At 46.0% G+C, this 43,227-nt stretch carries 38 protein-coding genes, 2 pseudogenes and 1 riboswitch; of the genes and pseudogenes, 23 read left to right on the top strand and 17 right to left on the bottom strand.

Annotated features, from left to right (window positions below; genetic code table 11):
- The first annotated feature begins 27 nt into the window (after positions 1–27).
- On the top strand, positions 28–498 hold the full coding sequence (locus tag QUA80_RS25220; RefSeq protein ID WP_333427742.1) for a HEAT repeat domain-containing protein: 471 nt from the start codon (positions 28–30) through the stop codon (positions 496–498).
- Here the strand turns inward: QUA80_RS25220 and QUA80_RS25215 are convergent.
- A pseudogene (locus QUA80_RS25215) lies at positions 443–1,392 on the bottom strand (IS630 family transposase). The gene QUA80_RS25220 and the pseudogene QUA80_RS25215 sit on opposite strands and share 56 nt — an antisense overlap.
- Positions 1,393–1,462: 70 nt before the next feature.
- On the opposite strand from QUA80_RS25215, the gene QUA80_RS25210 reads away from it, so the two are divergent.
- The 3 genes from QUA80_RS25210 (at position 1,463) to ppk1 (ending at position 5,539) form a co-directional block, all read left to right on the top strand.
- Entirely contained in the window at positions 1,463–2,383 is a 921-nt protein-coding gene (locus QUA80_RS25210) for a HEAT repeat domain-containing protein (protein ID WP_333427741.1), read from the top strand.
- Between the two features lie 127 nt (positions 2,384–2,510).
- On the top strand, positions 2,511–3,158 hold the full coding sequence (locus QUA80_RS25205) for a Uma2 family endonuclease (RefSeq protein WP_333427740.1): 648 nt from the start codon (positions 2,511–2,513) through the stop codon (positions 3,156–3,158).
- A gap of 197 nt (positions 3,159–3,355) precedes the next feature.
- Positions 3,356–5,539 (top strand): polyphosphate kinase 1, encoded by a 2,184-nt coding sequence (gene ppk1, locus QUA80_RS25200; RefSeq protein ID WP_333427739.1) that lies wholly within the window; start codon positions 3,356–3,358, stop codon positions 5,537–5,539.
- A gap of 215 nt (positions 5,540–5,754) precedes the next feature.
- Here the strand turns inward: ppk1 and QUA80_RS25195 are convergent, their stop codons facing one another.
- Positions 5,755–5,925 (bottom strand): hypothetical protein, encoded by a 171-nt coding sequence (locus QUA80_RS25195; RefSeq protein WP_333046052.1) that lies wholly within the window; start codon positions 5,923–5,925, stop codon positions 5,755–5,757.
- Between the two features lie 201 nt (positions 5,926–6,126).
- A complete protein-coding gene (locus QUA80_RS25190) occupies positions 6,127–6,594 on the bottom strand; it encodes a hypothetical protein (RefSeq protein WP_333343572.1) in 468 nt (155 codons plus the stop codon).
- 255 nt (positions 6,595–6,849) lie between these two features.
- Here QUA80_RS25190 and QUA80_RS25185 point away from each other — a divergent pair, with 255 nt between their 5' ends.
- From QUA80_RS25185 to QUA80_RS25175, 3 genes are all read left to right on the top strand, one after another.
- Positions 6,850–7,401, top strand: a complete 552-nt coding sequence (locus QUA80_RS25185; RefSeq protein ID WP_333427738.1) for a DUF2854 domain-containing protein — start codon at positions 6,850–6,852, stop codon at positions 7,399–7,401.
- Positions 7,402–7,611: 210 nt separating this feature from the next.
- A complete protein-coding gene (locus tag QUA80_RS25180; RefSeq protein ID WP_333427737.1) occupies positions 7,612–8,682 on the top strand; it encodes an FAD-dependent monooxygenase in 1,071 nt (356 codons plus the stop codon).
- Positions 8,683–8,801: 119 nt separating this feature from the next.
- Positions 8,802–9,293: a hypothetical protein gene (locus tag QUA80_RS25175; RefSeq protein WP_333427736.1), complete on the top strand. Its 492-nt coding sequence runs from the start codon at positions 8,802–8,804 to the stop codon at positions 9,291–9,293.
- Positions 9,294–9,402: 109 nt separating this feature from the next.
- Here QUA80_RS25175 and QUA80_RS25170 read toward each other — a convergent pair whose 3' ends face one another.
- Entirely contained in the window at positions 9,403–9,837 is a 435-nt protein-coding gene (locus QUA80_RS25170) for a DUF779 domain-containing protein (protein WP_333427735.1), read from the bottom strand.
- Positions 9,838–9,928: 91 nt separating this feature from the next.
- Positions 9,929–11,449, bottom strand: a complete 1,521-nt coding sequence (exaC, locus tag QUA80_RS25165; protein WP_333427734.1) for an acetaldehyde dehydrogenase ExaC — start codon at positions 11,447–11,449, stop codon at positions 9,929–9,931.
- A 299-nt stretch (positions 11,450–11,748) separates the two neighbouring features.
- On the opposite strand from exaC, the gene QUA80_RS25160 reads away from it, so the two are divergent.
- A complete protein-coding gene (locus QUA80_RS25160; protein ID WP_333427733.1) occupies positions 11,749–12,468 on the top strand; it encodes an A/G-specific adenine glycosylase in 720 nt (239 codons plus the stop codon).
- A gap of 258 nt (positions 12,469–12,726) precedes the next feature.
- Here QUA80_RS25160 and QUA80_RS25155 read toward each other — a convergent pair whose 3' ends face one another.
- Positions 12,727–13,998, bottom strand: coding sequence for an ATP-binding protein (locus tag QUA80_RS25155; RefSeq protein ID WP_333427732.1), 1,272 nt, complete (start codon positions 13,996–13,998; stop codon positions 12,727–12,729).
- Positions 13,999–14,590: 592 nt separating this feature from the next.
- Here QUA80_RS25155 and QUA80_RS25150 point away from each other — a divergent pair.
- Both QUA80_RS25150 and QUA80_RS25145 read left to right on the top strand, forming a co-directional pair.
- Positions 14,591–17,182: an endonuclease MutS2 gene (locus tag QUA80_RS25150; RefSeq protein WP_333427743.1), complete on the top strand. Its 2,592-nt coding sequence runs from the start codon at positions 14,591–14,593 to the stop codon at positions 17,180–17,182.
- 159 nt (positions 17,183–17,341) lie between these two features.
- Positions 17,342–18,283 (top strand): site-specific DNA-methyltransferase, encoded by a 942-nt coding sequence (locus QUA80_RS25145; protein WP_333427731.1) that lies wholly within the window; start codon positions 17,342–17,344, stop codon positions 18,281–18,283.
- Here QUA80_RS25145 and QUA80_RS25140 read toward each other — a convergent pair.
- Positions 18,246–18,797, bottom strand: a complete 552-nt coding sequence (locus tag QUA80_RS25140; RefSeq protein ID WP_333427730.1) for a hypothetical protein — start codon at positions 18,795–18,797, stop codon at positions 18,246–18,248. The two genes, QUA80_RS25145 and QUA80_RS25140, sit on opposite strands and share 38 nt — an antisense overlap.
- Positions 18,787–18,999, bottom strand: coding sequence for a helix-turn-helix transcriptional regulator (locus tag QUA80_RS25135; RefSeq protein ID WP_333427729.1), 213 nt, complete (start codon positions 18,997–18,999; stop codon positions 18,787–18,789). The genes QUA80_RS25140 and QUA80_RS25135 overlap by 11 nt, the downstream gene beginning before the upstream one ends.
- A 166-nt stretch (positions 19,000–19,165) precedes the next feature.
- On the opposite strand from QUA80_RS25135, the gene QUA80_RS25130 reads away from it, so the two are divergent.
- The 3 genes from QUA80_RS25130 to QUA80_RS25120 all read left to right on the top strand — a co-directional run bounded on the left by QUA80_RS25130 (position 19,166) and on the right by QUA80_RS25120 (position 21,703).
- Complete coding sequence (locus QUA80_RS25130; protein WP_333427728.1) at positions 19,166–19,366, top strand: hypothetical protein; 201 nt, start codon at positions 19,166–19,168, stop codon at positions 19,364–19,366.
- Positions 19,367–19,384: 18 nt separating this feature from the next.
- Positions 19,385–19,990, top strand: coding sequence for a DUF3038 domain-containing protein (locus QUA80_RS25125; protein ID WP_333427727.1), 606 nt, complete (start codon positions 19,385–19,387; stop codon positions 19,988–19,990).
- A 108-nt stretch (positions 19,991–20,098) separates the two neighbouring features.
- Positions 20,099–21,703 (top strand): DUF4335 domain-containing protein, encoded by a 1,605-nt coding sequence (locus QUA80_RS25120; RefSeq protein ID WP_333427726.1) that lies wholly within the window; start codon positions 20,099–20,101, stop codon positions 21,701–21,703.
- A 299-nt stretch (positions 21,704–22,002) separates the two neighbouring features.
- Here QUA80_RS25120 and QUA80_RS25115 read toward each other — a convergent pair whose 3' ends face one another.
- The 3 genes from QUA80_RS25115 to QUA80_RS25105 form a co-directional block, all read right to left on the bottom strand.
- Positions 22,003–22,386 carry a VanZ family protein gene (locus tag QUA80_RS25115; protein WP_333427725.1) on the bottom strand — a complete coding sequence of 128 codons (384 nt, stop codon included), beginning with the start codon at positions 22,384–22,386 and terminating at the stop codon, positions 22,003–22,005.
- Positions 22,387–22,509: 123 nt separating this feature from the next.
- Complete coding sequence (locus QUA80_RS25110) at positions 22,510–23,856, bottom strand: DUF3370 domain-containing protein (RefSeq protein ID WP_333427724.1); 1,347 nt, start codon at positions 23,854–23,856, stop codon at positions 22,510–22,512.
- 157 nt (positions 23,857–24,013) lie between these two features.
- Entirely contained in the window at positions 24,014–24,937 is a 924-nt protein-coding gene (locus QUA80_RS25105) for a nucleoside hydrolase (protein ID WP_333427723.1), read from the bottom strand.
- A gap of 79 nt (positions 24,938–25,016) precedes the next feature.
- Between QUA80_RS25105 and QUA80_RS25100 the strand changes: the two genes are divergently transcribed.
- Positions 25,017–26,978, top strand: coding sequence for a S9 family peptidase (locus QUA80_RS25100; protein ID WP_333427722.1), 1,962 nt, complete (start codon positions 25,017–25,019; stop codon positions 26,976–26,978).
- A gap of 238 nt (positions 26,979–27,216) precedes the next feature.
- Positions 27,217–27,435: a hypothetical protein gene (locus tag QUA80_RS25095; RefSeq protein ID WP_333427721.1), complete on the top strand. Its 219-nt coding sequence runs from the start codon at positions 27,217–27,219 to the stop codon at positions 27,433–27,435.
- Between the two features lie 325 nt (positions 27,436–27,760).
- Here QUA80_RS25095 and QUA80_RS25090 read toward each other — a convergent pair whose 3' ends face one another.
- On the bottom strand, positions 27,761–28,546 hold the full coding sequence (locus QUA80_RS25090) for a universal stress protein (RefSeq protein ID WP_333427720.1): 786 nt from the start codon (positions 28,544–28,546) through the stop codon (positions 27,761–27,763).
- A 46-nt stretch (positions 28,547–28,592) separates the two neighbouring features.
- On the bottom strand, positions 28,593–29,432 hold the full coding sequence (locus tag QUA80_RS25085; RefSeq protein WP_333427719.1) for an ABC transporter ATP-binding protein: 840 nt from the start codon (positions 29,430–29,432) through the stop codon (positions 28,593–28,595).
- 130 nt (positions 29,433–29,562) lie between these two features.
- On the opposite strand from QUA80_RS25085, the gene QUA80_RS25080 reads away from it, so the two are divergent.
- On the top strand, positions 29,563–29,709 hold the full coding sequence (locus QUA80_RS25080; RefSeq protein WP_333427718.1) for a hypothetical protein: 147 nt from the start codon (positions 29,563–29,565) through the stop codon (positions 29,707–29,709).
- A gap of 14 nt (positions 29,710–29,723) precedes the next feature.
- Here the strand turns inward: QUA80_RS25080 and QUA80_RS25075 are convergent, their stop codons facing one another.
- Positions 29,724–31,154 carry an ABC transporter substrate-binding protein gene (locus tag QUA80_RS25075; protein ID WP_333427717.1) on the bottom strand — a complete coding sequence of 477 codons (1,431 nt, stop codon included), beginning with the start codon at positions 31,152–31,154 and terminating at the stop codon, positions 29,724–29,726.
- A 180-nt stretch (positions 31,155–31,334) separates the two neighbouring features.
- Positions 31,335–32,183, bottom strand: a complete 849-nt coding sequence (gene ntrB / locus QUA80_RS25070; protein WP_333427716.1) for a nitrate ABC transporter permease — start codon at positions 32,181–32,183, stop codon at positions 31,335–31,337.
- Between the two features lie 99 nt (positions 32,184–32,282).
- A riboswitch (cyclic di-AMP (ydaO/yuaA leader) is annotated at positions 32,283–32,495 on the bottom strand.
- A 171-nt stretch (positions 32,496–32,666) separates the two neighbouring features.
- Here ntrB and QUA80_RS25065 point away from each other — a divergent pair.
- On the top strand, positions 32,667–33,872 hold the full coding sequence (locus QUA80_RS25065) for a HAMP domain-containing sensor histidine kinase (protein ID WP_333427715.1): 1,206 nt from the start codon (positions 32,667–32,669) through the stop codon (positions 33,870–33,872).
- A 114-nt stretch (positions 33,873–33,986) separates the two neighbouring features.
- Here QUA80_RS25065 and QUA80_RS25060 read toward each other — a convergent pair whose 3' ends face one another.
- On the bottom strand, positions 33,987–35,324 hold the full coding sequence (locus QUA80_RS25060) for an ArsB/NhaD family transporter (protein WP_333427714.1): 1,338 nt from the start codon (positions 35,322–35,324) through the stop codon (positions 33,987–33,989).
- A 65-nt stretch (positions 35,325–35,389) separates the two neighbouring features.
- Here QUA80_RS25060 and QUA80_RS25055 point away from each other — a divergent pair, with 65 nt between their 5' ends.
- Genes QUA80_RS25055 through bchD form a run of 3 tightly spaced genes read left to right on the top strand, consistent with a single transcriptional unit; the run spans position 35,390 to position 38,936 of the window.
- Complete coding sequence (locus tag QUA80_RS25055) at positions 35,390–35,563, top strand: hypothetical protein (RefSeq protein ID WP_333427713.1); 174 nt, start codon at positions 35,390–35,392, stop codon at positions 35,561–35,563.
- A gap of 42 nt (positions 35,564–35,605) precedes the next feature.
- Positions 35,606–36,814: a HAMP domain-containing sensor histidine kinase gene (locus QUA80_RS25050; RefSeq protein WP_333427712.1), complete on the top strand. Its 1,209-nt coding sequence runs from the start codon at positions 35,606–35,608 to the stop codon at positions 36,812–36,814.
- Positions 36,815–36,848: 34 nt separating this feature from the next.
- Positions 36,849–38,936 carry a magnesium chelatase ATPase subunit D gene (gene bchD / locus QUA80_RS25045; RefSeq protein WP_333427711.1) on the top strand — a complete coding sequence of 696 codons (2,088 nt, stop codon included), beginning with the start codon at positions 36,849–36,851 and terminating at the stop codon, positions 38,934–38,936.
- 62 nt (positions 38,937–38,998) lie between these two features.
- On the opposite strand, the gene QUA80_RS25040 is transcribed toward bchD, so the two are convergent.
- The gene (locus tag QUA80_RS25040) at positions 38,999–39,325 is read right to left on the bottom strand and encodes a PEP-CTERM sorting domain-containing protein (RefSeq protein ID WP_333427710.1); all 327 of its coding nucleotides are present in this window, start codon (positions 39,323–39,325) and stop codon (positions 38,999–39,001) included.
- A gap of 532 nt (positions 39,326–39,857) precedes the next feature.
- Between QUA80_RS25040 and QUA80_RS25035 the strand changes: the two genes are divergently transcribed.
- The 3 genes and pseudogenes from QUA80_RS25035 to QUA80_RS25025 form a co-directional block, all read left to right on the top strand.
- Positions 39,858–40,586: a Bax inhibitor-1 family protein gene (locus QUA80_RS25035; RefSeq protein WP_333427709.1), complete on the top strand. Its 729-nt coding sequence runs from the start codon at positions 39,858–39,860 to the stop codon at positions 40,584–40,586.
- A 261-nt stretch (positions 40,587–40,847) separates the two neighbouring features.
- A pseudogene (locus QUA80_RS25030) lies at positions 40,848–42,514 on the top strand (IS1634 family transposase).
- A gap of 459 nt (positions 42,515–42,973) precedes the next feature.
- On the top strand, positions 42,974–43,227 hold a 254-nt coding region (locus QUA80_RS25025), incomplete at its 3' end, for a hypothetical protein (RefSeq protein ID WP_333427708.1).

The raw sequence follows: 43,227 nt of genomic DNA, 5'->3' as shown, positions 1-43,227 counted from the left end.
GCGAGGTTGGTCAAATTTACGTGATCTGTGCCAGGGCTGGCTTCTTGCTACAAATCACACTTAACGGGAAAAGTAAGGTGGCAAGCGGCATATATCTTAAGGAAAATAGGCAAAGATCACCCAGTGGCGATCTCCGCTTTAGTCGAGTTAATCCGCAATTCAGATGATGAAGGTACCCGGAGGCTAGCGGCAGATAGCTTAGGGCAAATAGACAAAGATAACCCAGTGGCGATATCCGCTTTAGTCGAGTTAATCCGCAATTCAGGTAATGAAGATACCCGGCGGCACGCGGCATTTAGCTTAGGGAAAATAGGCAAAGATAACCCAGTGGTTATCTCCGCTTTAGTCGAGTTAATCCGCAATTCAGGTAATGAAGATACCCGGCGGCGGTTAGCGGCATATAGCTTAGGGGAAATAGACAAAGATATAGCGTTTTCACCAATTATGAGGTACAATGGCAACAATGAGCAAACCAATTACGAATATCGTCTTGAGTGACTTTTAGCATAGCATCTGTAATGGCTTCTACTAAATCTTGATAAGTTCTCGGTTTGAGTTTTCTTAAAATAGATTTCACTTGCGACCAAAAATTTTCAATCGGCGAAAACTCAGGAGAATAAGGAGATAAATAAGTTAATCTTGCGCCGACATTTTCAATAGCTTCTCTTACCATTTCTCCTAAATGAATTTTGGCATTATCCATAATAACACAAGCTCCTCTCCAAAGTTTGGGGACTAATTGTGTCACGATAAATGCTTCAAATGTAACTCCATCTACTGCTCCATAAATATTACTTGAAGCTATTACTTTCTCTAAAGATAACGCAGTTACTATGGAAATATTTCTGCCTCTTTTTTGAGGTCTTTCCCCTCTAGCTCTTTTTCCTTTTATAGCTCTAGCATATAGTCTTACCATTGCCAGATTTACTCCCGACTCATCCCTTGAAAATCAAGTCTTCAGCCTGAATATCTCTAATTTCTCCCCAAAACTCTCCCCTCTTTTTTTGGATTCTTTCACTATTCTTTTCTGGTGCATACATCGTTTTTTTTTCCAGCTATAATCGAGTTGTGTCGTAATTTTCCAGAGCGTAGTTGTACAGACCTTGATATTTGTTCTTTCCCTCAGCATTTCACCAATTTCTTCTAAGGTAGCATCATTATTTTTTCCATAATTTTTATTAAAATTAGTAAGTTCTCATCTCCCAGCTTTCTCTTGTGATTTCCTCCTCGTTTTTGAGGCAGAATATCTCCTGTTTCTTGATATTGTTTGAGCAATTTTTGAACAAAGCTTTTCGCTACATTGAAGCGTTCAGCTATTTTCCTAATTGAAATTTTTTCTTTTTCCCTTATATCTATAATTTTTTGTCTCAAGTCAACTGAATAGGACTTCATGTGTTATTCTTAGGTTTGAGAGTTTACTTTTATTATTGTACCTCATAATTGGTGAAAACGCTATAACCCAGTGGCGATCGCCACTTTAGTCGAGTTAATCTGCAATTCAGATGATGAAGATACCTCAAGGTACGCGGCAGATAGCTTAGGGAAAATAGGCAAAGATAATCCAGTTGCCATCCAAGCTTTAGTCGAGTTAATCCGTACTTCTCAGGATGAAGATACCCGGCGGCAAGCGGCATATAGCTTAGGGAAAATAAGCAAAGATAACCCAGTTGCCATCCAAGCTTTAGTCGAGTTAATCCGTACTTCTCAGGATGAAAAAAACCGGAGGCAAGCGGCAGATAGCTTAGGTAAAATCATGAAAGGTCAACACTTCGCCACCGCAGTCTCTGGTTTGAAAGATTGCCTAACTTCCGAAATTCACGAAAACGACTTTACTCTTTATCACAAGTGCTGCCTAGTCCTCTCGGACTGCGCCCAAAATATGACTTACCCAGACTTTCATCAAGCATGGCACACCCAACCCACCAATTACCCAACACCCGACAACCACCCACAAAATACAGATATCCCCACACTCCTCAAACAACTCCAACCCACAGATAAAACCTTCCCCGTTTCCCTCAACATTCGCGCCTTAGAAGGCGAAACCGATACCAGCGCGATCGCCCAAGAGCTCTGTACCCAACTATATCAAGCAATCTTCCCCGCAGATGCAGACATTCCCGCAATTCGCAACGCCCCCGAATTCAAGCGATTAATCCCCCAACTCAAAAATCGGCTGCAAAAACAGCACATCGCCTTAATTTTGCACTCCTGTCCTTGCGAAGATGCGCTTTCGGCTTTCACCCGCAAACTCGCCGACAATCAAATGGGAATTCATATCGCCTGGATTACCGATACACCGCTGGAATTGCCGTTAACAAGTTTTGCGGTGGATGGAGATGATTTGTTTGATGCGGTGCAAAATTGGATCGGGCGGATATAAATAACCTCATGAATAGAGCCCCTCTCCCTCGATCGAGAAACGGTTTGATTCGGGTACTATGTAACTGTCAACTGCTATATAACTGTGCTATAATTGGAAATAGGCGAGCTTTGCAGGAAATTAAAATATGGTATTACCAACAATTAGTGAAGATACAATTTCCCTCGCGCCAGGAGACGAACTTATTCTGCGATTTAGAACTTGGGAAGATTATGAAGCATTGCTAGCCCGTCGAGAAGATAAAGCTGGATTGAGAATTCGCTACAGCAGCAAAACCCAAGAAATTAGAATTATGTCTCCACTGCCCAGACACGGTAAAAATTCAGATATACTGGCAGATTTTGTCAAAGCTTTACTGCGACATGAATGCAGAGATTGGGACGCATTTACCCCAATTACCCTCAAGCGCATTAACCAACAAGGAATCGAACCAGATTATTGTTTTTACATCGACAATCGCGCAGATATTTTAGGAAAAGAGCGAATAGATTTAGAAACAGATCCGCCCCCAGATTTAGCGATTGAAATCGATCTGACTTGCACGACTAAACCAGAAGATTATGAAGCGATCGCACCTTTAGAACTATGGGTTTACCGTCAAAGTCAATTGTCGATTTATCAGTTCGATTCGCAGCAGTATCGAGACTCTCAAATTAGTCGCTGGTTTCCCGGTTACGATCTCAAAACCTTAATTCCTCAATATTGCGATCGGGGCTGGCAGGTGGGTTCTAGTGTGGCGCTGCGAGAGTTTGAAGAATTGTTGCGATCGCGATGAATATAGGAGAGTAAAAACGGGCGATCGTACTGAAAATAAATATAACAGTGGCTCTCTCCAGACTGCATCTGTTCCCTGCAATACCTTCGCTGGTGACAGACAAAAATGTACGATCGACAGATGCAAACCTACTATTGAACCTACAATACTATTTTTAGAGATGCCATCACCGAGCCTCCGAAAGACTCCCCCAAACCATGCCCAAGCCAAAAAAGACCCCCGCCAAAACCTACACTGAAATCAACCTCAGCGACCCTCAATATTACTTCAACCGAGAACAAAGCTGGCTGGAATTCAACAACCGCGTGCTCCACGAAGCCCTCGACCCCCGCACGCCCCTCTTAGAAAGACTCAAATTTCTCGCTATTTTTAGCTCCAACCTAGACGAATATTTTATGGTGCGGGTGGCCGCCCTCAAACAGCAAGTACAAGCAAAAGTCAGCAAATTGACCTCCGACGGCCGCACGCCCCAACAACAGCTAGATGCCCTGAACAAGCGGCTTTTGCCGATGGTTACTCAGCAGCACTCGTATTTTGAGCAAACCCTGCGGCCGAAACTAGCAGCAAGCGAAATCTACATTCTCGACTACATTGACCTCAATCAAGAACAGCGCAATTACTTGCACCGCTACTTCAAAGAACAAGTATTTCCCGTACTCACTCCCCTAGCAGTTGACCCCAGCCACCCATTCCCCTACCTGTCCAATCTCAGCCTCAATTTAGCAGTAGTAGTCAGGGACCCCGACACGCGCGAAGAATTATTTGCCCGCGTCAAAGTACCGCAGGTTTTGCCGAGGTTTTTGCCGCTGCCGGGGGATTTGCAGTGGCAGCAGAGGGGCAAATCTCCGGTTTGGACTGGCGTGCCCCTAGAACAGGTGATTGCCCACAATTTAGAAGCTTTGTTTCCGGGGATGGACATTCAGGAATATCACCCGTTCCGCATTACTCGCAATTCCGATTTGACGGTGGAGGAAGATGAGGCGGAGGATTTGCTGCTGGCAATAGAACAAGAACTCCGCAAGCGCCGGTTTGGAGGTTCTGCGGTGCGGATGGAAATTCAAGCGATTATGCCGCCTGCGCTGCGAGATATGCTGATGGAGGAGCTGGATCTCGGCGAGCAAGATGTTTACGTCGTAGAGGGGCTGCTAGGCCTCAAGGATTTGATGTCTTTTGTGGGGCTGCCGGTGCCGGAACTCAAAGACCCGCCTTGGACTCCAGTTGTGCCGCCGCGCTTGCGGAACTCGGAATCGCCAATGATTTTAGGCAAATTGATGTTGGATGCTGACGAGGGCGAGGATATTTTCACCGCCATCCGCCAGGGGGATTTGATGCTGCACCATCCTTATCACTCGTTTGCGGCGACGGTACAGCGGTTTATTACTGAGGCGGCGCACGATCGCTCCGTGTTAGCGATTAAGATGACTTTATACCGCACTTCGGGAGATTCGCCGATCGTCAGCGCCTTAATTCAAGCTGCGGAAAACGGCAAGCAGGTAGCCGTTTTAGTAGAGCTCAAAGCTAGGTTTGACGAAGAAAATAATATTAATTGGGCTCGCAAGTTAGAACAAGCTGGAGTCCACGTAGTTTACGGTTTGGTAGGACTCAAAACCCACACCAAAATAGTGATGGTAGTGCGTCGCGAGGACGATTACATCCGCCGCTACGTCCACATCGGGACTGGCAATTACAATCCCAAAACAGCCGGACTGTATACCGATGTGGGTTTGTTGAGTTGTCGCGAGGATTTGGGATCGGATTTGACGGATTTGTTTAATTATTTGACTGGTTATTCGCGGCAGGTATCTTATCGAAAATTATTGGTGGCACCGGTCAATATGCGCGATCGATTTTTAGCTTTAATCCGCCGCGAGGCAGAATTCTGCCGCTTGCAGGCCGAAGGCGGCACCGGTACCTGCGGCCGCATTGTCGCTAAAATGAACGCTTTAGTTGACCCTCAAATCATTGTTGCTTTGTACGAAGCTTCGCAAGCAGGAGTTAAAATTGATTTGATTATTCGGGGGATTTGCTGTTTGCGTCCCGGCGTTGAAGGTGTTAGCGAAAATATCAGAGTTATCAGTATTATCGGCCGCTTTTTAGAGCATTCTCGGATGTTTTATTTTTTCAACGGTGGCGATGAAGAGGTGTATATTGGTTCTGCTGACTGGATGCAGCGCAATCTCACAAGACGGGTTGAGGCCATAGTTCAGGTGGAAGACCCGACAATTGCCAAGGAATTGCAAGAAATTTTGGGGGTAATGCTGGCTGACAACCGCCAAGCTTGGGATTTGCACTCTGGGGGACACTACTCTCAGCGGCGGCCGCCTGCTAATTGCCCGGAAGTGAGCTCTCAGCAAATTTTGATGGATATGGTGATGAATTAGTTATTAGTCAGCAGTCAGTGGTCAGTTGTCAAATTTGCAATTAGCAGTGGTCGGTTCTTGTTAGCTATCAAGCTGTACTGCATTTAATTTTGGCTTTTAGGGCGGGCAAGATTCCCACCCCACAAAGTTTTTAGTAAACATAACTATGAAAATTGAATGCGCGACAGCTTAGCCGACAACTGTCAACTGTCAACTGCCAACTGACTGCTGACTGCTTAACTGTTAAAAGTACGCTTGAATTCTTCTAAGAGATCGTCAATTTCTTCGATCGCCTGACTCACATCTATTCTCAGGGCTCCCAAGTCCGATCGATCTAACAGCCGCACGAGGGATTCCCGCTTGCTCTCGATCTGTGCTACGCGCTCTTTGATTGTCTGTGCATCCATGGTTTTTTGCCTTTGCTACTATTAACAAAAATATTTGACATTCCCCCTGCGAACAGACGGGGATTCTTAATTCACCGACCTACTTTTTTGGGCAAATCCTTCACTGTTTTTATTTGGGAAGTGATGAACGCGCTCAGAGTTTTTGGGTCTGTGTTATAGTTTGATTGTACATCAAAACTTCAGCCAAACTTCAGGCAAATTTTACCGCAGGAAAGGCGGACGTTTTGTATCTGCTGGTTTATTTTTCATCATTCCAGCTAAAAATCGCTTCAGGGCCTTCTCCCGGTTTTTCATAAAAGCCGACCAAAATCCCGGTTGATATTCATCCATTGTCTTGGCTAGGGCCCAGACATCTATGGCTAAGATATTATAAAGCCTTTCATCTTCCCGTTTGAGCGAGTTAATCTGTTCTAGAACAGACTTGTTTGCTCCAGCAGTTTGTTTGTCTTCGTCTTTAATCATGTCCCAAAAGTGGTTGAAAGGGCAAGAGGGTCGATCGCGATCGCCGCTCTGTATACTTTGATGATACTGCCGATCTCGATTGCCTTCTGGAACCAACGCCGCGCAATTAACACGGATATTTACCGATGGCGCGCCCGGGCGAGTCCGGCCGGATAAGTTTCTGAAGCTAGAGACAATACTGTGGATGCACACCGCTCCCGCGCTCATAGATACTAGCAGTTTTTGCAGGTCTTTTGGCAAAAAAACTAAATTTATTCAAGACTTTTTGACAATCAAGCATCCAGGATACAAGCCCCCGGATTCATCCGTCCAGAAATAAAAAACCTGTATCCGATAAAGGAGCCCCCGAATTTATCCGTGGGGTCGCCTCTAAAATCTAAAATCTAAAATCTAAAATCTAAAATCGATTGACAGATAATAATTAAAGTATATTATTTCTGTCCGACTACTTACCTCACTAATATGTTACGCAAAATTTCTTTAGCAAACCTAGCCTTAGTTGTTGGCGGTATTATAGCAGCAGTCGGTTTCGGAGCATACTTCACAGACAGACCTACCCTGAACCTAGCCGGTTTTTTTTATGGAATTCCGCTGTTGCTGGGAGGTTTGGCCTTGAAAGCTGCCGAACTCGAACCGGTAGAGTTCACCGAACCGACTTCTCCTGAAGTTCTTCTCCTGCGAGAAAGTCAGGCCACAAATACTCAAAACCAAGTCCGCAAAGATATCACCCGATTTCGCTACGGCCAACCAGCGCACTTAGATGATGCTTTGGAGCGTCTGGGCCTGGCCCCAACAGACGAGGAACGGCCCCTCCTGCAAGGGTTGCGGGAAGTTGATGTTGATGGTGCTTATGGGTTAATTCTAGAGTTTTATTCGCCGCTAATGCCGATCGAAGTTTGGGAAGAAAAACAACAAAAAATAGCTACTTTTTTTGGTCCGGGTTTGCGCGCACAAGTGAGTCAAAAGTCAGATGACAAAATTGAATTGGCTCTAATAAAAAATACTCAAGCTTAAAGCAGTCCTAAGTTTTGAGTTCGTGAATTTTGAATTCACCAATTAAAAATTAATCCTGCATCAGCTCAGATACTGATTTTAGCGGCAGCTTGAAACCTGTCGCTATCAACAAAAACTCAATCCGCAAGCGGGCGAACTCGCAACTTGGATTTTCCTAATTACAATAGTGGTCGATCGCCGATCGGCAATGTTAAATCAGGAGAAACACAAATGGTTTCGTCCCAAAGCAGGATAGGTATTATCGGCGCAGGAACATCAGGAGCTTATCTGGCGATTCTGCTGATTCAACAAGGGTTTAAAGTTGACTTGTTTGAAAAAGCACCCCATCCGCGCACCGATGGCTGCGGTATCCTGATCGTACAAGCAGGTATGCAGGCACTTCATCAAGGCAACCCTCAAATCACCCAAAAAATTATCAACTCAGGCGATCGAGTTAAACTATTCGAGTTTCGCAACCTCCGCGGCAGTGTCATCAATTCGGAACCCGTCACCTATGAAGAAAATGAACTCCCAGGAATGCTGGTACACCGCAAAGCTATTCTAGAGGCACTCCTCGACGAGTTACCCCCTGAGTGTATTCATTTTAATGCGGAATTAGCATCGATCTCCCAAACCGAGCACAGTGCGATCGCCCACTTCAAAGATGGCCGTAAATGGGAAGGCGATCTTTTAATCGGTGCCGATGGCATAGTATCTAAAGTCCGTCAATTTATAGTTCCAGGTGTTGAACTATTCTATTTAGGCGATATCGTCTGGCGAGGAATTGTCGAAGATCGCAGCTTCTGTCCAGAAGGAAACTTTTTTGTTTATGTACGCGGTCGGGGAATTTATGCCAACTTCTTTCACATTGGTGGAGGTCGCACTCATTGGGGTTTCTTTATTGAAAAAGAGCGCACAGACTCTGAAATTGGGAAACTACAACCTAATAATATTACCATTCCTCCCCAAGAACTAGCAAAACTCCCAGATGACGCGCGAAATGTGATTGAATCAACCCCTGTAGAAAATATTGTCTGTCGTTTTTCCTATGACATTGACCCCCTACCAAAAATCTATGATGGCCGTGTGATCTTAATTGGAGATGCTGCCCACGCCAAAAGCTCCACACGCGCTAGAGGTATGACTTCCGGTTGGGAAGACGGTCTTTGTTTAGCACAACATCTCAGAGATAGTGCTAACATTGCCGAAGCACTGGAAAATTTTCAATCCGAAAGATTACCTATTGTCCACGAATATCAACGCACTAGCCGTGAAATGAGTCTGAAAATAGGTCGCCGTTAGCCCAATGAAAAATCATCAATATACCCAGATACCCGACTTTTTGAAGAAATTCGGTATTTCAGAAAAAAGCATTTTACTCGATCGCGTTTTCTAAAATAAAAAAACTGGAGGCTGATTTAATGAGTAACGATCCTGTAATTCATCAAGATACCGTCACCCCTGTGAACTCTCCCGATTTGGAGAAAGTTCCTGAGATTTTTACCCGCCATCTTGGCACTTGGCAAGGTGAGTATATTAAGACCGATACTCGCGGGCATTTTTCTCGCAGCTTTTTCGGTAATTTTACCATCTCGATTGAGGGAAGTCTCTACCGACAAGTTAACAATTATGAATATTCAGATGGTTCTCGCCTGCAGCTCAATTTTCAAGGGGAGTTTGAAAATCGGATTCTGAAAATGTCTTCTAGCAGTTATTCTGATTTTTCCGCTATTGCCTGGGATGCGGGTCAGGAAACCATTTGCTTTCGGGCAACTAAAACCCAAGATAATGCACTGATTACCTTCGTTGAAACAATGACATTACTCAGCGAAAACCAGCGAGTTCGTAGCACTCAAGCCTTTAAAAATGGCATTTTCGATGGTATCTCCTTTATTGAGGAAATACGTTTGTAGTCGAAAGCAACAACTGCATCTTATTTTTTCTTTTCCTTTGCGTTCTTAGCGCCTTCGCGGTTCATTTAATGTTTCTCAGTAAGCGAGCGGATTTAAAAAAACAGGCTAATCAATTAATATTAACAAACAAGCGAGAACGAGTAATAAAACGCTCTCCCTCCGGCCCTTCCAGGGAAAAATCGCTGCCTCCGGGCCCCGATGCCACGTCTATAATTAACTGCGTGTGCTGCCAATATTTGTATTGCTGCGCTGCGATATAAAAGGGGCAACCCCCAATTTCGCCCAGCAATACGTCACCATCACCGATTATCAATTCGCCATCGGGAAAGCACATGGGGGAACTACCGTCGCAGCAGCCGCCGGATTGGTGAAACATCAATTGTCCGTGCTGAGTTGTGAGATAGTTGATTAATTTTAAAGCGGCTTCTGTTGCGGTGACTTTTGCTATAGTTTCCATTTTAGAAGAAGAAAGATGGAAGATGGAAGATGGAAGCTCGACATCTGCGTGAATCGGCGTCAATCCATTGTTATCTGCGGTTAACAAATGATTTTTTTTGACCGCAGATGAGGGCAGATAAACACAGATTAACGCAGATGAATTATATCAATTCCAGTTGTACTGGATTTGATATGATTTAGAAAAAACCTAAAGCTTTGGGGCTGTAGCTGACCAACAAATTCTTAGTTTGCTGGTAGTGATCTAACATCATTTTGTGATTTTCGCGACCGATACCAGACGATTTGTAGCCGCCGAATGCTGCGTGGGCTGGATAGAGGTGATAGCAGTTTGTCCACACGCGGCCTGCTTGAACGGCGCGGCCGATGCGGTAGGCGGTGTTGATGTCGCGAGTCCAAACTCCTGCACCTAAACCGTAGAGAGTGTCGTTGGCAATTTCTAATGCTTCGGCTTCGTCTTTGAAGGTGGTGACTGCTAATACTGGCCCGAAGATTTCTTCTTGGAAAATTCGCATTTTGTTGTTTCCTTTGAAGACTGTCGGCTGGAAATAATAGCCGTCTTGCAAGTCGCCGGATAAGATGTTTCTTTCGCCGCCAATCAGACATTCTGCGCCTTCGGCGCGACCGATTTTGACGTATTCGGCGATTTTTTCCATCTGGTTGATGGAGACTTGCGCGCCGAGGGCTGTTGTCGGATCTAAGGGGTTGTCTTGTTTGATTTGGCGGATGCGATCGATCGCCCTTTCCATGAACCGATCGTAGATTGACTCCTGAATTAAGGCGCGGGAGGGACAGGTGCACACTTCGCCTTGATTGAAGGCAAACATGACTAATCCTTCGACTGCTTTGTCGAGGAATTCGTCGTCTTGGGCGCAGATATCTTCAAAGAAAATGTTGGGGGATTTGCCGCCTAATTCTAGGGTGACGGGGATGACGTTTTGGGAGGCGTACTGCATGATTAGCCTGCCGGTGGTGGTTTCGCCGGTGAAGGCGACTTTGGCAATCCGGGGGCTGGTGGCGAGGGTTTTGCCGATTTCGGCGCCGGGCCCGTTTATGACGTTGATTGCGCCGTCTGGTACTAAGTCGGCGATGATTTCCATCAGTACCAAGATTGAGGCAGGGGTGGGGCCTGCTGGTTTGAGGACGACGCAGTTGCCGGCGGCGAGGGCTGGGGCGAGTTTCCAGGCGGCCATTAATATCGGGAAGTTCCAGGGGATGATTTGTCCGATGACGCCTAGGGGTTCGTGGAAGTGGTAGGCGACGGTGGTTTCGTCGAGTTCGCCGATCGAACCTTCTTGAGTTCGGATGCAGCTTGCGAAGTAGCGGAAATGGTCGATCGCCAGCGGTATGTCTGCGAGGCGGGTTTCGCGAATTGGTTTGCCGTTGTCCCAGGTTTCGGCGATGGCGAGGCGATCGAGGTTTTCTTCGATTCGATCGGCTATTTTGTGCAAAACCCGCGCCCTGTCTGCTGGGGAAGTCTTACCCCACTTGTCTTTCGCTGCGTGGGCGGCATCTAGTGCCAATTCTACATCCTCCGCGCTCGATCGGGGGATTTGACAAATTGATTTTCCTGTAATTGGAGACAGGTTTTCCGAGTATTTTCCTTTCACCGGTGGCACCCACTTGCCGCCGATAAAGTTGTCGTAGCGAGTTTGAAAAATCGACTGACTGCCGGATTGAACAGGTGCTGCTACTACCATTTTATTACCTGATTAAAATTTATTTTTGCGGGCGCTTGAAATCTGTTGAATGTCAACTATCGTCTATTTTCTATCATTTCGGTCATTTCCTATACAAAATTTTACATTTTTCAAATATTTGAAATCAAATTTGTTTCTAGGTTTCGGGGTCTGGCTGGTGGTTAATAAGGTTTTTTTATTAACCGCAGAGTACGCAGAGTACGCAGAGAGAAAAAAGCAGAAAAAGAGAATTTCACACATTATTTAAATGTGCTATTATATAAATATAAAGTTGGCAAATTCTCAAAAATACAAATCAAATGCCTGCCTTAAATGCCGTTGTTTTTGATTCTGATGTCGAGCCTGGGTTAAAGCATTTGAATGCAGCCAAAGTCCGGTGGTTCCGCCCCCGCCTGAAAGCTTGGGCCGAGCAAAATTTCCGTGATTTTCCTTGGCGGCATACCTGCGACCCCTACGCGATTTTAGTGGCTGAGTTCCTGCTGCAAAAAACTACTGCCGCTACAGTGGCTCCGATTTATCAAGAATTTGTCGATCGATATCCGACTCTCTCCGATCTAGCAGCCGCGCCTGCGGAGGAAGTTGCTAGTTTGTTGCAGCCTTTGGGTCTTTTTTTTCGGGCGCAAAAGCTGCGGGAATCGGTGCTGGTTATCCTAGACAATTATCAGGGAAACGTTCCCCGCACGGAAGCTCAGTTGCTGGAACTTCCCGGAGTTGGCAAGTACATTGCGCGATCGGTTTGCGCTAATGCTTTCGGACAGCCAAAAGCGGTGCTCGATACGAATGTTGCTCGGATTTTGCAGCGTTTTTTTGGGATTGACGGCGGTAAAATAAAATCGCGATCGCCCGAACTTTGGGAAGCCGCAGAACGAGTTGCTCCCAAACAGCAAGTCGGACCCTGGAATTTAGGAATGCTGGACTTTGGGGCGGCAGTTTGCACTGCAAGAAACCCTCGCTGCGGCGAGTGTCCGCTGCAACAGCAGTGCGAGTACAAAATTAGCAGCGAAGTCATTCGATTTTAAATTTTAGATTTTGGATTTTCGATTGACCCCACAGATAAATTCGGGGGCTTGAGGATTTTAGATTTTAGATTTTGGATTGATTCCACGGATAAATCACGTGGCGGGTACCATCCTGAAATTCTTGGTCAATTCTCGGCTAATTGTCGAATTCAATTGACAAATATTCAAGCGCATTTGTAGGGGCGGGTTCACCAATAATCTCTGGCTCAAACCAACAATCTCAAAAACCCGCCCCCACCCAACGGTAAATACTGTTAATTAACTGTGCCGCAGCGGAAGTTCTATCCGAAATCTAGTACCTTTACCCGGTTCAGAAAAACACGTTAACTCTCCTTTGTGCTGTTCTACAATTATCCGATAACTGACAGCAAGTCCCAATGCCAGGCTGTGTTCCACAGGTTTTGCAACCAAAAATGGGTCAGAAATTTGCGCTGTGATATCTTCGCTGATTGCCATGCCGTTATCTCCAATTTCAATAGAAATCCGCCGCTCATCAACCACCTGAGTGCTGATCCAAATCACAGGCTTAAACTTGACCGATTCCGATTCCTCAAACTCTTGAGTCAACTCTTCCAAAGTATCGATCTCGTAATTGATAATATTCAGAAAAGCTTGATTGAGCCGACCTGCATAACACTCAATCTGTGGCAAGTTGCCGAATTCTTTCATCACCTTGATGTCTCGCCTTCCCTCGCGAGCCGGCAAGCGGTGCTGCAACAACAACAGAGTATTTTCTAAACCGTCGGAAACATCGAATAACTGCCAGCCCGATCGATCGCTGCGGGAAAAATCCTGTAGCGACAAGATGATTTGGCGGATGCGATCGCTCCCGTTACGCATGGAACTCACAATTTTTAACAAATCGTCGAGGACAAATTCCACATCCATATCTTGCTGTTTTTGTAAAATTTCTGCTCCGGGATTCACTAGCTGTTTTTGATACAATCGCAGCAGTTCTATTAAATCAGTAGCGTAAGTTTGGACGTGAGTGAGATTGCTGTAAATAAAAGTAATTGGGTTGTTAATTTCGTGGGCGATACCAGACACCAATTCGCCCAAACTAGACATTTTTTCATTTTGCAGCATTCGATCGCGCGACAGATCCAATTCTTGCTGGGTGAGAACCCACTGCGCCCTCAACTCGCGCCCTCGCTCAGAGGCGCGCACCCGCGCCAATAATTCCTGCTTAACTATTGGTTTAAACAGAAAATCGTCAAATGGCGCATCCAATTCTTGAACTTCTTCAAATTGCTCGGGTGTTGTCAGCAGAATAAAATAGGCTGCCGTCAATTCTCGTGAAGCGAAGCTATCCCGTAGGGAATCGGCTTTCACCAGCCGGCACACCTCCAAAAAGTTGATTTCAGGCGAAGTCCCGTCGCAAATTATCGCATCGGGGGACAACTCCTTCGCCAATTCTAAACCCTCCTTGTCGTCGGGAACGACTCTCACCTGATGTCCCTCTTGGCTGAGTAACTCTTGGACAACTTGAAAAGTCACAGTATCCGCGACGATCGCCAGAATCTTTGCCATACTTCTACCAACTCTACAAATTACTTTTTAGGATACAACCGCCAGAATTGCGCCGACATATTTAAAATTGGCAAATAGTTCAATCCCACAAAAAATAGCCCGTGCCAGTTGCCTCAAACGCAAAAATAGCTCGGTAGAAGGTATAATTTTAGACGTGCAGCGCAAAAAAGCAAATTCTCGCCTTCGTAATTGGGCTTTTACATCAGAGCTTTCTGCCTTCAGACTGCTGACAACTATCCTAGATAGTTTCTCAAGTTGCGCCCGGAAACGATAAAAAACTTTAAAATTAATAAATCAATACTTCGGACAGTTTTACGGCCCGCGTCCACAGGCAAGAAACCCGGTTGCTACGAGTTTTGCGACAAGTCACGAGAAATTTAGCAAGAAACCGGGTTTCTGAGGTCACGAGTCTGCCCAGTAGAAATTAAGTTTTGAGTTTGCAGCCAGCGTTGTCCTCAGCCGGCTTCTTGCGGTGGAACCCTAATTCTACAGTTGGCTATCAAAACTTATCCGAAGAATCGATCGATAGTATCGTCTAATTAACCTTCTAGGTCAGCGCCTGGGAATGCCAATTACCAACACCACCTCAACTTTGATTCAAGCCGAAACACTAGAACTATTAGAATGGCCGCGCCTGTGTCAGCACTTGGCTACCTTCGCGGCCACCAAACTCGGCGTCGCCGCCGCCCTCGACCTCGAAATCCCGGCAACTCAAGTTCAGACAGCAGAACTCCTAGCCCAAACTCAGGAAGCTTATCAGTTAGAAAGCCGCGCTAGCGGTGCTTTGAATTTTGAAGGAATCCAAGACATCAACACTTCGCTGCAGCGAGCCGAACTGCAAGGTTTGCTCGGCGGCGAAGAATTGCTGGCAATTGCTACCACCCTCGCGGGGGCGAGGCAATTGCGCCGGATAATTGACTCTGAGGCAGATGTGCCGACGCTCAAAGAACTGGCAGCCCAATTGCGGACTTATCCCGAACTAGAGCAAGAAATCCACCGCTGTATAGACGATCGCGCTCAAGTAGCAGACAGAGCCACTCCTAAATTAGCAGGAATTAGAGTTCAAATGCGACAGTTGCGCGATCGCATTTATCAAATATTGCAGGGGATTTTGCAGCGCCAATCCAACGCCGTACAAGAACAGCTAATTACCCAAAGAAGCGGACGCTTTGTCATTCCCGTCAAAGCTCCCCAAAAAGATGCCATACCGGGTATCGTTCACGACTCCTCGGCCAGCGGCGCGACACTGTACGTAGAACCCCACAGTACAGTCAATCTTAACAACCAAATGCGGCAGTTGCTCAGGCAAGAACAAGCCGAAGAAGAAGCAGTCCGCCGCGCCCTCACCGAGCAAGTGGCAGCAGTAAAACCCGATTTAGACAGATTGTTGGTTGTAGTTACAACTTTAGATTTAGCGGTCGCTAAAGCGCGTTACAGTTTTTGGTTGCAAGCAAATCCGCCGAAATTTATCGAATTGGGAGAGCCAGAATTACCACCAAAAAATCCTGAAAAATTCGATGAGGAAAAAGAAGATCGGGAGAACTCAGAAAACAGTCAATTATTAATTCCCAACCTGCGATCGCAAATTACTCTCCGCCAGTTGCGCCATCCTTTGTTAGTTTGGCAGCAACAATACGAGCAAGGCTATCCAGTCGTGCCGGTCGATTTAACGATCGGGCCGCACATCCGCGTCGTCGCTATCACCGGCCCCAACACCGGCGGCAAAACAGTCACCCTCAAAACCTTGGGATTGGCAGCTTTAATGGCGAAAGCCGGAATGTTTGTCGCCGCCCGCGAACCCGTAGAATTGCCTTGGTTCGACAATATTTTGGCCGATATTGGTGACGAACAATCTTTGCAGCAAAGTTTGTCTACTTTCTCCGGCCATATCCGCCGCATCAGCCGCATTTTAGAAGTTTTACACAATAAATCGCTTGGAGAAGAGGAAGGGGAAGAAAACTTAAACATCCCAATTGCTAATTCCCAAATGTCAATCCCCAAATCTTTAGTTTTGTTAGACGAAGTAGGAGCGGGGACAGACCCATCTGAAGGCAGTGCATTGGCGATCGCCCTGTTGCAATATCTCGCCCAACATTCCCTATTAACAGTTGCAACTACCCACTTTGGCGAACTCAAAGCCCTCAAATATCAAGACTCCCGCTTTGAAAATGCCTCAGTAGAATTTGACGACAATTCCATGCAGCCAACCTATCGCTTGCTGTGGGGAATTCCCGGACGTTCCAACGCCCTCACCATTGCCAAAAGACTCGGTTTGCTACCAGAAATTGTCGAAGAAGCTCAAACTTATGTGGGGGGAGCATCTCAAGATGTCAATCAAGTGATTGCCGGACTCGAAGCACAGCGCCGGAAACAGGAAATCAAGGCCAGAGAAGCAACTCAACTGCTACACCAAACCGAAAAACTGCACAGAGAAGTTTCTCAAAAAGCAGCGGCTTTGCAAGAGCGGGAGCGAGAACTGAAAATAGCTCAGGAAGTGGCAGTAAATGAGGCGATAGGGTCGGCAAAATCAGAAATTGCTCAAATCATTCGCCGCTTGCAGTCGGGCAACCCGACGGCTCAAAATGCCCAACAGGCGACAGAAACCTTAAATCAAATTTCTGAAAAACACCTGCCTTCTCGGCAACAACCGGCTAAACCCAAACCGGGTTTTATGCCGAAAGCGGGCGATCGCATCCGCATTCCCAGCTTGGGCCAAACTGCCGAAGTCCTCAGCGGCCCCGATGCTAACGAAGAGTTGAGCGTCCGGTTTGGGATTATGAAAATGAGTGTCAAACTGGGAGAAATTGAATCCCTAGACGGTCAAAAACCGGAAACTAAAGCTCAATTAGCCAAGGTAGCAGCCCAAGCCCAAGCACTCGCTACGGCTAAAGCCAAGCAAGCAGCGGCGGAACCTGCAAAACCCAATTCCGAAATCGCCATTCGCACTGCTAATAATTCGATCGACCTACGGGGTGCGAGAGTCTCCGACGCAGAAATCGAAATAGACAGAGCTCTTTCCAAGGCCGTGGAATACGGAGTCCTGTGGATAATTCACGGCAAAGGTACGGGACAGTTGCGGCGCGGGGTTCACGAGTTCCTCGCGAATCACCCGCAGGTTTCCCGCTTCGAGCTCGCCAGTCAAAAAGAAGGAGGTGCAGGTGTGACGGTGGTTTATTTGAAATAGTCAGGATTTAGGCATTTCCGGTTGACTCGTAATTATATACTTGTCGGCAGCAAAACAAGTCGCAACGAACATATCATACTGATGCAACCGGAATGGATACTATACTGCAAATGTCGCCTAATTAAGAGTTGATTTACCATTTTAGTAACTGCCTGACTAATGAAAAAAACTCCCTCAAATGAAGTCTTGGTTGGCGACTGTCGTGAAGTGATGAAGACATTGCCAGAAAATTATATTTCTGCGTGTATCACTGACCCACCTTATAATTATGAATTTATTGGTCATAAATGGGATGACTCAGAAATTCAAAGGCGTATTGAAAGAGTCAATGGCAAGGGAAATAAAACCTTTGTTAAAAACATTCCCTATGGCAGTGGTTTAGCAGGTGGAGTCAGAAACGAAAAATGGTATCAAAGGAATCGCAACAACACTCTGGATTATGAAAACTGGTGCTTTGAGTGGGGCGAGCAGCTTTTTCGGATCTGCAAACCGGGTGCGACAGTTTTAGTTTTCAACAGCACGCGAACGGTTGCTCACGTACAAGTTGCACTTGAAAGTGCTGGTTTCTATGCGAGAGATATTCTTGTTTATAAAAGATCCAGTGGTATCCCTAAAGGTGTCAATATCAAACAACAGTTAGAGAAGAAAGGATATGAAAATTCTGAAAAATGGGATGGTTGGCACAGTTGTCTGAGGAACGAATGGGAAGCAATCTGCGTACTTCAAAAACCGCTGGTCAATAATTACTTGGAAACTCTACTGGAGTATGGTACTGGTCTATTTTATACTAAAGATGGGTTCGGTGGTTTTCAGTCAAATATTTTAGAAGGTATACAGCGTGAGAAAACCGAGGAGTTTAACGTTCATTGCACAGTTAAACCAATCGCTCTCATGAGAAAGCTGGTGGAAATATTTGTACCGCGTTTGGAAAATTCTATTCTAATCGATCCTTTCGCAGGATCTGGAACCACATTGCTGGCGGCGAAAGAATTTGGCATTAGGTATGTTGGCATTGAAATAGTACCTGACTACATAGAGATTATCAACAAGCGCCTTGATAGTTTCAGCGGTATACAGGGAATTCTCCCACTTTTTCAATAAGAAATGACTTTAAATCAAACCCGCTTATTGTTTGTATAAACTCAAAGGAATCGTCCCCTGTGTAAACTTTCCAAGTTCCTGCTTGGTACGCTGCAATAGCTGCGGGCAAATTATCTTGTCTAATAATTAAAAATACGGGTTCGTAATTATAAGTACGAAGTAGTGGGCCATAAGATTTGAACTTTTTCAGTGTTCCAGAGTCTCCTGAGCCAATACGATATTTTGTATGTATTGCATACCCATCAACAATCAGATCGCACGGCTCATCGCTTCCAACTTTAAATGCTGGCTGAAAACTACTGCAATATGTTTTACACGTTTCAGTAACTAACAATTGCCAATACATACCTAACTCACGTCCCCAATATTGCCTGTTTTCTTTTTTGATTATTGGAGAAATACCAAACACATCCATTAAAATATCGTGTTCTTCATTCTCTTCTGCATAAATTTTTTCGGTAAATGAGTTTTGGTATCTTGCTAAAATTTTATCTAGTCTTCTTTCAGTCATCATCAATTACCAGATCGGCTAGACTAACGGATAATGCCTTGGCTATTTTGCTGGCATTAAGTAGCGTTATATTCCTTTCACCTCGTTCAACAGAACCAATATAGGTGCGATGTAATTCAGATAGTTCTGCAAGCTTATCTTGGGAAAGATTTCTGAGCTTTCGGAAATGTCTAACTTTTTTACCAAATTGCTCCGTAATATCCATAGATGGCGCCAGATGAAGCAATGACAACTATAATCTGACAGACTATAAGTAGCGACAGACTATAAGTAGCATTCGAGAGCGCTAGGATATTTGCATTGATATAAGTCCCGATAGTTTCAAAGCACTGATTTGATTTCGGTCACTCTGCGGCGTAGCATGGTTAGGGATGAAAATCTATGGGTTTTGCCGATTGCGATCGATCGAACTTGAAGCCGCAACTTTTAACCCGCAACTCCGTCCAGCAGTTAGGATTGCCGGAATCAAAGCAACGAGCTATGGAGACAAATTAACAGATGTGCTGTTGCCCACAGGCCGCAAAGCTTTCATCACTGCATACTGTTTGATATCCTGCCTCAACCTGTCTTAAATTTCCCGTGCTGAAGCCATGCGCTCGACCGTAAAGTCCTCCGCTCCCACAAACGAAACGGGCCCATCTCCCAACTGGGAAGAATTGACCCAAAAAGCACCAGAACCTACCCAGTTGGACAACATTAAAGCCCAACTGGATTTAGTGCTGTTAGCCCTAGAAGCACTGGCAGAAATTGGCTCAGAGGCTATGCTCAAGGTAGCAGCCGAACTGAATTTAGAGCCAATGGTAGCCGATCGGGTAGCTTTGTGGCGGCTGCGCCAATCTAACCCGCTGCGGAAAGGCCAGGGAGGGCGCAAAAAACTCGATGTGGAGGAAGCTCGATCGCTCGTTTTGATAAGCTGTCATTTGGCAAAACAGCACCAAGCTTTAATCCGCCGCGCTGTTGCTTTGCTCGAACAAATGGCAGAGCAAAACCGCGAACCTCACACCATCGCTTTGCTGGGAGATTATATTGACAGGTTCAGCAACACTTACGGCTCGCGCATGGAAGATGCAGAAAATTTATCGGCCGGAGAACTGACTGATTTGGCCCTCAAACTCCTGATCGATTTGCTGTTTTACAGCAGTCCCGGCGGCCACCGCCGCCTCTGGCTGGCTCTTCTAGACCGTGCTAAAAATTAAACAACAGTCAGTATTCAGCAGTCAACAGTCAACAGTCAACACTCAACACTCAACAGTCAACACTCAACACTCAACAGTCAACACTCAACAGTCAACAGACTTTCTGCTATGGTTCTCAAACGGTACACGCCCCCCACTTGCACGCTGGAAATCACAGCCAAAAGTTCGCCTCTATCTCGCTGGGCGGGCCAACCCGTGTTTAAATCTTTAAGTTTCGAGCTGCGGCTCGACGACCCCAGGCTGCCAGATACCCAACACGTTACTCTCAGGGGCGATCGAATTCAACTCGAAACCCTCCACGAAGCTGTCAGCAACTACGTCCAAAACTTGCTGGGCGAATCCCGCGATTGGGAAAGCAACCTCAACTCTCAAACCGGCCGTACCGCTGCAGGCCCAGACTCGCCAGAAGCCGCGCGTAACGCGGTTATATTCGATCGAGCCGCCAACACTTCCGAACTAGCAACTTCCAACCCCTACTCTCTCCCAACTTCCTACCTTCCGGTTCCCCCCCGCTTAGAACCCCGCGGCTTGCTCGCCCACAACTTGTTTTTAGGCTCTTTGAGCGCTGCAGAATCCGGGCCGGTAGTTCCCTTGAGCACCCTGCAACTGTTTGACTTGGCCACAGCACTAGATGACTGCACCGCCGAAGTGATGGCGCTTCCCAACCTCAACCGCGAGTCCCGAGGGCCGCTGTCCTCACCCTGGCTCAAGCTGGCAGCAATGCTGGTCGCCAGCGCGGGCCTGACGACTGGAATTATCAAAATGCTCGATCGAACCGCCACCTCCCCGCAAACCGCCACAGCCCCCGCCACAGCCCCCGCCAATCCGCAATTGAGCACCGCTCCAGCAAACCCCCAGTTAGCTGCAGGCGCTTCCCCCAGTCCAGTTGCCGCCCTACCGACACCCCCAACACCAAAACCCGCAGCCACACCCGCTTTACCGCCCCTGCCGCCCCCTCCCATCAACACCGCCGCCTCCCCCAGCCCCAGCTTGCCCCCCATCGCCCTCGCCCCAAATCCCCCCAGCAACAGACCCAGCCCCATCCAGCAGCCACCCTTGCTATTTCCCCCCAACGGCAGCGCAGCCAGCGCCCCACAGAGCGCCCCAGCATTCCCTCAAGGGCAAACAATCACTATTCCCGCCCCCGAAGAACCGCCGATTTCCGCCCCCCAAGCACCCGCACCAGTACCCTACGTGCTGCCCCCACTACCGCCGAGACTAGCTCCCGCCGTACCGCCCCCCCTGCCGCCCTCCCTGTCTGCTTCCCGATTTCCCGTTCCCCCCCCCCAACCCTTCCCCAGCCCCATCGAGCCGATTGTCCCCCCCGCCAGTACCGAACTCCCACCTCTTGAGGACGCTCAACCGAGTGCCGAGTCTGAGGACGACAACCAGCTCGCGGCGAGCAAAAAAAACCACACTTTATTTGATACTATTCCTCAAGTTTCAGAAGCTAGAACTTACTTTGAGGAACGCTGGAAGCCTCCTGAAGGAATGGAACAAACTTTAGAATACAGCGTGCTGATCGATGAAAATGGGTCAGTTCAAAGTGTTGTGCCGATGGGAAAAGCAGCAGCAGATTATATCGAGCAAATTAATATGCCATTAGCCGGCGAGCCGTTTGTTTCTGCCGTTTCTAATGGAAAAAACCCGAAAATTCGAGTGGTTTTGCGACCGAACGGTCGAGTACAAACCTTTTTGGAAGAGAGCGATTAAAAGCTCTCAAACACATTGTCAAGATGGGAAATCCCGGTTAATTGCTAATCTTAAACAAGTTCAAAAAAAATCTATTTTTAACTGCGACAGCAGCAGCCAGCGTATTGACAGTTGCTCCAGTTTATGGTGCACGTATCTCTTTACCCGTGCGGGCAGAGTCACCATTGACAAAAGTTGCTGACTCTCGTCAACCGATGCTCATTGCACACCCTACAAACTTCCTTCTTCCGACGGACATCCGACTGACATCCGTTACATCCTCAGAAAGCGAATCCGTTGCCGAACTTCCTTCTATATCATCAATGCGCTTTTTTTCTATCCCAAACTTCTCCAATCCAATAAAAAACTGCAATCCCGCAAAAACTATATAAAAAATCTTCAATACTAGCAGTACGATTGGGTAAAATCGCTTGCAGTATTTCTTCCACAGCAGTGAACACGGTAAAAATTGTCGGCCCGAAAGGAATTGAATAATTAAACAAATTCATCTTTTTTTTGCCAGTTGCTCTATGGCACAAAAAAGATGCTATTCCGTACAAAACAAAGTGTCCGAGTTTGTCATAAGGCGGATGAGCCAGAGGAAAGTTGACTAATTTCCCCGTATCTGCTAAGAGCATGATAGTGAGAAGAATTAAAAAGTACAAAAAACCAGCAACAATCCAGAATTTTTTTGATAACTTCATTTTGTTTTTTGGCAATACTGACTAGACACAAACCAAGTCCGTGCAACGTGAAACTAAGATAAAATCTGGTTAATTACGTATTGTATTTGTAGGGGCAGGCCTACTCGTAGCAGCAGATCAAATTTAATTGGTTTTCACTGTCAAAACTTGCGGTGGCGACGCATCGGGCGGATAAATAAAATCCACTTCTACAAGTCGCTTTTCTCCCGATTTCATCTCTAATTTTACCAAAGGTTCCCCCTGCTGTCCCCGCCGCTGCACTAAATGCACGTAGCGAGTTTGAGGCACTTTAGTATCATCAGTATACCGCACTCTGACCGTTCCCCTAAAAAAAGTTTGAGGTGCCGGAGGTTCTAAAAAAGTAAGTCCTCCTGAAGTTAATTTGTCTGTCTTAATTGGAGTTTGAATCGCGACAGTTACAGTTTGATTGTTGCTGGTAGAATTGTACAGCGGCAAGCTGAGACTGTATTGAATTCCGTAATTGCCGTGGGCGCGGTATGCTGTATCTGGGTAGCGGACTAGCATCCTCGCACTTTGCACTTGATTTGTGCCCAGCATTCCGCGCGGGAGGCTGCTTAATGGGTAGGAAAATGCTGTTCCGGGTTGGGGAATTGCTAGGTTTGATGTGGCCGGGTTGTCTGAGAGAAGTGCTCGCCATTCTGAACCTAATGCTACACCGGCAACTCGGCCGTAAATTACTTGACCTTCGGTGATTTCCGGCGGTGTGGGAGTTCGATCGCGCGGCCCGGCTATATTACTATTGTCTAATAAATTTTGCCATTCTGCTAAGTTGGGCGATCGCTCGTTTCCCTCTGCGTCAAGTCGGGCAAACATCGCCAGACTGGCAACATAGACTGTACCATCGCTCCGCAACCGCATCAAGGTCGATCGACCGTTTAGCGGCGGTACCAATCCCCGCACCGGTATCGGATGATTCATCAACAATTGGCTTTTTCCCGGTGGAATAATTAACTCCGGCCCAAAGTCTGACTGTCTCCTTCCTCTGAGAATATCATTCACAGCGCGGCTTCCCGGCCCCGCGTAAATATTGCTGTTTGAATTATCGACTTGCGGCGGCAATTCAATAAAAGGTGCATCGGGTTGACTGAGATAACTCGCAGCTTGCAATATATCTAATTTTACTGGTTTGTTGCCCGGATTGTAAACAATTACTCCTTGATACAAGGTTCGCAAATCTTCCGGCGAAGGTGCGCGGGCTATGTGGTGGGCAAATATGTCAAAACGTCCTTGAAATGGAAAGTTTAAATGTGCGGCCGGGAATCTTTTCCCATCCTGGGGAAATGTCGAAAGCAAAATTCCTTCTTGCAGCACTACTTCGGGACTGTTGCTGTTAAATACTGGTATGTTGTCTAACTGTCCGGGGAGAGGTCGTACTTCTTGGATTTGGACGATTTCTTGAGGTGCGGGAGGGGTTTGGGCTAAGGGGATGATTGATATAATTGGCAGCATTTTTTGATGTTTTGCATTTTTGAGATGAGTTTTTTTTTACCGCAGAGGGCGCAGAGGAAGAGAGGGAAGAGAGGGAAGAGAAGATGAGGTAAATCTTCGTGTCAGTGGGGTTTTGTACTGAGATTTTGCGTACCAGTCCTAGCAGATATTGTGATTTTTACCTCGCCCACTGTTGTAATATGTAGTTGTAAAATTTTGCGGTGTCTACTTTATCCATTGCTTGAATTTTTCGCCCTCCAGTTGTAACTTTTGTGCGTCCTTGGCTGATGCCTTCGGTAATAATTTCTGTTTCCCATTCTCGCAGTTGGTAAAATTCGGGACGCGCTAAATAAGCAGTTGCCAAAATGTCCCAAAAATAGTAATCTTGAGATATTGCGAGGGCATAACACTGTCCTGCTAAGTCGGAAATAGGATATTTGCGCTGTCTTGCTAAAAGATTGGAAAATTCTACAGTCAGCGGTACGTTATTGGTGATGTCTAAAGGACACATGACAACGGGAATTTGGGTTTGCCAAATTCTCTCGATTGCTATCGGGTCCCAGTAAGCATTCCATTCCGCCGACATATCTTGTCCGGGTTCCATATCTTTGCTAACATTGCCGATAACATTGAGGGCGCCTCCCATCCAAACAATTTCTTGAATTTTGCTTTCAATTTCTGGCGCGATATCTAAAGCTTGCGCTACTGTTGTTAACGGCCCCGTTACCATTAATGTGACTGGTGCGGCTGCATCTTGCAAAACTCGCACCATAAAGTTTTGTCCGGGTTCTGATATTAACGGCGTGTCAATGGTTCCTTTTTCATTTAGAATGGGAAGTCGATCGACTGCAAACGAATCTCGCCGAAATAACACCGGAAATGGGTTGAGTCCCCGCACCGTACTCGCCGCCGCCGGAACTTCTGAACGCCCCATCAAATCTAGGATTTTGCGCGTTGCACTCACCGCCGGTTGAATGTAGCAGTCCGCAGGAGTTACAATTACTCCCAGAGTTTCGACTTCCTCCATTGTCATCAGCAACACGACTGATAGATAGTCGTCAACTGCACCGTCGTGATCCATTAGTACGAGTTTTTTAGACATTTGGCTTCCCCGGTGACTGAATTACTGTAAACTACAAATATTAATTTTTTTGTGCGAGAAACACAACTGCCTCAACTATATGAATACAGTATCACCTTACGGCTCTTGGAAATCACCTATTTCTGCCGATTTAATTGTTTCTGGAACTGTCGGACTCGGACAAATTGCTATTGACGGCGATGATATTTATTGGGTTGAGGGAAGGCCTTCGGAAGCGGGAAGAAGCGTCCTCGTGCGGCGCACTCCTGACGGTACAATCAGCGACGTGACACCGCATCCTTTTAATGTTCGCACTCGCGTTAACGAATACGGCGGCGCTGCTTTTGCAGTTGCTGGCGGTGTTGTCTATTTTTCTCATTTTGCCGACCAACGTATTTACGTTCAAACATTAGATTCACAACCAGAACCTCTGACTCCTGCTGCTAATTGTCGCTATGCAGATGCGATAGTTGACAAGCAACGAAATCGCCTGATTTGCGTGCGCGAAGACCATGCCGGTGAGGGGGAACCTGTCAATACTATTGTTAGTATTAATTTAGATAACGGCGAAGATATTCAAATCTTAACTCAGGGCAATGATTTTTATGCTTCCCCTCGTTTAAGTCCAGACGGTTCTCTACTTTCTTGGATTTGTTGGAACCATCCAAATATGCCGTGGGATGGGACAGAATTGTGGGTGGCAGAAATTAATGCTGACGGTTCTTTAGGTGAAAAATACTTAGTTGCTGGCGGGGTTGAGGAGTCGATTTTTCAACCGGAATGGTCGCCCGATGGAGTTTTGTATTTTGTTTCTGACAAGTCTAACTGGTGGAATTTCTACCGCTGGCAATCTAGAACCCCCCTCAATTCCCCCTTGGTAAGGGGGGAAGCAGAGATAGAAACCAGCTTGTGCGAAATGGCGGCTGAATTCGGACTTCCTCAGTGGGTTTTTGGAATGTCTACTTATGCCGTTGTCTCGGAAAGCAAAATTATTTGCACCTACACTCAGCAAGGCAAGTGGTATTTAGCGAGTCTTGATTTAACGACAAACCAGTTGACAACAATTGAAACGCCTTACACTGATATTTCCTCCGTCAAAGCGCGGGGAGAAACTGTGCTTTTTTTGGCAGGTTCGCCGACTGAATCTACTGCTATTGTACAATTAAATTTAGCAACAAGTCAACGGTCAATATTGCGCCAATCGAGCAATTTAAGCATCAGTCCGGGTTATCTTTCTGTACCGGAACCGATTGAATTTCCCACGGAAAACAATTTGACTGCTTTCGGTTTCTTTTATCCCCCGAAAAATCAAGATTTCGCAGCACCTGCGGGTGAAAAACCGCCGCTTGTCGTCAAAAGTCACGGAGGCCCAACTGCTGCTACTTCTAGCAGCATGAATTTAAAAATTCAATATTGGACGAGTCGCGGTTTTGCCGTACTCGATGTTAATTACGGCGGCAGCACTGGTTACGGCCGAGAATACAGAAAAAGACTGCAAGATAGTTGGGGAATTGTCGATGTTGACGACTGCGCTAACGGTGCTAAATATTTAGCTGAAAAAGGTTTAGTTGATGGCGAAAGAATGGCGATCGCCGGAGGCAGTGCAGGGGGGTACACCACTCTGTGCGCTCTTACTTTCCGCGATGTGTTTAAGGCAGGTGCGAGCTATTATGGAGTTAGCGATGTGGAAGCTTTGACAACCGAGACTCACAAATTTGAAGCGCACTATCTGGATGGATTAATCGGGCCTTATCCTGAAAGAAAAGATTTGTATGTAGCTCGTTCGCCGATTCATTCCGCCGAACGTTTATCTTGTCCCGTTATCTTTTTTCAAGGATTAGAAGATAAAGTGGTTCCGCCCAATCAAGCGGAAATGATGGTAGAGATATTGAAAGCTAAAGGTTTGCCAGTTGCTTATGTTGCTTATGAAGGGGAACAGCACGGTTTTCGCCGCGCTGAAAATATCAAAAGGACTCTTGACGGCGAATTTTATTTCTATTCGCGGGTTTTTAAGTTTGAGTTAGCTGAACCTGTGGAGGAAGTGCAGATTTACAATCTTTAGAAAAAATTAAGATTGCAGTTACTATGTCTTCGCTCAACGGCAACTGCAATCTTTAAGCATAATTTGTACATATCGAATGTGATGTCGTTCACAACTTTTGCTGTTTATTATCACAGTTTTTTGCTGTTTATTGTCACAGTTTTTAAGGCCATAAACTGACAAAATTTTATAGTGCGATCGCCTTTTGTTAATTCAGAAACGCCCGATCGCGCCATCGTCGAATTCAGACTTAATCGCTATGCAAACTCCTATCCACCTGATTCCATCTGCTTTGGCCGAGCTGTTTGCCGAAGTGAATCATAATGGCTACATTACTATAGCCGATCGGTACGGTTTGATGGCTGCTATTTTTGACGAAAATTTGACGGAGGAAGACAAACGCTCGATCGATCGACTCCTGCGCTCTGTGTGCCGGGGAAAGATCAAATTAGTTAACGAATTGTCTATGCTCAGGTAAGTGACGATTATTTTCCTTAAGAGTAATTTTAAACATCTCAATAATCAAAAAAAAGTCCCAATTGTCTCGTAATTGGGACTTCGAGGGAGGAAACTATTGTTATTTTTTGATCGGTACAGGAGTCAGCCCAACTGTCCTGGTCGCACGCTCACCCAAAAAACCCGGTTTCTCCTTGTCACGTTCGAGCCTGTACTACCAAATTACCTGAACAAACTGGGTTGTTGGGTTCAGGAATGCCAAAAAAGCTTTGGCGTGCGAATTTATAGCGGTACGGTGCGAACTGGGCACCTGACATAGAGAACTTTTCCGTAAGTTCTCAACAAGTTCAACGTGCAGGTATAGTTGTAGCCAACTGGAACTTACTCAAACTTTCTTCGGGCTGAACATCCATCTGATAGCTGAGTGCCGAAGGAATCCCGAGCACGCAGCACGGAAAATTATTGCCTAGTTCCCTAACCAGCGAGTGGTTTACCGAATCGCAGCCCAAGAAAAGTAAGTTTGCTGATTCTAATTCAACCACATTTCTCAGTTCTGTAGCAACCCGCCCGATCCGCAAATGAGCTTTGAATAAACCGCGCCATTCCTCAGCCAAACAGCGAGCTTGCCACAGCAACTTATCTGCTACCTCATACTCATTCTTTTGACCAAAAATTTCTTGAAAATAATGCGGATCGATCCAAGTTTTTGGTTTGGATACCAATTGGATTTCGGGCGGTAAAGCGCTCGCAGGCGCTGCACAATTAAGGGCGAATGTGTCCTCTAAATTAGACACTTTCTGCTGTGCAGCCAAGGCATTTGCTACAGCAAATTTGCAAGTATCTTGGCGGTAACTTTTTGGCGCTTCGTCGATCACGTATACGACTTGAACCGTGACTTCTTTAGTTGTTACTAAACGAGTTTGATGCGCCATCCAAAGGGTAATATCCAGAGCTATTTGACTTTGGGGAGAACTGTTGTAACCGACAATAAAATTGATTGTTTTTGCCTGTTTTGGAGATTTTGATTTCTTAGAAACTGGTAATGTTGGCTCCGGCAGCAACACCATTTCTTCTGCTAAATTTTGGTATCCCAATGCACTTTCAAAACGTGCTAACATTGTTTTGAGATTCACAGGCTTAACCTCTCTTAAGTGAATTTTTATTTCGATCCGTCGGGTGTTATTCGTCTTGAGTAAAGTAGCGATCGAGAAAATTCAAAGCATAGTTGCGCAGTTCGTAATAATCCTTCGATTCTCGCAACTCCTGGCGATTGCGCGGGTGCGCAAACGGCACTGACAAAATCTCTCCTATTGTCGCCGCCGGGCCGTTTGTCATCAGCACAATGCGATCGGACATATAGATAGCTTCATCCACATCGTGAGTAATCATCATTGCAGCTTGTCTGTGATTTTCCCAGATATCCAGCACCTGTTTCTGCAACTTGCCGCGAGTTAAAGCATCTAGGGCTCCAAACGGTTCGTCCATTAATAACATTTTCGGTCGAATCGCCAAAGCTCGTGCAATCCCAACCCGCTGTTTCATGCCCCCTGAAATTTCGTCTGGATATTTATCGGCTGCCGATGTTAAGTTTACCATTGCTAGGTGTTCGTTGACAAGACTAATCTTCTCGGGACGGCTCAGACTTTGCAAAACTTCATCAACTGCCAGCCGAATATTTTCCCGCACCGTCAGCCAAGGCAGCAATCCGTAGTGCTGGAATACCATCATGCGATCGGCTCCAGGTTTGCGGATTTCTTTTCCTTCCAGTGTCACCATTCCTCTGCTCTGTTTTTCCAAACCAGCAACTATTTTCAGCAGCGTTGATTTGCCACAACCGGAGTGACCGATTACCGAAATAAATTCGTTTTCTCCAATACTTAAATTGATATTTTCGAGAACGCTAAATTCGCTGCCGTCAGCATTTTTATACGACTTGAACAAGTTGTCAATTTCGAGAAAACCGGAGTGATTAGGGACTTGGCTATTAGTGTTGATTGAAGTAGCAGTATTTTGAGTCATCTGATGTACCTGGTAATTGTTTATTGGTTATTGATAATTGAGCTGGGGGCGGGTTTATTCAACCTATCTCCACCCTTGGAATTTCTGGGCGAACCCACTCCTACAGGATTGATAAGAATGGTGTTTTTCGGTGAATTTCAACGGAGATTGGGCATCTCCAAGCTATAAACTCGTAGGGGCGGGTTCGCCAACAGCCTCAAAAATTGCTTCGAGATTAGATAAACTCGCCCCCACCCCGGAACTAGACCGTCACTTTCAACCCCTAGCAGAAGGCTAGGAAAAAAGGCAGATTTAAGACTGAAAAAAAGACTGAGGGCGGTTGGCTCGAATTTCAAAACTATTCACATAACCCACCGGATCGCTAGGATCGAATGCCTTTTTATCAATGAAAAGTTCCGCAGGTTCCACTTGGTAATCCTCCTTCGGACAATCGATCGCCATTTCGGCAGCAATCTTGCGGTAAAGGTCGGTTCTCCAAGCTTTTTTAGCTAATTCCTCAGCATTTTTTGGCACTTCTTTAATCTGTCCCCAGCGAGCGGCTTGAGTCATCAACCACAGACTGTGAGACTGCCACATAAATGTTGAATGATTTCCCGGTATTTGAGGCAAATTCTTAGGAATGTCATAGAAAATAGTTGCATCTTCCGATTGTATTGTGCGGTCTTTTCCGTCAAACCCTCCATAGTTGTAGTCGCCAACAATTGCCGGTCGCGTAAATTTGTCGATCGCCCCTTTTTTCGGTTTCGCCCCCGTAAACGATCTCTCAGTCAGCAGCGCCGATATTTCACTGCGATTTTCCGGGTTGCTGCAATACTGACAAGCTTCCACCATTGCCTTAACCAGCGAGTAATAAGTCTTCGGATTTTCCTCAATGAAGGATTCCATTACTCCCAAAAGGCGATCGGGATGTCCCAGCCAAACTTCCTTGCCTTGGACGAAGGTAAAACCCACTCCCAAATTGCCTTGAATTGCCCGCGTATTCCAAGGTTCGGCCACCATGTAAGCCTGCATCGCGCCAATCCTGATATTAGTGACCATCTGCGGCGGCGGCACAATAATTACCCGAAATTCTTTGAACGGATCGACACCTGCCGCCGCCGATATGTAGCGGACAAAGTATTCGTAAATCGCAGAACTCAGCACCACTGCCCAAACTCTTTTTTCCGATGGCTGACTGTCAAAAAAAGCTCGAAATTGTTTGCCAAATTCGTCAAAATTGCCGTTGTATTCGTGCCACGGGCGCAAACCGGAATCCCACATAGCTTTGTTCATCGTCATGGCGTTGCCGTGGCGGTGAATTGTCATTGCCGCGCACAGGGGTGCGTGGCGCGCTCCTTCTGCGCCAATTCGGGCGTTTGTGACCGCGCCGGATACGACTGGGGAGGCGTCGAGGCGGCCGAAGATTACGCCGTCTCGGGATGTTGCCCAGCTTGCTTCGCGGTTGAGTTGGACGTTTAAACCGTATTTGCGGAAAAAGCCTTTTTTCCAGGCGATCGCAAATGGCGCGCAATCGTTAACCGGCACGTATCCTACTGTTAAATTTGGTTTTTCTAAGGTTCGGAAATCGACGATCGGCTTTACCGCTTCGGCTTCTTCAGTGAGTCCTTTTGCCGATCGATCCGCGCTAATTCCACAACCAGATAAAGCCATTCCCGCCGCCGCCAAGCCCATTCCTTGCAAAAACTCTCGGCGCTTCCATTCATTGGAAAACTTGTCAATCATACAATTTTAGATTTTAGATTTTAGATTTTAGATTTTAGATTTGAAGTTGTAGTTGTAGGGTGCGTCGCCACCAACCATCACAAACAAAAATCGACCATCGATGAGCGACGCACCTTACAGTTGACAGTTGATAGTTAACTGTTCGCTGCTGACTAATGACTGATGACTACTGACTAATCGCTAATGATTAATAACCGATCGATGCGTTACCAATTCCTGAACTTTGTCAACAGCAGCGTCGAGCAACAGTCCAGTTAAACCAATTACAAACACCGCTAAAAATACCGAACTCAGGTTCAAACGGCTCCATTCATCCCAGACAAAAAAGCCAATTCCCACACCACCTGTCAGCATTTCCACCGCCACAATCACCAGCCAAGCAATCCCCAAACTAATCCGCAAACCTGTAAAAATGTATGGCAAACTCGCCGGCCAAATTATTTTGGTAATCCGCCTCCAGTGCGGCATTTCCAACACTCGCGCCACATCCAGATAATCCTGGGAAACGCTAGAAACTCCCAAAGCTGTGTTGATAATTGTCGGCCACAAAGAGGTGATGAATATGACAAAAACTGCCGACGGCTCTGCTAAATTAAAAATCGATAAAGCTATGGGCAGCCAAGCTAGCGGCGACACCGGTTTGAAGATTTGAATCAGCGGATTGAGCGCCATCATTGCCGGTTTCGACATCCCGATCGTAAATCCCACGGGAATTGCAACTGCTGCACCCAGGAAAAATCCCACCAACACCCGCCGCAAACTCGCTAGCAGCAGCCAGCCAATGCCTAAATCTCCAGGCCCGCGCTGATAAAATGGATGGAATATGTAATCTAAATTAGCTATTAACGCCTGATACGGAGTGGGAATCAAATCGCTGTTGAAGCTGGCAACAATCCACCACACACCGAGAATTCCCAAAAAACCAGCCGCAGGCAACAAAACTGCATCTCGGATGACAACGGGTTTGACCCGCTTCCACGCTGCCACTCCTGCAACTGCGATCGCAGATAAATTAAGCTGTACGAACATTTCAATCTCCTTCAGAGTCAGGGCAGGTACAAGAATTTTGAACAATACCAACCTGAGACACTGACGAAGCCAAACTATCTTTTTCAGAAATTTGGCTTTTCAGTCTCTTCTCAATGCCTGCGAAGTTAGCTGACGGGCTAGGACTGAGAGATGTCCTTCTCTAGAGATTTCAAAATCAAAAACTACACTCAAATTTGGCAATTTTTAACTTTGCTTTTTAATTCTGTAGAAATTAGCCCCTAAAATTGGTTCCTCCGCTCCAACCACACGCTTGGTTCGATCGCGCAGTGCTGGATTAGGCTTGACTTTTTAAGCCAATTTAACTTAACCTAGCACGAGTTTATAATTCTGTCAATACGTCTTTAGGAGTAGCCATTGGCGATCGCAGAATCTCAAAAGTTGATAGAAAATTCAAAAAATTAATTATTAAACTAACCTAGAGATATAAAATACGATCGCTCACTTGAGTTATATATAAGAGCTATGAGAGATTTTAGTCAAACGTTACAAGATAAAATTGAAATAATTACCCAAAACTGGATCGAAGCTGTTCGCGCCGACGAGCAAATCGAAACCGCCAAGCAACTCACTTACACTTCCGTGCGCGACAGCCTTCCTATCGTACTGCAAGCGATCGTAACTATGCTGTCCCAATCAGAAGAAAGCGACATTGGGACGCTCGTAGAACAAAGTTTAGAACACGGGACTGTCAGGGCAAAACAAGGCTACGATGCCGAAGAAATTGCGCGGGAATACCGCTTGCTGCGGAGGGTGATTTTCGAGGCTATAGAGCCAGAATTGCTAAAAGGCTCAGCCGCTGAAGTGAACCGAGCTTACCGCTTAATTAACGCTGCCCTCGACGAAGTAATTGCTAAATGTTTCAAAACTTATACCCAGGAAAGACTGCAAGAACTACAGGATTTGCAAAAACAATTGCAACTTACAAATCAAGAGCTGACTCGCTTATTTCGCGCCAGTCAAGAGAATCTATCTCACTTAGCTCACGAATTGAAAACTCCCCTCAATTCTATTATTGGCTACTCAGAATTGTTTTTGCGCCAAACAAACAATTCTCGACTTAAAGATTCGGCTCCCAATTTGGCACATATTGATAAAGTCATCACCAACGGCAGACGGTTACTTAGATTAATTAACGATACTCTCGAAATCTCGCGGTACGACGCGGGACGCATAAAATTGCAGCTAAGTACCACAAATGTGCGATCGGCGATCGGCACTGTTGTCGAAATAATCGAGCCTTTGGCTAAAGCAAAAAATTTAGAGATCGCCGTTGAGTGCGATCCCGTTCTCGATCGAGTTATGACAGATTACTTGCGCTTGCAGCAAATTATCACCAACTTGGTGAGCAACGCCATTCGCTACACCCAAGCTGGTACTATTAGCATAAAAAGCGAATTATTGTCAGAAAAACATTGGAGTATCTGCATCACCGATACAGGAATTGGCATTGCTTCAGAAGACTGCGATCGGATTTTTATGCCCTATTTTCGAGCCGACAACTCCCTGGGAGCTTACATTCCTGAGAGTACAGGCTTAGGGCTAGCAATTGTCGCTCGATTAGTCAACCTCTTGCAAGGTAAAATCGAATTAGTTTCTGAAGTAGGAGTTGGCTCTTCCTTCACTGTAATTTTTCCCTTAGAATTGGATGGAGTTGAGATTCAGGAATGACTTCAATCTCTATATTTAGATTGCCGCGTAAGCACCTTACCTATTCTTGAGTTCTCTAGCAACAAAAGCAATGACTAATGACTAATAACTCATTACTAATCACTAATCAATTCTTCAAATTAGAAACCGAATAGTTACATAAACAGCCGCAGCCACCAATTGCAACGCCATCACAGGAAGCCCGTAATGCAGAAAAGTTTGAAAAGAAATCCGGCGCCCGTGCAGTTCAGAAATTCCCGCCGCCACTATATTAGAAGAAGCTCCTACCAAAGTGCCGTTTCCGCCTAAAGTTGCTCCGTACATCATCGCATAAAACAGTGGCAGCACAGCAGGTGGAAACTGCCCTGCAAAATCCGGAGCCAGCACCTCTGCCGGTGCGAGTCCGATATTGACAACATACTGTTTTAGCAGCGGCACCATCGCCACTACCAGCGGAATATTTGGTACCACGCTTGACATCAAACCCACAAAAAATAACAAAACTAAAGAACCCAGAAAAATATTCTTACCTAAAATAACTGCTAATATTCCAGATATATTGGCGATTATTCCGGTTTTTTCCAAACCGCCAATCAGCACAAAGATAGACATAAAAAATAGCAGGGTGCTCCAATCTAAATCCCGCAAAATATTATTAACAGAATCTATTTGGGAATGGTGAGCTAAAAGCATTGCCAAAGCAGCCCCCAACAAAGCAACGGCTGCCGGTGAAATAGGCACGGGCAGAGACTCTCCTATTACAAAAAATGTCAGCACGAAAGCTATAATTACACCGCCCACTGCTAAAACTCGGGGGTGATTGATTTTTGGGCGCGGCAAATGTTCCAAATCGTCTAAGTTCTTGTCCCAAATTTCGCGGAACAGCCAAGGCAAGATAACTACTATCACTCCTAATGCGATCGCCCCGCCCAAACTTAACTTTACCAGGTAATCTGCAAAGCTCATGTTAATAGCATCGCCGACAATGAATGTCGCCGGATCGCCCACGATTGTCAGCAGTCCCGAACTGTTAGCCACAAATACCATTAAAATCAGTAACGGCACAAAATCTACACCGACTTCTTCTGCCATTGGCGGAATTAATGGTGCTAGCAGCATGACTGTCGTGGCATTGGGCAAAACTGCACAGATTGGAGTAGTAATCGCGACAATACCCAGTAAGAGATTTTTGCCTTTGCCTTTAGCCAAAAGCACCATTTGAGTGGCCAAGTATTCAAATACTTTTGTAGGCTCAAAGGCTCTCACCATTACCATGACTCCGAAGAATAAGCCCAGCGTGGCGTGACTTCGACCGATATATTCGATCGCGTCGTTTAACGTCATTACATGGGTAAAAACCAACATCAGCGCTCCCAGAAATGCCGCTACTGTTAGGTGTATCCATTCTGTAATTATTAAAAAAATTACACCGATAAATGTTGCCGCAGCGATCGCAGCTTGGACGTTTTCCATTTAGTCCCCTGACAAAATTAAAACTTAAAATTAAAAACTCTCGGTGTGAGGAAACTTACTACTTTATGGCTTTTCTGTCAATAGGTTCAAGGGCGGATTTTGGCAGCAACAACCTGGGAGCGACTGCTCGACAGAGATCCGGTACGGGGAAAATTTTACCTCAAAACTACTTCTTTTGGCAGGGTCGCGATCGCCCGAAGTTTGGTATGGCGCTCGGGCGATCGCTCAACTACAATTAAGCATGGGCAATATCTGCCAAACTCAACCCCCACGCAGACATCATGGACTACAGCCAAGTGCTCGCCGACAAAACCGATACTATCCTCAAAAACTGGATTGAAGCAGTTCGTCAGGATCGGAACATTGAAAGTGCTGACGCCTTACCGCACTCAGCAATCGAAAATCACATACCTCACCTGCTGGCGGCGATGGCAACAGTGCTTTCCCAATATCAACACAGCGAAATAAAACTAATAATTGAAGCCAGTTTAGATCACGGATTTCTCAGGGCAGAACAAGGCTACGACGCCGCAGAAGTAGCCCGCGAATACCATTTATTGCGTCAAGTAATATTCTCCCAATTAGAAGCTGAATTGCTAGCAGGAACCACAACAGACGTATTCAGAGCTTTTCGACTCATAGATGCCGTAGTAGACGAAGCCATTGCCCAGTGTTTCAATAGCTACGTCGCTCAGAGGCTGCGGGAACTTCAACAAATTCAAACTCAATTACAACTCACAAATCAAGAACTCTCTCGCCTTGTCAGCGTCAACCAAGAAAACGTCTACCATTTGGCTCACGAACTCAAAACTCCTCTCAACTCAATTATAGGTTATTCCGAACTATTCTTGCGAAAAGAAAAATGGCAATCTGAAATCAAAGATACTCTCCCCGGCATCGAACACATTGAGCGAGTATTGCGTAACGGCAGACAATTGCTGCGCCTGATTAACGACGCACTAGAACTTTCTCGCGCCGACGCCGGAAAAATTAAACTTCACCTGCGGCAAACTAATGTACGATCGGTAATTAACACCGTAGTAGAAATGATGCAGCCAATGGCTGATGCTAAAGGATTAAAGCTCGCTGTTACCAGCGACTGCGCCCCAAAAAAAGTAATCGCCGACGGACAGCGGCTGCAACAAATTGTTACCAATCTCCTGAGCAATGCCATTCGCTATACAGAATCCGGTAGTATCGAATTAAGCTGCCGCCGTGCTGGAGAATCACATTGGGCGATCGCAATTACCGATACCGGCGTTGGCATTGCCCCCGAAGATACAAACCGCATCTTTGACCCCTTCTTTCAAGCAGGAGAAGCCGCCAAACAGCCCTTTCCCTCCGAAAGCACCGGTCTGGGATTAGCAATAGTATCGCGGCTCGTCACACTCCTGCAAGGCAAAATAGAGCTAGTATCAGAAATAGGAGTCGGCTCAACTTTTACCGTGATTCTCCCCCTAGAAGTTAAAATTCTCCAAGAAGTAAGCTAAACATTAAGTTCAAATTTTTACATCTGAAAATCCTATGCCCGCAGCCAACATTAGCCCTTCCACCACAGCCTTTCCCCTCACAGCCGTAGTCGGGCAAGAAGCAATCAAATTAGCCCTGCTGTTAGCAGCAGTCGATCCCGGATTGGGAGGAGTTGCGATCGCAGGTCGCCGCGGGACAGCAAAATCAGTAATGGCCCGCGCCTTGCACTCCTTACTGCCACCCATTGAAATTGTTAAAGACTCTTTTTGCAACGCCGAACCTAATGAAATTATTGCAGAAAAGGCATCTTTTCTATTGGAAGAAAGCGGGCAAGAGCCCCACACTACCGATACTAATTTCCCACAGACAGAAATAATTACCACACCATTCATTCAAATTCCTTTGGGTGTCACCGAAGACAGACTCTTAGGTTCAGTCGATGTAGAAAAATCAGTAAAATTCGGCGAAACCGTATTTCAACCAGGACTTTTAGCCCAAGCAAACCGAGGGGTACTTTATGTAGACGAAATTAACCTCCTAGATGACAATATTTCCAACCAATTGCTAACAGTATTAACCGAAGGGCGCAACCAAATAGAACGCGAAGGCATTAGCTTCCAACACCCCTGCAAACCTCTATTTATCGCCACCTACAACCCCGAAGAAGGGCCGCTCAGAGAACATTTGCTCGATCGCATCGCGATCGTACTGTCAGCCGACGCAGCCCTCGAAATAGAAGAAAGAGTCTATGCAGTAGAACAAGCTTTATCCTACTCCAGCTCGCCCCAGGCATTTCTCAATCAATACGCCGAAGACACCGACAACCTCAAAACCCAAATCATTCTAGCCAGAGAATGGCTCAAAGATGTTAGCATTAAACGCGAACAAATTGCCTACCTAGTAGAAGAAGCCATCCGGGGTGGCGTTCAAGGACACCGGGCCGAAATATTCGCAGTCCGCGTCGCCAAAGCCGCAGCAGCTATGGAGGGACGCACAGAAGTTAACGCCGAAGACCTGCGCCGCGCCGTAGAATTAGTCATCGTACCCCGCGCCACCATCATCCAAACTCCCCCAGACGAAAACCCTCCTCCTCCCCCGCCACCGCCACCGCCACCAGAACAATCGGAACAAGAACAAGAAGAAGACGAGGAAGAAGAAGACAAAGAAGACGAACCTCCTGAAGAACAAGAAGAGACTAGCATTCCCGAAGAATTTCTCTTCGACCCCGAAGGCGTAATTCTCGACCCCAGCGTGCTTTTCTTCGCCCAAAATGCCAACCGCCAAGGCAAATCGGGCAGCAGAAGCACCATTTTCTCCGAAGATAGAGGCCGTTACGTCAAGCCAGTATTGCCCAAAGGCCCCGTCCGCCGCATCGCCGTTGACGCCACTCTCAGAGCCGCCGCACCCTACCAAAAAGCCCGCCGCGACAGGAATTCTAACCCCCCCCAACCCCCCCTTAGCAAGGGGGGGCAAGGGGGGGTTGAGCGCCGTGTATTTGTCGAACAGGGAGACATTCGGGCGAAGCGCTTGGCCAGAAAAGCTGGAGCTTTAGTCGTCTTTGTCGTCGATGCCTCCGGTTCGATGGCCCTCAACCGGATGCAGTCGGCCAAAGGTGCAGTCATGCAGCTACTCACAGAAGCTTATCAAAGCCGCGACCAAGTTGCTCTCATTCCGTTTCGCGGAGAACAAGCAGAAGTGCTGCTACCGCCGACTCGCTCCATAGCCTTGGCCCGCAAGCGTTTGGAAAGACTCCCCTGCGGTGGCGGTTCCCCCCTGGCCCACGGTTTGACTCAAGCCGTGCGCGTGGGAGTCAACGCGCGGCAGTCGGGAGATATCGGTCAAGTTGCGATTGTCGCGATTACTGACGGGCGGGGGAATATTCCTTTGGCTCGTTCTTTGGGCGAACCGATTGTAGAGGGAGAAAAGCCGGATATTAAGGAGGAATTGTTAGAAATTGCTGCCAAAATTCGCGGGTTGGGAATGCAGTTGTTGGTGATTGATACCGAGAGCAAGTTTATTTCGACTGGCTTTGCGAAGGAGTTGGCCAAGACTTCTGGGGGGAAATACTATCACTTGCCGAAAGCTACCGAACAGTCGATCGCAGCTATGACTAAAAATGCTCTGCGCGACGCGATCGGCTAAAATCCTGATACCCGCATTTATCTGCAGTTAAAAATCCACAAATTAGACTTTTGACCAAAAGTCTAATTTTTAACTTTCACTCTCCGGCGACTCACAGCCAGCGAACCCGCAATTAAACCCAACCCTACCACAGTCGAAGGCTCAGGAATTTTCACGGGCAGAGGCACCGGCGTTGCGGTTCCCGGACTCGGGCTCGGAGAAGTTGTACCTTGTCGGAGTTGACCGATTTGAGCCAGCAGCAAATTTTCTGAACCCTGCCCTGAAGCAGCGGTAAAAACGGCTCCGACATCAGCGGCAACGGCAGCTTGACTGCCGGAAATCACAGCGGCGGCAGCCAATAAAATTCCGGCGGCAGTTGGCAATAATTTGCTAGGAAAAAACGTGGGCATTGGACATTACCTGTTTAGCATTTTGTCGATCGAACTCGATCTCTCGATCGTTAATTTTTTGGGCCTTCCCTGTCTGAGCTACCTTAGCAACTAACCCAAGCGATTTGAGATTTGAGATTTGAGATTATTGGGGTTTCCTGTCCCTAGTTTCAACTAAGTCCCAAATCAAAAACCTAAAATCAACTGCGACCCCTGCTTCTAGCATAGAGTCCTCAATCCCAAATCGTAAATCCCAAATCCAAAATTGATTGAGCTCGCCTATCTGCGATTCGATCGACTTTAAGCTTGCCCTCGCGGCAGATAGCGCCGGCTCTTTAACTTCAATTATAGATCTGCCGCGACCCGCAACGGTGCAATAGGGCGACACGGCACAGACTTGTACGCAGTTGATTATAAACAATCGCTCCCTGCTTGGGAGAGATTTCACACCAGTTCTTTATCAAATCTTTAAACTATTCCAGGTTTTGCAAACAAAGTGTAAAGCTGTCAAAATATAGATAGCAATTCTCAGCCCAAATATAGGTAAATCCTCGTGAGTAACACTAGCAATTTCCGCGAAGCCGTGCGCGAGGCCAAAAACCAAGCGCTAGTAGGCCCCAACGTCATCTCCAACGCTCTCCCCTTCGTGGGCGGCGGACTTGTCTTAACTGCTGTCGGCACCTACGGCGGCCTCGGAGTGATCCGCAACTATCCCGGGATCTTCTTTCCCACATTCATCGCCGCGATCGTCGTAGAATTAATTCTATTCTTCGTCGCCCGCGGCGCCGCCGAGCAAGGCAACAAAAACACCGCTTTGCCCCTGCTGGCAACCTACAGCCTGCTTTCCGGCTACACCCTCAGCGGATTGGTATTTACAGCCCTCAGAACCCAAGGCGTCGGCATCTCCGGCATCGGTTTTGCAGCCCTCGGCTGCGGCATTACCTTTATCGCCGCCCGCCAAATTGGGTCCAACCTTTCTGAACAAGACGGCATGGCCCTCACCAAAACTATCAGTTTAGGTGTCATTGCTTTATTTGTCGTAGTTGTCGGTCAGTTTCTGCTCTCTCTCTTTGGCGTCTACACCCCAACTTGGTTGGAAATTGGCATTTCCGGCATCGGCGTATTTCTGTTCGCCGGTGCTGCGATCGTCGATTTTTACATATTACCCCGCAGCTACCGCGACGACCAGTATTTGCCGGCCGCTCTGTCGATGTACTTGACCTACATCAACTTGTTCATTTTCATTCTGCGCCTGCTGATTGCTATCAACAGCCGCGATTAATTGAAACTTTAGCTTAAAAAAACCGCGGCTCGATGTCAATCGGGCAGCGGTTTTTTTTTATTAAGATTTGGAATCAAGATAGTCGTCATCGCCTCCTCTGTCTCTCATACAAAAAACTTATATCCCACATTTCGCAGATATTTAAGCAGATTTAATTTCAGAAAAATTCGGAATTGTCAAAGCATCAAATTATTGCTATGCAATAATTTGATGCTTTTTTAAGGTATAATAATTTGTGCCAGTATACCAACTCTCAAAACCATGAATAAGCTATCTGAAGCGATAAACATCGTAAATTTAGACCCTGCAGGGAATAGTAGCAGGGATAATAGATGAAATGGAATTGGTAGAAGAAGTCAACAAAAAAGTGGGAATAAGCAACAAAGAAACCCTCAGCCCAGGACAAGTCATGAAAGCGATGATTTTGAACGGATTAGGGTTTTTGAGCGCCCCAATATACCTATTCGACACATTTTTCGTGGGAAAAGCAACAGAACATCTAATCGGCTCGGGAGTAACACCAGAACAATTTGCCGGACGATAGAATCGGGAGAGCATTAGACAAATACCATCAAGCTGGAACGACAAAACTCTTCACAGCAATTGCCCTAAAAGCAGCACTGAAATTTCAAGTATCAATGAAGAGCGTTCACCTAGATAGTAGTTCAATATCAGTAGAAGGAGCATACAAAAACTGTCAGGGAAAAAGCCAGGAAGTTGAGGCCGAATCTGAAGATACAGAATCTTCCATGAAAACCATAAAAATCGTTCATGGCTATTCAAGAGATCGAAGACCGGACCTCAAACAATTTATGATAGACACGATCGTCAGCGGGGATGGAGACGTACCATTATATCTCAAAATAGATGACGGAAACGCCGATGATAAAAGTGTCTTTGTAGAGAGACTGAAAGAATTTAAAAACCAGTGGATATTTGACGGAATCTGCGTCGCAGATAGTGCCTTATACACCGCAGAAAACTTGTCAGCAATGGTAGGAATGAAATGGATAACCAGAGTACCATTAAGCATAAAAGAGGCCCGAGACAAAATCTGCTGCATTGAAGATAGCGCCTGGAAAGACCATCAAATAAAAGGCTATAAAATAGCAGCAATAACAAGTGAGTATGCCAACATCAAGCAAAGATGGCTAGTGGTAGAGAGTGAAATCAGAAAACAAGCAGCAATAAAAAAAATAACCGAGCAAGTAAAAAAACAGTTAGAATCAGCAAAAGCCTCACTGCGTAAGCTATCCAAGCAGGAGTTTGCTTGTATTGCTGATGCAGAAATCGCAATAAAAAGATTATCAGATTCATGGAAATATCATCGAATCACAGAAATTAAATGCCAAGAAAAACCAGTAAAAAAACCGACAGGCAAGTCGAAAACATCGAGCCAGATACAGACAAAAGTTTATCAAGTGACAAGTGAAGTAGAAACCCAAACGTCAGTAATATCAGCAGAACAAGTCACAGCCGGGAGGTTTATACTGGCTACAAATATCTTAGACGCTACAGCAGTGAGCGATCGAGAAGTATTACTGGAATACAAAGCACAGCAAAGTAACGAGAGAGGATTCAGATTTATCAAAGACCCGTTGTTTTTTACATCAAGCGTATTTGTAAAAAAGCCGGAACGAGTTGAAGCAATTGGAATGATAATGGGACTGTGTTTGTTAGTTTATAATTTAGCTCAAAGGAAATTGAGACAACAATTATCAGCTACCAATGAGGAGGTAAAAAATCAGGTAAAGAAATTAACAAATAAGCCGACAATGCGCTGGATATTTCAGATGTTTCAAGCAGTGCATTTAGTGACGAGCGATGGAAAAAAGCAAGTCAGCAATTTAACCCAAGACCGTCAAGATGTATTAAAGCATTTAGGACAGTATTGCTGTCAATACTATTTAATAGTTTCAAGTGGATAACGATCGAGAGTGAGGTTTAGGTATTTGTGAATAATTTTCATTTATTAGTCAAGACAATTTGCTCTTGGTATGAGTCCCCTTGGCTAAAAACATGAATTAAAACGATAAAATAGAGCCATGAATCTATTAAAAAAAGTCAATTATTTCAACTTACTCGCTCGAGGTCAAATTGACGGGTTCCTGTAACGCTAAAACCGCATAAGTTCAACTCAAAAGCGTTTGGTTTCCAAGTTTTCAAAACTTATAAAAAAATCCCAGCCACATCTGCGGAATGTGGGTTAAAAGTAAGGGTCATTTTTCCATTTCTCCTTATCATACTCAGCATGGGTGAGAATATATTTGATATAAATTACTGTAGTTTAGACTAACCAAAGATGAGAACGGTGGCTTTCAGAAGAACTAGAGCCACCGCGCTAGGAGAGAATGAGGGTGAAAAATAAACACCGTTCCACTCCTTAAATGAACAGTGAACGATTAAAGGACTTTCGTCAAGCAGCATACGAGTTATTGGTGCAAGCGAAAGATGCGACATTTGAGCTGATGGATGCAGTGATGACCACTCCGAATGCGTCATCTCTCGCGGAATTTTCACTAAATCCATTATTCAAGCGTCAATGGCCAAGCATCTATGAAGCATTACAAGACTGTAGACCAGACCGAAAAAAACTGATGGAGTTGTATCTGGAGCAATTACAGAAAGAAGCACCCCCAAC

The organism is Microcoleus sp. F4-D5 (genome assembly GCF_036704885.1).
Taxonomy (GTDB): Bacteria; Cyanobacteriota; Cyanobacteriia; order Cyanobacteriales; family Microcoleaceae; genus Microcoleus.
Note: the sequence above shows the minus strand (reverse complement) of the source record. Positions and strands in the feature narration are given on the sequence as shown.

Coding starts and splice junctions, on each gene's coding strand:
- QUA80_RS25120 (WP_333427726.1), top strand. CDS start 20,099: ATGGTTCTCAAACGGTACACGCCCCCCACTTGCACGCTGGAAATCACA.
- QUA80_RS25190 (WP_333343572.1), bottom strand. CDS start 6,594: ATGAGCGCGGGAGCGGTGTGCATCCACAGTATTGTCTCTAGCTTCAGA.
- QUA80_RS25180 (WP_333427737.1), top strand. CDS start 7,612: ATGGTTTCGTCCCAAAGCAGGATAGGTATTATCGGCGCAGGAACATCA.
- QUA80_RS25155 (WP_333427732.1), bottom strand. CDS start 13,998: ATGGCAAAGATTCTGGCGATCGTCGCGGATACTGTGACTTTTCAAGTT.
- ntrB (WP_333427716.1), bottom strand. CDS start 32,183: ATGTTCGTACAGCTTAATTTATCTGCGATCGCAGTTGCAGGAGTGGCA.
- ppk1 (WP_333427739.1), top strand. CDS start 3,356: ATGCCCAAGCCAAAAAAGACCCCCGCCAAAACCTACACTGAAATCAAC.
- QUA80_RS25085 (WP_333427719.1), bottom strand. CDS start 29,432: ATGACTCAAAATACTGCTACTTCAATCAACACTAATAGCCAAGTCCCT.
- QUA80_RS25075 (WP_333427717.1), bottom strand. CDS start 31,154: ATGATTGACAAGTTTTCCAATGAATGGAAGCGCCGAGAGTTTTTGCAA.
- QUA80_RS25040 (WP_333427710.1), bottom strand. CDS start 39,325: ATGCCCACGTTTTTTCCTAGCAAATTATTGCCAACTGCCGCCGGAATT.
- QUA80_RS25195 (WP_333046052.1), bottom strand. CDS start 5,925: ATGGATGCACAGACAATCAAAGAGCGCGTAGCACAGATCGAGAGCAAG.
- bchD (WP_333427711.1), top strand. CDS start 36,849: ATGCCCGCAGCCAACATTAGCCCTTCCACCACAGCCTTTCCCCTCACA.
- QUA80_RS25125 (WP_333427727.1), top strand. CDS start 19,385: ATGCGCTCGACCGTAAAGTCCTCCGCTCCCACAAACGAAACGGGCCCA.
- QUA80_RS25145 (WP_333427731.1), top strand. CDS start 17,342: ATGAAAAAAACTCCCTCAAATGAAGTCTTGGTTGGCGACTGTCGTGAA.
- QUA80_RS25095 (WP_333427721.1), top strand. CDS start 27,217: ATGCAAACTCCTATCCACCTGATTCCATCTGCTTTGGCCGAGCTGTTT.
- QUA80_RS25115 (WP_333427725.1), bottom strand. CDS start 22,386: ATGAAGTTATCAAAAAAATTCTGGATTGTTGCTGGTTTTTTGTACTTT.
- QUA80_RS25055 (WP_333427713.1), top strand. CDS start 35,390: ATGGCTTTTCTGTCAATAGGTTCAAGGGCGGATTTTGGCAGCAACAAC.
- QUA80_RS25185 (WP_333427738.1), top strand. CDS start 6,850: ATGTTACGCAAAATTTCTTTAGCAAACCTAGCCTTAGTTGTTGGCGGT.
- QUA80_RS25135 (WP_333427729.1), bottom strand. CDS start 18,999: ATGGATATTACGGAGCAATTTGGTAAAAAAGTTAGACATTTCCGAAAG.
- QUA80_RS25130 (WP_333427728.1), top strand. CDS start 19,166: ATGAAAATCTATGGGTTTTGCCGATTGCGATCGATCGAACTTGAAGCC.
- exaC (WP_333427734.1), bottom strand. CDS start 11,449: ATGGTAGTAGCAGCACCTGTTCAATCCGGCAGTCAGTCGATTTTTCAA.
- QUA80_RS25205 (WP_333427740.1), top strand. CDS start 2,511: ATGGTATTACCAACAATTAGTGAAGATACAATTTCCCTCGCGCCAGGA.
- QUA80_RS25050 (WP_333427712.1), top strand. CDS start 35,606: ATGGACTACAGCCAAGTGCTCGCCGACAAAACCGATACTATCCTCAAA.
- QUA80_RS25110 (WP_333427724.1), bottom strand. CDS start 23,856: ATGCTGCCAATTATATCAATCATCCCCTTAGCCCAAACCCCTCCCGCA.
- QUA80_RS25065 (WP_333427715.1), top strand. CDS start 32,667: ATGAGAGATTTTAGTCAAACGTTACAAGATAAAATTGAAATAATTACC.
- QUA80_RS25175 (WP_333427736.1), top strand. CDS start 8,802: ATGAGTAACGATCCTGTAATTCATCAAGATACCGTCACCCCTGTGAAC.
- QUA80_RS25105 (WP_333427723.1), bottom strand. CDS start 24,937: ATGTCTAAAAAACTCGTACTAATGGATCACGACGGTGCAGTTGACGAC.
- QUA80_RS25160 (WP_333427733.1), top strand. CDS start 11,749: ATGCCTGCCTTAAATGCCGTTGTTTTTGATTCTGATGTCGAGCCTGGG.
- QUA80_RS25100 (WP_333427722.1), top strand. CDS start 25,017: ATGAATACAGTATCACCTTACGGCTCTTGGAAATCACCTATTTCTGCC.
- QUA80_RS25060 (WP_333427714.1), bottom strand. CDS start 35,324: ATGGAAAACGTCCAAGCTGCGATCGCTGCGGCAACATTTATCGGTGTA.
- QUA80_RS25140 (WP_333427730.1), bottom strand. CDS start 18,797: ATGATGACTGAAAGAAGACTAGATAAAATTTTAGCAAGATACCAAAAC.